This is a genomic window from Rheinheimera soli, assembly GCF_021290985.1.
GTDB classification, from domain to species: Bacteria; Pseudomonadota; Gammaproteobacteria; order Enterobacterales; family Alteromonadaceae; genus Pararheinheimera; species Pararheinheimera soli.
Genome location: NZ_JAJOYU010000035.1, coordinates 1 through 48,111, shown reverse-complemented (window position 1 = coordinate 48,111; position 48,111 = coordinate 1). Strand labels below are relative to the sequence as shown.

At 46.5% G+C, this 48,111-nt stretch carries 47 protein-coding genes and 4 tRNA genes; 38 read left to right on the top strand and 13 right to left on the bottom strand.

Annotated features, from left to right (window positions below; all coding sequences use genetic code 11):
• Window positions 1-218: hypothetical protein (locus LSG37_RS18365; RefSeq protein ID WP_233081293.1), on the bottom strand; the 218-nt coding region annotated here is incomplete at its 3' end.
• A gap of 193 nt (window positions 219-411) precedes the next feature.
• Here LSG37_RS18365 and tadA point away from each other — a divergent pair.
• On the top strand, window positions 412-933 hold the full coding sequence (gene tadA, locus LSG37_RS18360) for a tRNA adenosine(34) deaminase TadA (protein ID WP_233081292.1): 522 nt from the start codon (window positions 412-414) through the stop codon (window positions 931-933).
• Here the strand turns inward: tadA and LSG37_RS18355 are convergent.
• Both LSG37_RS18355 and mltF read right to left on the bottom strand, forming a co-directional pair.
• The gene (locus LSG37_RS18355) at window positions 923-1,090 is read right to left on the bottom strand and encodes a hypothetical protein (protein ID WP_233081291.1); all 168 of its coding nucleotides are present in this window, start codon (window positions 1,088-1,090) and stop codon (window positions 923-925) included. The genes tadA and LSG37_RS18355 overlap by 11 nt on opposite strands.
• Before the next feature lie 56 nt (window positions 1,091-1,146).
• Window positions 1,147-2,598: a membrane-bound lytic murein transglycosylase MltF gene (mltF, locus tag LSG37_RS18350; RefSeq protein ID WP_233081290.1), complete on the bottom strand. Its 1,452-nt coding sequence runs from the start codon at window positions 2,596-2,598 to the stop codon at window positions 1,147-1,149.
• Window positions 2,599-2,750: 152 nt separating this feature from the next.
• Between mltF and purL the strand changes: the two genes are divergently transcribed.
• On the top strand, window positions 2,751-6,644 hold the full coding sequence (gene purL / locus LSG37_RS18345; protein WP_233081288.1) for a phosphoribosylformylglycinamidine synthase: 3,894 nt from the start codon (window positions 2,751-2,753) through the stop codon (window positions 6,642-6,644).
• Window positions 6,645-6,862: 218 nt separating this feature from the next.
• Window positions 6,863-7,525 (top strand): PilZ domain-containing protein, encoded by a 663-nt coding sequence (locus LSG37_RS18340; RefSeq protein ID WP_233081286.1) that lies wholly within the window; start codon window positions 6,863-6,865, stop codon window positions 7,523-7,525.
• A gap of 53 nt (window positions 7,526-7,578) precedes the next feature.
• Here LSG37_RS18340 and LSG37_RS18335 read toward each other — a convergent pair whose 3' ends face one another.
• Window positions 7,579-8,280, bottom strand: coding sequence for an OmpW/AlkL family protein (locus tag LSG37_RS18335; protein ID WP_233081284.1), 702 nt, complete (start codon window positions 8,278-8,280; stop codon window positions 7,579-7,581).
• A 308-nt stretch (window positions 8,281-8,588) separates the two neighbouring features.
• On the opposite strand from LSG37_RS18335, the gene LSG37_RS18330 reads away from it, so the two are divergent.
• Window positions 8,589-9,500, top strand: coding sequence for a hypothetical protein (locus tag LSG37_RS18330; protein WP_233081282.1), 912 nt, complete (start codon window positions 8,589-8,591; stop codon window positions 9,498-9,500).
• Between the two features lie 113 nt (window positions 9,501-9,613).
• Here LSG37_RS18330 and olsF read toward each other — a convergent pair whose 3' ends face one another.
• Together olsF and LSG37_RS18320 are read right to left on the bottom strand one after the other, a co-directional pair.
• On the bottom strand, window positions 9,614-11,320 hold the full coding sequence (gene olsF, locus LSG37_RS18325; protein WP_233081280.1) for a bifunctional ornithine lipid synthase OlsF: 1,707 nt from the start codon (window positions 11,318-11,320) through the stop codon (window positions 9,614-9,616).
• A 100-nt stretch (window positions 11,321-11,420) separates the two neighbouring features.
• Window positions 11,421-12,224: a UDP-2,3-diacylglucosamine diphosphatase gene (locus tag LSG37_RS18320; RefSeq protein ID WP_233081278.1), complete on the bottom strand. Its 804-nt coding sequence runs from the start codon at window positions 12,222-12,224 to the stop codon at window positions 11,421-11,423.
• Between the two features lie 102 nt (window positions 12,225-12,326).
• Between LSG37_RS18320 and LSG37_RS18315 the strand changes: the two genes are divergently transcribed.
• The 3 genes from LSG37_RS18315 (at window position 12,327) to LSG37_RS18305 (ending at window position 14,349) form a co-directional block, all read left to right on the top strand.
• Window positions 12,327-13,247 (top strand): 2-hydroxyacid dehydrogenase, encoded by a 921-nt coding sequence (locus LSG37_RS18315; protein WP_233081276.1) that lies wholly within the window; start codon window positions 12,327-12,329, stop codon window positions 13,245-13,247.
• On the top strand, window positions 13,247-14,011 hold the full coding sequence (locus LSG37_RS18310; RefSeq protein ID WP_233081274.1) for an enoyl-CoA hydratase-related protein: 765 nt from the start codon (window positions 13,247-13,249) through the stop codon (window positions 14,009-14,011). Before LSG37_RS18315 ends, LSG37_RS18310 begins: the two co-directional genes overlap by 1 nt.
• Before the next feature lie 188 nt (window positions 14,012-14,199).
• Window positions 14,200-14,349, top strand: coding sequence for a hypothetical protein (locus LSG37_RS18305; RefSeq protein ID WP_233081272.1), 150 nt, complete (start codon window positions 14,200-14,202; stop codon window positions 14,347-14,349).
• Between the two features lie 69 nt (window positions 14,350-14,418).
• On the opposite strand, the gene smrA is transcribed toward LSG37_RS18305, so the two are convergent.
• Window positions 14,419-14,997, bottom strand: coding sequence for a DNA endonuclease SmrA (gene smrA / locus LSG37_RS18300; RefSeq protein WP_233081271.1), 579 nt, complete (start codon window positions 14,995-14,997; stop codon window positions 14,419-14,421).
• Between the two features lie 243 nt (window positions 14,998-15,240).
• Here smrA and LSG37_RS18295 point away from each other — a divergent pair, with 243 nt between their 5' ends.
• Window positions 15,241-15,600: a hypothetical protein gene (locus tag LSG37_RS18295; RefSeq protein WP_233081269.1), complete on the top strand. Its 360-nt coding sequence runs from the start codon at window positions 15,241-15,243 to the stop codon at window positions 15,598-15,600.
• A 15-nt stretch (window positions 15,601-15,615) separates the two neighbouring features.
• Here the strand turns inward: LSG37_RS18295 and LSG37_RS18290 are convergent, their stop codons facing one another.
• Together LSG37_RS18290 and LSG37_RS18285 are read right to left on the bottom strand one after the other, a co-directional pair.
• Complete coding sequence (locus LSG37_RS18290) at window positions 15,616-15,891, bottom strand: hypothetical protein (protein ID WP_233081267.1); 276 nt, start codon at window positions 15,889-15,891, stop codon at window positions 15,616-15,618.
• A 218-nt stretch (window positions 15,892-16,109) separates the two neighbouring features.
• Complete coding sequence (locus LSG37_RS18285) at window positions 16,110-17,447, bottom strand: M20/M25/M40 family metallo-hydrolase (protein ID WP_233081266.1); 1,338 nt, start codon at window positions 17,445-17,447, stop codon at window positions 16,110-16,112.
• A 266-nt stretch (window positions 17,448-17,713) separates the two neighbouring features.
• Between LSG37_RS18285 and LSG37_RS18280 the strand changes: the two genes are divergently transcribed.
• A complete protein-coding gene (locus LSG37_RS18280; RefSeq protein ID WP_053425924.1) occupies window positions 17,714-18,013 on the top strand; it encodes an ArsR/SmtB family transcription factor in 300 nt (99 codons plus the stop codon).
• A 198-nt stretch (window positions 18,014-18,211) separates the two neighbouring features.
• Here LSG37_RS18280 and rpsT read toward each other — a convergent pair whose 3' ends face one another.
• The gene (gene rpsT / locus LSG37_RS18275; RefSeq protein WP_008900529.1) at window positions 18,212-18,487 is read right to left on the bottom strand and encodes a 30S ribosomal protein S20; all 276 of its coding nucleotides are present in this window, start codon (window positions 18,485-18,487) and stop codon (window positions 18,212-18,214) included.
• Between the two features lie 172 nt (window positions 18,488-18,659).
• On the opposite strand from rpsT, the gene murJ reads away from it, so the two are divergent.
• The 17 genes from murJ to LSG37_RS18185 all read left to right on the top strand — a co-directional run bounded on the left by murJ (window position 18,660) and on the right by LSG37_RS18185 (window position 36,315).
• Window positions 18,660-20,234, top strand: a complete 1,575-nt coding sequence (murJ, locus tag LSG37_RS18270; RefSeq protein WP_233081264.1) for a murein biosynthesis integral membrane protein MurJ — start codon at window positions 18,660-18,662, stop codon at window positions 20,232-20,234.
• 51 nt (window positions 20,235-20,285) lie between these two features.
• Window positions 20,286-21,218: a bifunctional riboflavin kinase/FAD synthetase gene (ribF, locus tag LSG37_RS18265; protein ID WP_233081262.1), complete on the top strand. Its 933-nt coding sequence runs from the start codon at window positions 20,286-20,288 to the stop codon at window positions 21,216-21,218.
• Between the two features lie 53 nt (window positions 21,219-21,271).
• Entirely contained in the window at window positions 21,272-24,100 is a 2,829-nt protein-coding gene (gene ileS, locus LSG37_RS18260) for an isoleucine--tRNA ligase (protein ID WP_233081260.1), read from the top strand.
• Window positions 24,100-24,627, top strand: coding sequence for a signal peptidase II (lspA, locus tag LSG37_RS18255; RefSeq protein ID WP_233081258.1), 528 nt, complete (start codon window positions 24,100-24,102; stop codon window positions 24,625-24,627). Before ileS ends, lspA begins: the two co-directional genes overlap by 1 nt.
• Window positions 24,624-25,055, top strand: coding sequence for an FKBP-type peptidyl-prolyl cis-trans isomerase (gene fkpB / locus LSG37_RS18250; protein WP_233081257.1), 432 nt, complete (start codon window positions 24,624-24,626; stop codon window positions 25,053-25,055). The genes lspA and fkpB overlap by 4 nt, the downstream gene beginning before the upstream one ends.
• A gap of 2 nt (window positions 25,056-25,057) precedes the next feature.
• On the top strand, window positions 25,058-25,987 hold the full coding sequence (gene ispH / locus LSG37_RS18245; RefSeq protein ID WP_233081255.1) for a 4-hydroxy-3-methylbut-2-enyl diphosphate reductase: 930 nt from the start codon (window positions 25,058-25,060) through the stop codon (window positions 25,985-25,987).
• Window positions 25,988-26,156: 169 nt separating this feature from the next.
• The gene (locus tag LSG37_RS18240) at window positions 26,157-26,687 is read left to right on the top strand and encodes a GspH/FimT family pseudopilin (RefSeq protein ID WP_233081253.1); all 531 of its coding nucleotides are present in this window, start codon (window positions 26,157-26,159) and stop codon (window positions 26,685-26,687) included.
• Between the two features lie 9 nt (window positions 26,688-26,696).
• Window positions 26,697-27,116, top strand: a complete 420-nt coding sequence (gene pilV / locus LSG37_RS18235) for a type IV pilus modification protein PilV (protein ID WP_233081251.1) — start codon at window positions 26,697-26,699, stop codon at window positions 27,114-27,116.
• Window positions 27,113-28,045 (top strand): PilW family protein, encoded by a 933-nt coding sequence (locus LSG37_RS18230; RefSeq protein ID WP_233081249.1) that lies wholly within the window; start codon window positions 27,113-27,115, stop codon window positions 28,043-28,045. Before pilV ends, LSG37_RS18230 begins: the two co-directional genes overlap by 4 nt.
• Window positions 28,046-28,047: 2 nt before the next feature.
• A complete protein-coding gene (locus LSG37_RS18225; RefSeq protein ID WP_233081247.1) occupies window positions 28,048-28,578 on the top strand; it encodes a pilus assembly PilX family protein in 531 nt (176 codons plus the stop codon).
• 18 nt (window positions 28,579-28,596) lie between these two features.
• Window positions 28,597-32,052 carry a pilus assembly protein gene (locus LSG37_RS18220; protein WP_233081246.1) on the top strand — a complete coding sequence of 1,152 codons (3,456 nt, stop codon included), beginning with the start codon at window positions 28,597-28,599 and terminating at the stop codon, window positions 32,050-32,052.
• Entirely contained in the window at window positions 32,052-32,477 is a 426-nt protein-coding gene (locus tag LSG37_RS18210; protein ID WP_269836659.1) for a type IV pilin protein, read from the top strand. The genes LSG37_RS18220 and LSG37_RS18210 overlap by 1 nt, the downstream gene beginning before the upstream one ends.
• Before the next feature lie 63 nt (window positions 32,478-32,540).
• Window positions 32,541-33,032: a prepilin-type N-terminal cleavage/methylation domain-containing protein gene (locus LSG37_RS18205; RefSeq protein ID WP_233081245.1), complete on the top strand. Its 492-nt coding sequence runs from the start codon at window positions 32,541-32,543 to the stop codon at window positions 33,030-33,032.
• Window position 33,033: 1 nt separating this feature from the next.
• On the top strand, window positions 33,034-33,975 hold the full coding sequence (locus LSG37_RS18200; RefSeq protein ID WP_233081244.1) for a PilW family protein: 942 nt from the start codon (window positions 33,034-33,036) through the stop codon (window positions 33,973-33,975).
• Between the two features lie 12 nt (window positions 33,976-33,987).
• On the top strand, window positions 33,988-34,371 hold the full coding sequence (locus LSG37_RS18195; protein ID WP_233081243.1) for a hypothetical protein: 384 nt from the start codon (window positions 33,988-33,990) through the stop codon (window positions 34,369-34,371).
• Window positions 34,358-35,914 carry a hypothetical protein gene (locus LSG37_RS18190; protein WP_233081242.1) on the top strand — a complete coding sequence of 519 codons (1,557 nt, stop codon included), beginning with the start codon at window positions 34,358-34,360 and terminating at the stop codon, window positions 35,912-35,914. The genes LSG37_RS18195 and LSG37_RS18190 overlap by 14 nt, the downstream gene beginning before the upstream one ends.
• Window positions 35,911-36,315 (top strand): type IV pilin protein, encoded by a 405-nt coding sequence (locus LSG37_RS18185; protein ID WP_233081241.1) that lies wholly within the window; start codon window positions 35,911-35,913, stop codon window positions 36,313-36,315. The genes LSG37_RS18190 and LSG37_RS18185 overlap by 4 nt, the downstream gene beginning before the upstream one ends.
• A gap of 10 nt (window positions 36,316-36,325) precedes the next feature.
• On the opposite strand, the gene LSG37_RS18180 is transcribed toward LSG37_RS18185, so the two are convergent.
• Window positions 36,326-36,844 carry a GspH/FimT family pseudopilin gene (locus LSG37_RS18180; RefSeq protein ID WP_233081240.1) on the bottom strand — a complete coding sequence of 173 codons (519 nt, stop codon included), beginning with the start codon at window positions 36,842-36,844 and terminating at the stop codon, window positions 36,326-36,328.
• Between the two features lie 161 nt (window positions 36,845-37,005).
• Between LSG37_RS18180 and LSG37_RS18175 the strand changes: the two genes are divergently transcribed.
• Both LSG37_RS18175 and glnB read left to right on the top strand, forming a co-directional pair.
• Window positions 37,006-38,619 carry an NAD+ synthase gene (locus LSG37_RS18175; RefSeq protein WP_233081239.1) on the top strand — a complete coding sequence of 538 codons (1,614 nt, stop codon included), beginning with the start codon at window positions 37,006-37,008 and terminating at the stop codon, window positions 38,617-38,619.
• Between the two features lie 7 nt (window positions 38,620-38,626).
• A complete protein-coding gene (gene glnB / locus LSG37_RS18170) occupies window positions 38,627-38,965 on the top strand; it encodes a nitrogen regulatory protein P-II (RefSeq protein ID WP_008900549.1) in 339 nt (112 codons plus the stop codon).
• A gap of 68 nt (window positions 38,966-39,033) precedes the next feature.
• On the opposite strand, the gene ettA is transcribed toward glnB, so the two are convergent.
• On the bottom strand, window positions 39,034-40,695 hold the full coding sequence (gene ettA / locus LSG37_RS18165; RefSeq protein ID WP_233081238.1) for an energy-dependent translational throttle protein EttA: 1,662 nt from the start codon (window positions 40,693-40,695) through the stop codon (window positions 39,034-39,036).
• Window positions 40,696-40,857: 162 nt separating this feature from the next.
• Here ettA and LSG37_RS18160 point away from each other — a divergent pair, with 162 nt between their 5' ends.
• The 3 genes from LSG37_RS18160 (at window position 40,858) to LSG37_RS18150 (ending at window position 42,811) form a co-directional block, all read left to right on the top strand.
• Window positions 40,858-41,211, top strand: a complete 354-nt coding sequence (locus tag LSG37_RS18160) for a DUF2750 domain-containing protein (RefSeq protein WP_127025572.1) — start codon at window positions 40,858-40,860, stop codon at window positions 41,209-41,211.
• 165 nt (window positions 41,212-41,376) lie between these two features.
• Window positions 41,377-41,931: a glutathione peroxidase gene (locus LSG37_RS18155; RefSeq protein ID WP_233081236.1), complete on the top strand. Its 555-nt coding sequence runs from the start codon at window positions 41,377-41,379 to the stop codon at window positions 41,929-41,931.
• A 130-nt stretch (window positions 41,932-42,061) separates the two neighbouring features.
• Window positions 42,062-42,811 (top strand): sulfite exporter TauE/SafE family protein, encoded by a 750-nt coding sequence (locus tag LSG37_RS18150; protein WP_233081234.1) that lies wholly within the window; start codon window positions 42,062-42,064, stop codon window positions 42,809-42,811.
• Here the strand turns inward: LSG37_RS18150 and rnhA are convergent.
• Window positions 42,806-43,276, bottom strand: coding sequence for a ribonuclease HI (rnhA, locus tag LSG37_RS18145; protein ID WP_233081232.1), 471 nt, complete (start codon window positions 43,274-43,276; stop codon window positions 42,806-42,808). The two genes, LSG37_RS18150 and rnhA, sit on opposite strands and share 6 nt — an antisense overlap.
• Window positions 43,277-43,341: 65 nt before the next feature.
• On the opposite strand from rnhA, the gene dnaQ reads away from it, so the two are divergent.
• From dnaQ to LSG37_RS18110, 7 genes are all read left to right on the top strand, one after another.
• Complete coding sequence (gene dnaQ / locus LSG37_RS18140) at window positions 43,342-44,046, top strand: DNA polymerase III subunit epsilon (protein WP_233081230.1); 705 nt, start codon at window positions 43,342-43,344, stop codon at window positions 44,044-44,046.
• Entirely contained in the window at window positions 44,034-45,458 is a 1,425-nt protein-coding gene (locus tag LSG37_RS18135; RefSeq protein WP_233081228.1) for a TIGR03503 family protein, read from the top strand. Before dnaQ ends, LSG37_RS18135 begins: the two co-directional genes overlap by 13 nt.
• 108 nt (window positions 45,459-45,566) lie before the next feature.
• Window positions 45,567-45,643: transfer RNA gene (locus LSG37_RS18130), tRNA-Asp, on the top strand.
• A 19-nt stretch (window positions 45,644-45,662) separates the two neighbouring features.
• Window positions 45,663-45,739 (top strand) — tRNA-Asp (locus tag LSG37_RS18125).
• 28 nt (window positions 45,740-45,767) lie between these two features.
• Window positions 45,768-45,844 (top strand) — tRNA-Asp (locus LSG37_RS18120).
• 42 nt (window positions 45,845-45,886) lie between these two features.
• Window positions 45,887-45,963, top strand: a tRNA-Asp gene (locus tag LSG37_RS18115).
• A gap of 844 nt (window positions 45,964-46,807) precedes the next feature.
• Window positions 46,808-48,111: YobI family P-loop NTPase (locus tag LSG37_RS18110; RefSeq protein ID WP_233081226.1), on the top strand; the 1,304-nt coding region annotated here is incomplete at its 3' end.

Below are 48,111 nucleotides of genomic sequence, written 5' to 3'. Positions count from 1 at the left end.
AACAGCTTATTAATTTCGTGTTTCAGCTGATAGGACTTATCTGTCACTATCGTCTCTAAAGTTGCAACCCGTTGTTTCAGCTGTTCAATTTGCTGACGAAGCTCATCGCCACTGGCCGATGATTGTTGCAGCTTAATTTTTGTTTTATTGTGATTTTCATAAAACGCATATGCAAAAGCACCTAAAACTGCGATAAAGCCTACGTCAAATACTCCCATGATCATCCCTCTGTATAGATTAAAAACACTACTGGTTAAGCAATAGCTATACCATAGTCATTATTTGATTAATTATCAAAGTGTTAGCTGTACTGTTGTCAGTTTATTTGTAACAAAATAACTAAAATATAGTCAAAAGCTTAACCTTAGCTGGTAAAATTAGCCAGATTCAGCAGCAACACAAGAGGCAAAGATGACAGCAGACAACGATTTATACTGGATGCAGTATGCTTTGCAGCTTGCCGACAAGGCGGAACAAAGCGGCGAAATTCCGGTAGGTGCTGTGGTGGTAAAAGACGGCGTGGTATTGGGGGAGGGCTGGAATCAGTCGATTCAGCTCAATGATCCTTCTGCTCACGCAGAAATGATTGCCATCCGTCAGGCGGCAGAAAAAATTGGCAATTATCGCTTAATTGATTGCACTTTGTATGTCACGTTAGAGCCTTGCGCTATGTGCGCAGGTCTGTTGGTGCACAGCAGAATAAAACGCCTGGTGTTTGGCGCTAAAGATGCCAAAACAGGAGCCGCAGGTTCAGTGCTGGATATAGTGCGTCATCCGGTATTAAACCATCAGCTTGATGTATCGGATGGTTTTTTGATGCAGCAATGTGCAGACAAACTCTCTGAATTTTTCCGCCGTCGCAGGGCTGAACAAAAGGCTTTAAAACAGCAGGAAAAACAACAGAGTATTGAGGACGGAGAGGTTAAGCAATAGCTTCGGTGGCGCTGGCTAAATCCTGGATGGACTGAAAAGAGCGGCGACGTCTGTTTAATTTTAACATCGTCATATTGCGGCTGACGCGTCTTCTGCTGGATGCAACATCCATTAATCGCCGCTTGCGCAGCATTGTTGGTTTTTTACGTTTTAACATTCAAAGGCTCCAAATTATTTTCGCTAATATAAAAGCTTAGCGATGCAGTTACAACACTAAGACTGCTTAGGAGTGCTGATGTTCCCTGACTTTTCTTCTGAATTTACTGCTTTATCACCAAATTGCTCGTTAAGGCGCTGTTTTTGTTGATCTAACCTTTGCTCAGTTTTTTTCTTTTCATCAACCCACAATAAGGTGTCGTAGAAACGGCGCACGTTTTCGACATAATAAACGGCCTGAGCACCACGGGCGTAACCCAGTTTTGTATTCTGGTAATAACGTTTTTGCTGCAGCAAAGGCAGACGTTGTTTCACTTCATGCCATTGGTCCGGATTGGCACCATCGCGCTCTGTCAGCACACGAGCACTTTCAACATGGCCCCAGCCAATATTATAAGCTGCAATGGCAAACCAGAGCCGGTCTGGCATCTGGATCCGCTCAGGAATACGTTCAACCATACGCTGCAGATACCGGGCGCCACCTCTGATACTTTGCGCTGGATCCAACCTGCTGCTGACGCCCATAGTCTGAGCTGTACTGACCGTTAGCATCATTAAACCCACTACACCAGTCGAACTTCTGGCATCAGGTCGCCAGTTCGATTCCTGATAACCAATAGCGGCCAATAAACGCCAGTCGAAGTTACCCGCATACTTCTCGAACAAAGGCTGATAGCGGGGTAAATCTTTTTCAATAGCTTTGATGTAATCCAGCGTGGCTATGTAATCAAAACGGCGGATATGGCCAAAGTATTTGTCTTCCAGACTCAATAAATCGCCGGATTGATAATTCTGACCAAAAAACTCAATTAACACAGCCCAGAATGAATCGTCGGCTTTGTTGCTCAGAAGCCAGGCTACGGGCTGCTGTTCTTTTACTTTAAAGGCGACTGTAAGGTTGGGGAAAAAACGCTGATTGACAGCCAATAAGTTGGAATCGACCAGCGTATAAGGAATTTTACCGTCTTCGACTTGCTGCAGCAGTTCATCTGCATCCTCAGATTCACTTTCCCGCCATTGCAATTGTGGATGGTCTTTTTGCACCACACTCAGGGTTTCAGCCAGAGAGCTGTCTTTTGGCACCAGTATGGGTTCTTTGATATCTGTAAAACTATTGGGCTTTTTCTGGCCCTTACGGTACACCAGCACTTCGTTACGCCATAAATAAGCTGGCGCTATACGATACTTCTGTTTGCGACTTTCTGTCACAGCCAAACCGCCAGCTATATAGTCGACCTGACCTGAATCCAATTTTTGCAGTAACTCTTCACGCTGATAACTGGGGAATAGCTCCAGCTCAACGCCTAATTTTTCTGCTAATGCGACCGACAGTTCATAGTCATACCCTGTAGGGCCATCGGCTCCTACATAGTAGCTGGTAGGGCTGTTTAAAATGCCAACACGAATGCTATCTCTTTGATAAATTTGATGAAGCTGAACAGGTTCCTGTACCGGAGTACAAGAAACTACTGCTGTTAATACAGCTCCTAAAATACCAAATCGAATCATCCGATTATGCCTTTGCTTTCAATCTGCGCCATTTATACCAAAATTCCTGCAGGTCGTCAGATCTTATTCATACCATTGCTGGCGTTTTTTCTTTATAATGCGGCGCCTGATTTTGGGTTCCATTGTCGCTCAACCAACGGAAAAAAAAACCTATGTTGATCCTGCGTGGTGCACCTGCACTGTCCGAGTTTAGAGTTCAGAAGTTCATCGATCTTTGTGCCAAAGCCTCCTTGCCTGTCAGTGGTGTTTATGCCGAATTTATGCATTTTGCTGATGTAAGCAGCGAATTGTCGGCTGAACAACAGACGACCTTAAGCAAGTTGCTGACTTACGGACCTACTATCGTCAGCCATACACCAGAAGGTTTGTTGCTGGTGGTGACACCACGCCCTGGCACTATCTCTCCATGGTCTTCCAAAGCCACTGACATAGCACATAACTGTGGCCTGAATCAGGTGAAACGTTTAGAGCGTGGTGTGGCTTATTATGTCCAGACCACTGCTACCTTGACTGAAGCTCAGCTGCAGCAGTTAAAGGGCTTAGTGCACGACCGCATGATGGAAGTGGTGTTCAGCGAGTTTGAACAAGCTTCCGCCTTATTCCGTAAAGCTGAACCAGCGCCTTTAAGTTCAGTGGATATCATCACAGGTGGCCGTGAAGCTTTAGTCAAAGCCAATATCGACATGGGTCTGGCGTTGGCCGACGATGAAATCGACTATCTGGTGACCAATTTTAATCAGTTGGGCCGCAACCCAAATGATATCGAACTCTATATGTTTGCGCAGGCCAACTCTGAGCACTGCCGTCATAAAATCTTTAACGCCGACTGGACCATAGATGGCGAACAACAGCCAAAGTCGCTGTTTAAAATGATCAAAAATACTTTTGAAAAGACGCCAGAGCACGTGTTGTCCGCTTATAAGGACAACGCCGCTGTCATGACAGGCTCAAAAGCAGGCCGTTTTTTCCCATCTGCTGATACTCAGGAATACGGCTACAGCCATGAAGATATTCATGTGTTGATGAAAGTGGAAACTCACAACCACCCAACAGCTATTTCTCCATTCCCTGGCGCAGCTACAGGTTCTGGCGGTGAAATTCGCGACGAAGGTGCTACAGGTGTGGGCGCCAAACCAAAAGCGGGTTTATCAGGTTTTTCTGTATCCAACTTACGTATTCCTGGTTTTGAACAACCCTGGGAAACCGACTTTGGTAAGCCAGACCGCATAGTGACAGCTTTGGATATCATGACGGATGGTCCTTTAGGTGGTGCTGCGTTTAATAACGAATTTGGTCGTCCAAATATTCTGGGTTACTTCCGTACTTACGAAGAAAAAGTGCCAAGCCACAATGGCGAAGAAGTGCGTGGTTACCACAAGCCTATTATGATTGCCGGTGGTTTAGGCAACATTCGCGCTGAACACGTACAAAAAGGTTTGCTGCCTGTTGGTGCCAAACTGGTCGTGCTGGGTGGCCCGGCGATGAACATTGGTTTAGGTGGTGGTGCTGCTTCTTCTATGGCGTCAGGCCAGTCGGCTGAAGATTTAGATTTTGCCTCAGTACAACGTGAAAACCCTGAAATTGAACGCCGTTGTCAGGAAGTGATCGACCGCTGCTGGCAGCTGGGCGATAAAAACCCTATTTGTTTTATCCACGACGTAGGTGCTGGTGGTTTATCTAACGCCTTCCCTGAGCTGGTGAACGATGGTGGCGTGGGTGGTAAGTTCGAATTACGCAACGTGCCAAACGACGAACCTGGCATGTCACCACTGGAAATCTGGTGTAACGAATCACAAGAACGTTATGTGATGGCTATTCCTGCCGACCAGATGCCAGTGTTTGAAGAGATTTGTAAACGTGAGCGTGCACCTTATGCTGTAGTGGGTGAAGCGACAGCTGAACATCACCTGACCTTGTCAGATCAACATTTTGGCAATACGCCTATTGATTTACCACTGAATGTGCTGCTGGGCAAAGCGCCTAAAATGCACCGTGATGTGAAAACTCAAGTGACAGAAGGCAAGGCTTTAGACCTGAACGGCGTGACGGTAGCCGATGCGGCTGAGCGTTTGTTACGTTTACCTACTATTGCTGAAAAAACTTTCCTGATCACCATTGGCGATCGCACAGTTACTGGTTTAGTAGCGCGTGATCAAATGGTCGGTCCATGGCAGGTGCCAGTCGCCAACTGTGGTGTAACTGCTGCTTCGTACGATACTTACCACGGTGAAGCCATGTCGATGGGCGAACGTACGCCTGTTGCTTTACTGGACTTCGCTGCTTCTGCCCGTTTAGCCGTGGCTGAATCTATTACTAACATTGCAGCGACTCAGATTGGCGATATTAAGCATATCAAACTGTCGGCCAACTGGATGTCGGCTGCAGGTCACCCTGGTGAAGATGCTGGTTTGTATCAGGCCGTCAAAGCCATAGGCGAAGAGTTATGTCCTGCTATGGGTTTAACTATCCCTGTAGGTAAAGACTCCATGTCGATGAAAACCAGCTGGCAACAGGATGGTGAACAGAAGACAGTGACCTCACCTTTATCTTTGATTATCACAGCTTTTGCCCGTGTTGAAGATGTGCGTCGCACTGTGACACCACAGTTACGTACTGACAAAGGTGCAAGCAGCCTGATCCTGTTAGATTTAGGTCAGGGAGCCAACCGTTTAGGCGGGTCCTGTTTAGCTCAGGTTTATAAGCAGTTAGGCCAGACAGCACCAGATCTGGAAAGCCCGGAATTACTGATGAATTTCTATCAGGCGGTGCAGGCTTTAGTGGCTCAGCAAAAATTACTGGCCTACCATGACCGTTCTGACGGTGGTCTGTTTGTCACCCTGGCAGAAATGGCTTTTGCCGGTAAAGCTGGTGTCAAAGTGGATATCCAGACTTTAGGCACAGATAACTTAGCTGTACTTTTCAGTGAAGAGTTAGGCGCTGTGTTGCAAGTGGCGAACAGCGATTTACCGGTAGTGCAGGCGATTTTAGCTCAGCATGATTTATCTGCAGTTGCGCATTTATTAGGTGAAGTCACAACAGACGATCAAATTCAGATCAGTCACGGTGATCAACTGGTGTACAGCAACAGCCGTACGACATTACGTACCATCTGGGCCGAAACTACCTATCAAATGCAGTTGATGCGGGATAACCCTGAAGGTGCCCGTCAGGAATTTGTAGCAAAAGCTGACGTGACGGATCCAGGCTTAAATGCAAAATTAAGCTTTGACCTGAACGAAGATGTGGCAGCTCCTTATATCCTGAAAGGCGTACAGCCGAAAGTGGCTATTCTGCGTGAGCAGGGCGTGAACTCTCATGTGGAAATGGCAGCTGCCTACAACAGAGCAGGCTTTAATGCCGTAGACGTGCATATGAGCGACATCTTATCTGGTCGTCGTTCATTGGCTGAGTTTAACGGTTTAGTGGCTTGTGGTGGCTTCTCGTACGGTGACGTCTTAGGTGCTGGTGAAGGCTGGGCGAAGTCGGTATTGTTTAACGACAAAGCCCGCGCTGAATTTGCAGCGTTTTTTGAACGTGAAACTACTTTCAGCTTAGGTGTCTGTAATGGTTGTCAGATGATGTCGAATCTGAAGAGCCTGATCCCTGGTGCTGATTTATGGCCACGTTTTGTTCGCAACAAATCAGAGCGTTTTGAAGCCCGTTTCAGTCTGGTAGAAGTGCAGGAAAGTGCCTCTTTATTCTTTAAAGGTATGGCTGGTTCCCGTATGCCTATCGCCGTGTCCCACGGTGAAGGTCATGCAGAGTTTGCTTCACAAGCTGCTCTGCAGTCAGCTGATCAAAGTGGCACTGTGGCCTTACGTTTTGTCGATAACTATGGCAATGTGACGACACAGTACCCGTCGAATCCAAATGGTTCGCCGCTGGGTATTACCTCGTTAACTACGACAGACGGCCGTGTCACTATCATGATGCCTCACCCTGAGCGGGTATTCCGTACCGTGGCGAACAGCTGGCATCCTGATGAATGGCAGGAAGACAGCCCATGGATGCGGATGTTCCGTAATGCTCGCGTCTGGTTAGGCTAATACCGTAAAAGTGATATAAACAAGACCTGCTTCGGCAGGTTTTGTCATTTTTGTAGCGGTATTTTTAAATTTTCATCGTAAATTTGTTTTGTTTGCAGATATTTTCATTTTCTTCTTGATCCCTGACACATTTTTTCACAAACTAGCTGCATCTCTTTTTATTCACCTGTTTGAGTGAGATGTCCGACATGAAGTCGGTGAAGCCTGAAGGATAAGGTATGCAAGTAGCTGTTAGTTCTGAACAACCTGACAATAAAGAATGGCTGTCGCATGTTAAAATTGGCCAACGTTTTGATCTGGAATTGCTGGATCAGCGCAAAAGCCGCTGCAACTGTGAGCTGGTGGGGTATAAAGCCGGTAAATATGTGTTGTTCAGAGTAGATGACGATTCTTTGCCTGACCGGTTTTTTATTAACGGTCTGGCTGTGGTCTGTCGTTTTTTAGTCGAAGATTCAGTCGGCGAATGTTTCGCTTTTCGATCGGAATTACTTCAGCTGAGCCGCTTTCCCGATAAATTAGCAGTGATCAGCTTTCCCTCTGTGATACAACGTCGTGCTTTACGTAACGAACGACGTAACAGTATTTTTATTCCTGCTTCAGTACGGTTGAATCTGGAAGTCGTGCAGAATGCCCGTAGTTTTCAGGGCCATTTAATTGATGTATCCAGCGGTGGTTGTCGTTTTTTGTTTGACCCTTCGCATCAGGGCAGTAAGGTGAATTTGGCCCCTGTAGTCCTGCATATTCAATGTGAAAAAATAGGTATTGATCAGAAAATTCAAGGCGAAGTGCGTAATTCCAGGCTGGAAGAACGGGGGTTGTCTATTGGTATTCGGTTTAACTTACCTCAGCTGTATTTAGATAAATTGGCTGTGGCGTCCTGAACAAGCTCCGGACAGTTATAAAAGCTGTCCGGAACTTAGTTATCTATTAAGCGTTAAAAAGAGTAACGAGCACCGATCATCCAGACATAAGGATCGATAGTCACGTCCACAGACTGAATAGTGTTGCCATTGACCTGCACCCGACCTTCTGTGTCGATATTCATTTTGCTCAGCATCAGATGTGCGCTCCAGCTATCCGCCAGTTTGACATTCACACCGGCCTGTATAGCCAGACCCACTGAATCTTTTAATTTCAGCTCTACTTTGTCATCGGCATCGGTCACATTCAGTGCTTGTAAGGTGCTGACCAGTTCGCCTGAAACTTGTTCCTGAAAGAAGTTGGTGTAATTGATGCCTAAACCTACAAAGGGGTCAAATCTGCTGTCACCCAAATCAAAATGATACTGAGCCACTAAAGTGGGTGGTAAATGCTTGGTGCTGCCTACAGACAAACCATCGATGGCTGAACCTTTCACCTTCACATCATGATTAAATGGTGTGGCTGCAATCAGCTCAATGGTCCAGTTTTTAGTCAGTTGATAGTCGATAGTAATGCCCAACTGAGTATTGTTATTTACAGACACTTCAGTGGAATTTGCTGGTAAGTTTGCGACTCTTTCCACTACATTCAGGTGGCTGCTGGAATCTTGTGGTGCCACAGTAATAGCTCCTACATTGACTGACCAGTTTGCCAGAGCAGGGGCAGCAGAGACTGCCAATAACAGAGATGCGATGGTTTTATAACTTGTTTTCATCAGAATGATCCTTAGCTTAAGAAACTGGCGTCATTCTGCGCTTCTGCTGCTGTGAAACTTTGCCCCAGATCAATAATGCACAAGGCTGAGCTCTGGCTTTGCTTGTTTTATTGATTTAAAACAACAAGTAGGTAGATTGTTTAAGTCTGGTGATGCTATCCGCCATTTGTCTTCAAGTATCTAACAAGTATTTTCCTGCAGTCACTTTAAGCGAATCTTTGGGGTTTTGGTTTTTTGTAATTTATCTGTTGATTAATTGTTTTTTTTGCTTATATTTTGACCTTGTTTAATTTATAGGGATAATTGAAATGAATAAATGGTTGAATCCGGTCATCTTTTTAGCGGGACTTTTTGTTATTGGAAATGCAAACGCCACTCTCATCAAATGTGATAACTGCACCAGTGTAGAGATGAAACGTACAGCAGAAGAAATTGCCGGTCGGGGAGCAAATGGCAGACACACTATCAAAGTGATCAATATGCCTAATTCAGACTATAAGGTGTACCAAGTCGACAAAGTTAGCTCAGGTGGAGGGCGGGATCCAAATGCAGAATACAGATTAGTCACTTCAGAGCTGGCTGTTCCTAATATTTCAGAAATTAAGCAAAATATTACAAGCTTAAATTCGGCAATTAGTGATCTGAGGGAAGTGCTGAAAGGAAATGTTGTTTTACCGAATACATTTGTTTATCGAAGTGCTGTTGAAGCGATGAAAGATCCTGGAGATTTCGGTAACCATTTGAAAGATTTTTTGAATAGCCACCATACAGGATTGCAAGCTATCGTGTTTGATGTCAGTGCATTGACATCTGCGATAGCGAGCAATGTAAGTGTAAGTGTTGGCTCGATGGTTTCAGTGACAACGTCTTTAACCGAAGGAACTCAGGCTGCAGCCTTCTTCGCTGATGGCTCCAGTATTGTATTTCAGTACAACTTTGTCATAGATGCGTCCAAAGGAATAATCATTAATATCACTATGTCTGCATCTCCTGAAGCTCGCGATAGCACTAGTAGATTGATTCCAAAAAATTCATTTGGGACAAGAAATTATACTGCTAAAAAAGGAGATCTTGATCTGAAGGCATTGGCTGACTATTTAGGAAGTATCGGTATTAGAATTACAGGACATAACCAGGGAGAAGGGGCAAGTTGTTTGCCTGACAAATTTGCTTGTTCAAGTGATGGGAAAGTTTGTCAGGTTACTTATAGATGTAACTAATTGGAAATTCATTATCAGTACATTAAACGAAGCCAATCGTTGAAAAACAGTAAACCCCAGGCAGAACGCTGATAAAACTACAGAGCTCTGCCTGGCTACAAATGCTGGCTACATCATGAGATATAACGGGCCTTTTTATTGTCTTTCAGCATCGTCATATCCACCAGCACTAAACCGTCTACACAGTCAGCAAAATCAGGATCCACACCAAAAGCCAGAAAACGTACACCACCAGGTTCGGTCAGTTCACTGTACTGCTTGTATAAAGTGGGAATACTGACGCCCATATTGGCCAGTAAGTGCTTTAACTGTACAAAATCCTGACTGTAATTATCACCGCTAAAATGCTGCTGCAGCTGACTTAACGTATCCATTGGTAATTCATATGGAATATTAGGCACTGCGCTTTGTTCAGGACAGCGGAAATACAGGCTGTAGAAATATACCATCAGATCCCGTGCCGCTTTAGGATAGCTGTTGGATAAACTGACGCCGCCAAATAAATACCGGATATCCGGGTTTTGTTTTAAATAAGCACCTATGCCATACCATAAATAATCCAGACTACGTTTGCCCCAATACCGGGGTTGTACGAAGCTGCGGCCCAGTTCCAGGCCCTGATCTAAATAAGGTGTCATCTGTGGATTAAACTGGAATAAAGAGGCTGTATACAAGCCAGCCAGGCCCTTTTCTGCCATCACTTTGGCGGTATTAGCAAAACGGTAGGCCCCCACTATTTCTAAGTCTTCCTTGTCCCACAAAATTAGTTGCTCGTAATAGCTGTCGTACTGATCGATATCGCGGCGCTGACCACTGCCTTCACCTACAGCTCTGAAGGCAATTTCACGTAAGCGGCCAATTTCACGCAGCACAGGTGAGCTCTGTTGGTACTGGTATAAATAAATTTGTTTACCATCACTGGTTTCACCCAACAGAGGGCAAGCTTCGACCGCCTTTTTCAGCAAAATACGATCTTCAGGATGGGCTATAGCAGTTTGAGTTTTAAACAGCGGCCCTTTGTCTTTGGCGAGGCGATACAAGTGTTTTTTAAAGAGTTTTACCTTGGCCTGAGTTTCCAGCGCCAGATGGGCAAAGCTGTCGTAAGGAATTTGTTCACCAATCCGCATCGCAATGTTTTTATGCTTCTGGTTAAACATTTCCTGCACCAGCAGCATAGTGGCAAGCGGCTTGTAAATCATCGAAGCGCCATAAAACATGGCAGAGTTACGGCCGTCGATATAAATAGGCAGAATAGGCGCTTTGGCATTCATCGCAAAACGTAAAAAACCACCATGCCATTTGCCATCACGAATACCGTTGGGTTTTAAGCGTGACACTTCACCGGCAGGGAATAAAATCAGCGCACCTTCGCCAGCTAAGTGGTCGCTGATGCGGTCGATACGGCTGCGTTCAGTACCACCGCTCATGTTATTCACAGGTAACAATAAAGAATGCAGAGGTTCAACCGCCATTAATAACTGGTTAGCTATGACTTTCACATCAGGCCGGATATCACGCACCAGTTTAATCAGAGCTAAACCGTCTAACGAACCAATAGGGTGGTTGGCAATAATCACAACACGGCCAGTGCTTGGGATTCGTTCGACTTCGTTATCGCGCACCGCGTAGGCAAAATTAAAGTAATCCAGTACTTGTTCTACGAATTCAATCCCTTGCAAATGCGGATAACGTTTAGCGAAGGCAATAAATTCTTGTTCGTGCAAAAGTTGGCGTAAGGCGCCTTTGACCGGTTTGGCTAACCAGGGTTTTTGTTCTAGTTTTGGCAGATGCGTTTGCATCATTTGGTCAACACTGATCATAGCGATACCTCTGTAAGGACCTTTGTCCGTACAGAGAGTAGGGGGTTTACATGACAAATATGCGTCAGATTTATGGCTTTTTGTAGAAGTTTTAACCGGCTCAGGCTACTTTGCTCTGAGCAGGTTGTTCTTCCGCCAGCACGGCTATTGGCATTGCGGCTAAGGTATGGCTTTGTTCTGTCCAATGGTACAGCGTTAATGAGCCATCTTGTTGCTCTATCAGGGCTGTGCAGTTATCAATCCAGTCGCCGTCGTTGCAGTAAATAATGCCATCTTGCAGGCTTATTTCCGGATGATGGATATGACCACAAACCACACCATCAAAACCTGACCTTTTGGCTTTGGCCACAGCTGCATCACGGTAGCGGGCAATGGCCTGCTGAGCTCCTGGTACTTTGCTTTTAATAAAGGCAGCCAAACTAAAATAACGACCACCTAAAGCTCGGCGAATGCGGTTGCTCCAGCGGTTTAAAAACAGTAAAAAATCATACAGATTGTCACCCAGCCAGGCGTGAAAACGACCAAAGTTCACTTCTTTATCAAATTCATCGCCATGCAACAGCAGTAATTTTTTGCCTAAAGCCGTGGTATGACAGCCACGTAATTGCAGTTTGATAGTGCCAAACTGGCGACCTGCCCAGTGGCGGAACTCTTCATCATGGTTACCGGGTATATAGATAACTTCAGTGCCTTGATCGGCTTTCGCCAGCAGCGTTTGGATCACGGCATTTTGTTCCGGACTCCAGCACACTTGTTTTTGCATAGCCCACAGGTCAAGGATATCGCCCAGCAGGTAAATGGTGTCGGCTTTGGTTTGATTGAGGAGGTTCAGCAGATAAGTGGCCTGACAGTCTTTATTTCCTAAATGAATGTCAGACAAGAAGATCGTTCGACAATGCAGCATACAAAGCTCCTGCGAATTGTTGGCCTTGGTTCTTCAGGCTCGGGTAGAATGTAGTTTACCCATGTCAGAGATATGACGAAAACTTGAAGCTTTGGTGAACAGATGTCGATAGCCCTGGTGATCCCTGATCGTAAATTAGATGCTTTAGTTGAAAAGTTAAATGCTTTATTACCCGGCGTTTTGATCCAGCAATGGCCGGATTACAGTGCGCCTGAACAAGTGCAAATGGCTGTAGTGTGGAAACAGCCTGCGGGTTCCTTGGCTGCTTTAAGCAACTTAAAAAGCTTACAGTCTTTTGGTGCTGGGGTAGACAGTATTGTTTCGGATCCGACTTTGCCTGACTTGCCCTTAAGCCGTATTGTTGACCCTGCTTTGGCGTCTTCTATGGTCAATTACCTGGCTGGCATAGTGCTGCATTACCAATTGCGGCTGGATTTATTTCAGCGTCAGCAGCAACAGAAGCTATGGAAACCGAAAAGCCCACGCTCAATTCAACAGATTTGTGTGCTGGGTTTAGGTGAATTAGGACAAGCAGCGGCGCAGTATTTTTTACAGCAAGGTTATCAGGTCAGCGGCTGGTCGCGCAGCTTAAAACAGCGGGATGGTATCCAGTGCTACGCAGGTGATCTTGGTTTTAAAGAGGCTGTTTGTGATGCCGATCTGGTGATTTGTTTATTACCTCTGACCCCTGATACCACGAACTTCTTAAATACAGAGCGTTTAGCTGCTTTTAAACAGGGTGCAATCCTCGTCAACGTGGCTCGTGGTGCCATAGTAGATGACGACGCATTGTTAGCTGCTTTGGACTCTGGTCAATTACAGGCTGCTTGTCTGGATGTGTTTCGTCAGGAGCCTTTGCCTGCTACCGATCCTTATTGGCAACATCCGGCTGTACTGGTCACTCCCCATTGTTCTGCGGTAACTAATGTCGACACTGCAATTTATCAGATTGTTGAAAATTATCAACGCACCATAAATGGGCTACCTTTAAAGCATCTGGTCAACAGGGAAAGGGGCTACTGATGAGTAGTTTTACTATTGAAAAACAGGGTCATGTTGCGGTGTTACAGCTGACCGCAGCTGAAAAACGTAATTTATTAACACCTGAAATCGCCTTACAAATTGCAGCCGCTGTGCATCAACTGAGTCTGGATCCAGAATTGAAAGTCTTATGTGTCATTGGCACTGAACGCGCTTTTTGTGCCGGTGCTGATTTAGCCGTGTTGCAACATGCAGTAGATGGGGACGGTTCTGAACTGAAACAGCTGTATCAGGCCTTTAGTCTGGTGGCTGATTGTCCACTTTTAACTATAGCTTTAGTCAATGGCCCAGCCGTAGGGGCAGGCATGAATCTGGCGATGGTCTGTGATATTCGTTTAGCCAGCAAAGACGCCTGGTTTGACAGTCGCTTTTTCCAGTTGGCTTTGCATCCAGGTGGCGGGCATGGCTGGTTATTACCGCAGTTGATCGGCTGGCAACAAGCGATGGCCATGTTGTTTTGTGGTGAAAAACTCAATGCAGAACAAGCATGGCAATATGGTTTAGTCAAAGAAGTGTTGGCTGCTGATCAATTATTACCTCGGGCTTTAGCAATGACAGCGGATTTAGCTACAGTTCCCACAGAGTTAGTGCGACAAACCAAAAGCTCGATGCGACAATTGTTGCAATGCAAAGAGCATAGTCAGGCTGTTGAATTTGAATATCAGCAACAGTTTTACAGTCTGCAACAGGACGCTGCGCGCCAAGCGATCGCCGCTTTACAGCATAAACTCGCCACTAAAAGCTAAAACTCACCACAAAAAACTTAAAAGCAGGGACTATTTTGCGTCTCTGCTTGTCTCTTTATCAGAAAATTAGCTGTAATTGATTGTAAATCTTGTAACTAAACAACAAGTTGTCTACACTGGTTTTGGATTGCTCAAGATCCACAAAAAAGCAAGAACAATAACAATATTTTTTTAGCCTGAGGTTTTGTATGCGTAAAGCGTCCAGTCGCGGTCTTGGCTTTACTGCAATCGCCATTTTGGTGTTATTAATGGCATTGTCGGCTTTTTTAACAAAAGCTGAAGCTACACAAGTGACTTATAGCTCACAAGGACAGCAGTCGGTCGATGGATTGTATTGATCAGGTACCCCCGTAGTTTGGGGGTATTTGTTTAATCGCACTCTGGTCCAGGTTTTTGCACTTTCACTGTTATTTTTTCTGATGCCGCTCACGGTTTTCCCGCTTTTGTTCCGCATTTTTCTGCAACAACACATAAGTCGCAGCGTAACCACCATGAGGTTTTAAGGCGGTATGGCAGGCCAGAACTTCTGGTAGTTGTGGTAACCATTTAAAGCAGTAACTTTTTAATATCGCCGGATGAGGTTTGCTATCGCGTCCCATACCATGATGGATCAATACAGTCCTGATGCCACGCTGATGGCAATCAGCAATGAAGCTGTATAAAGCAGCACGGGCCTCAACCAGGGTTTTTCCCAGCAGATTCAGAGTGGCATCCATTTGGTATTTACCCAGTCGCAGGTTTTTGTATACACCATCCTGCACCCCATCTTTTTTGTAGGCAATCACATCATCAGGCGCAACCAGATCTACGTACTCCATACTCAGATAGTTAGGGTCGTATTCCATTTCCTGTTCTGCGGCTTTGCGCCGTGCCAGTTGAGCCAGACTCGGATTGTGTTCACCATTAGGATCGGCAATAGCATCGACATTTAAGCGTTTTACCCCTGCCATTTCCTGTAAAAAGATGTCCAGATCGTCATCATGCATTTGTACTACTCCGCCTTAAGCTGACCGGGAATTGCCGCATTATATACCCGTCTTATTTGAAGCCGCAGGGTTTTGCATCAGGTTTTTTACATCCATGCCAATGAATCACTCTCAGCTTTTCTACCTTATCTGAATTAGCATCCCACGACTTAGTATTTTGGTTAATTAAAATGCAATTTATGCAACAAATATTTTACTTTGCTCTATGCTTAAACTGACTTTCATTCCAGCAAGGAGAGCATCATGATCCCCGAACGGCTTTATGAAGCTTTGCCTTATCTTTATGTACTCTGTGGTTCGCAGACCGTCTTGTGGTTGCCGCATTGGACTGCGGCTTTATCTGGCGTAGTGCTAATATTTGCAGGTGCAGTGGTCTGGGTGATCCGCACAGAAAAACGCCGCAGTCCTTATGGGATTAAGTTTAAAGAGCAGGGGGCTTTACCATTCTGGTGTTATGAATTGCAGCCTTTTATTTACCTGACCAGTGGAGCTTTGTTGTTTAACTACGCTGAGAGCTATTTGCTGTATCCCTCAGCTATGATCTTGCTGGTGCTGGGGATACAACTTTGGTTATGCCGGATTTGCTGGCGTAGCCATTCCTGAATGCAGAGCTCTGTATTAAGGGCGTGATGAGTACCAGAAGATCGCTGCGGCAATAAAGCCTTGTTGTTTACGTAGGCGGTATTTTGCACACTGCTCATTGCTTTGGCCTTCAAAACACAAATATAAGCTTTGCTCTTCTTCCGCCAATACTGCGCGTTGGTTGGTATCGAGAATGACACCAGGCTTACCAAACCAGCCTGGCATATAGACACTTTGAGTGGTCAATCCTGCACTTTGGTATTCAATTAATTGGGGTTTAGGGGCCAGAATAAAAGCAACTAAAAGGACCATACTGATACCTGCCCACACTTTGAAATTTTTGGCAGTTGAAGTGCTTGACTGTTCCTCAGTATTTGACCGTGTTGCTGAGCGCACCACGGTACGCGCAGCCGGATTTGCAGTGGTTGTAGTCTGAGCTTGAGTGAGTGGCTTTTTGTTGCCGGCTTTTTTTAATAGTTTTTGCTTGTCGGCCTCGCTTAAAAGCGAGGCCTTTTTGAGTTGTTTGGCCATTAGTGACGTAAGTTAACTGAACTGTTAGCAACAGTTTCGGTCATGATGAGCCAGGCTTGCAAGTTTTGTTTTAATGAATCGGGATCTATTTTGTCCAGCGTATCATTGGGTGTGTGGTGATAATCAAAATAGTCTGTACCATCTTGCGATAAAGCCAGTACTGGCACTCCGGCAGAAGCCAATACCGAAACATCAGGGCCGCCGTAGGTGGTATTGCCACCTAAGCCAATATTCAGATGCGCCAGTTTTTGCTGTAACTCTTTAGCAAAAGGCAGTGATTTGTCACCAAAACGACTTTCGATTTGCCAGATGCGGCCTGCACCAAAGTCAGACTCTGCAGCTAAAATGTGCTTCCCTAATTCCTTATGGTGCTTAGCAGCATAAGCCCGTGCTCCAATCAGTCCACCTTCTTCGTTACCAAAAAGCACAACCCGGATAGTGCGTTTAGGTTTGGCTTTTTGTTGGATTAAAGCACCTGTTGCCATTACTAAAGCGACCCCAGCACCATCATCCAAAGCGCCAGTGCCCTGATCCCATGAATCAAGGTGAGCGCTGATCAGCACTATTTCGTCCGGTTTTTCTGTCCCGGTGATTTCTGCAATGACATTGTGGCTGGTGGCAGTTTGCAGCTGGTTGTCCATTTGTAGTTTTAATTCTACTTTTGGCGAGCGTTCCAGCATTTTCGCCAGATTTTGTGCATCAGGCACTGAAATGGCTACGGCAGGAATTTTAGGGATGGCTTCGTCGTACTTCATTGTGCCGGTATGAGCAAATCTGTTGTTACTGGTGCCGACAGAACGAATGACTATAGCCACAGCACCCAACTTCGCCGCTTCTACGGCACCACGCGAGCGGGCTGCAACCACCTGACCATAAAAAGATCCTGATTTGTCTTTAGACATTGGCTTATTAACAAAGACAATCTTGCCTTTAACTAAAGCCGGATCTGCCTTTTCCAAGGCTTCAATGCTATCAAACATCACGACAGGGCTGGTGATACCTGCTGCAGGTGTTCCGACCGATCCACCTAATGAGGTTAATACAAAAGGCTGAGCGAAAGGGGAAACGACTTCAAGGCTTGCCTGCCCCCGGGTCCAGCCTGGCATTTCAAACTCTTCAGTCCAGACTTTGTCATAACCCAGTTGCTTTAAATTGGTTACAGCCCATTGCACGGCGCGGCGATCCGCTTCACTGCCTGCAATGCGCGGACCCACTTCAACTGTTAAAGACTCCACCAGCTTATAAGCTAAATCCTGATCCAGAGTGCTGGGCATTGTGGCCGCCCATACCGAAGGAGCTAATAAAGCACCGGAAATTATACCCAACCAAAACTTCATATATAACATGCTCCTTTTTTTGATTATTTGGCCAATGTAGCATGACAGCGTAAGACTAATTCGGCAGATTGCGACCAAAAGCCAAAGCAAGCAGTCTGTTGTGTAGTTGAATCATAGAGATTTTGTTTTTATGTAATCACTCCACCTCTTGTTGCCGCTCTATGAGTCAGGTACAGCTTGAAACACGACAGATGAGAATAGATCGTATTGTGTAAGCGAATGACCCGACGGCATAATGCTGTTTTTTAGATCAAAGAAGCAACAAAATGAAATTGGAAGAAATGCTGAAAAACTCGGCGCAGGCAGCCAAGCTGCTGAAGGCGGTTTCCAATGAACGCCGTTTGCTGATTTTGTGTTATTTATTAGAGTCTGAATTATCAGTGACAGAGATGAACGACAAACTGGGTTTAAGCCAGTCGGCTTTGTCTCAGCACTTAGCTGTACTCAGACGACAAAAACTGGTGAAAACCCGCAAAGAAGCTCAAACCGTGTTTTATCGTATCCACAGTGAAGAAGCTGTCGCTTTAATTGGACTGCTGCATAAACTCTATTGTGAGAAGAAATAGTACAGTACTCTGAGGCTGTCAGTGCCATGGATAGCTGCGAATATAAAAAATCGTCAGGAGCGATTTTTAACATCGGAGCAAAGCGACGATGGCCCGGAGGGTGAGCGTCATGGATGACGGCGAATAAAAAAACCACCTTGCGGTGGTTTTTTTATTGCACTGTCACAATAAGCTGTTGCGAACAACAGCGAATTGAAATTAAGCGGCTTTAGTAGCTAAAGCTTTAACGTGTGCATTTAAGCGTGACTTATGACGGGCAGCTTTGTTCTTATGGATCAGACCTTTGTCTGCCATACGATCCAAAATTGGAACCATCTTTTTGAACGCTTCTTGTGAAGCAGCCAGATCAGCAGTTAACACTGCAGCGTATGTTTTCTTCATGAAAGTACGCATCATTGAGCGCTGACTTGCGTTTTGCTGACGACGCTTTTCTGATTGAATAGCGCGCTTCTTAGCAGACTTGATGTTAGCCAAGGTAACACTCCTAAAAACTAAACCGGGACCTTTAAAGGCCGCATAATATGCCTATTTTGTAGGCCCTTGTCAAATGGTTTCCTTGACAGATTACAGAATAAAATTAGCCCTTCGCTGGTAATCCACTCTGACTCGGGTGAAAATAGCAGAAATGTCGTTGCAGGAGCAGTCTGTGTCAGGAAAATTATTAAAATCAGGCATGATCGTCAGCTTTATGACCCTTATTTCACGGGTATTGGGCTTGGTCCGTGACGTGATTGTCGCCAATGTGTTAGGCGCAGGCGCTATGGCCGACGTTTTTTTTATGGCCAATCGAATTCCTAATTTTTTACGACGTTTATTTGCTGAAGGGGCTTTTTCGCAAGCTTTTGTGCCTGTACTGGCTGAAGTTAAAGAAAAACATGGTGATGATGCAGTACGTGAACTTATTGCCAAAGCGGCAGGCACCTTAGGTTTTATAGTGACTGGTGTGACTTTACTAGCTGTGATTGGCTCACCTGTGCTGATGATGTTATTTGGTGCCGGCTGGTTTAGTGCCTATTTAGATGGTGCGCCTGAAGGGGATAAGTACTTACAGGCTAGTTTTCTATTAAAAATTACCTTTCCTTATTTATGGTTTATCACTTTTGTCGCTTTATCTGGCGCTGTGCTGAACACCTATAACAAATTTGCCGTCGCGGCTTTTACGCCGGTATTTTTAAATATTGCCATGATAGGCGCTGCTATTTATCTGGCACCGCAAATGCAAAACCCGGCTGAAGCTATTGCCTGGGGCGTTTTTTTAGGTGGCCTGATCCAGTTTTTATTTCAATTGCCGTTTTTAGCCAAAGCCGGATTACTGGTAATGCCACGCTGGGGCTGGAAAGACCCAAACGTCACGAAAATCCGCACTTTAATGATCCCGGCTTTATTTGGTGTTTCGGTCAGTCAGATTAACTTATTACTGGATGCCATTATCGCGTCCTTTTTAGTCACAGGTGCTGTCAGCTGGTTGTATTACTCTGACCGCCTGCTGGAATTTCCTTTAGGTTTATTTGGTATTGCTATTGCCACCGTGATTTTGCCTGGCTTGTCACGTCATTACGCATCAGCGAGCGAAGAAGCCTTTAAATATACGCTGGATTGGGCCGTGCGTTTTATTTGCTTGTTTGGCATTCCATCCATGATGGGTTTAATAGTGCTGGCTGAACCTATTATTGCTTCAGTCTTTATGCGTGGTGAATTCAGCGCCGATGACGTAGTGAAAACTTCACACAGTTTGATTGCTTACAACACAGGCTTAGTCGCGCTGATGCTGATTAAAGTGCTGGCACCGGCTTTTTATGCGCGGCAGGATATTAAAACGCCGGTACGAATTGCCATTATCGCTATGGTGGCGAATATGGTGTTTAACCTGATGCTGGCACCTTTTTTAAGTTATGTCGGTCTGGCGTTAGCTACAGCTATGTCCGGTACTTTAAATGCGTATTTGCTTTATCGCGGTTTAAAGCAGCGCGATATTTATAGTTTCAGCAGCAAAACCAGCTGGTTTATCGCCAAAGCTTTTATCGCTGCCGCTGTGATGGCTGGCTGTATTTTTTATGTGATGCCTGACCTTGCTGGCTGGATTGCCTTAGGTTTATCAGGCCAGGTGCTGCATCTGTTGGCCTATTTTGCTTTTGCTATTGTGGCCTACTTTGTTTTACTTTTGGTGTTTGGTGTTCGTTTGAACGATTTTAAACGCCAGACAAATGCTGAAAGCAAATGATTATGCGGTTATAATCGGGCACTTTTCGCAGCAGCAGAGTAAGAATACCGAATGGAGTTAATTCGCGGCTTACATACAATACAACCCAGACATCAGGGCTGCGTCTTAACTATAGGCAATTTTGATGGCGTGCATCTGGGGCACCAGGCAGTACTGACGCAATTAAAAGCTATTGCGGCAGAGTTGAATTTACCTGCAGTGGTGATGGTGTTTGAACCCCAGCCACTGGAGTTGTTTAACCCTGAAGGTGCACCTGCGCGTTTATGCCGTTTTCGGGAAAAATACCACTGGCTGGCACAACAAGGTGTAGATCGCATGCTTTGTGTGCCTTTTACCAAAGACTTTGCCAGTCAGCAGCCAGAGCAATTTATTCAGGACTTGTTGCTGAATAAACTGGGTGTAAAGCATTTGATTGTTGGTGATGATTTTTGTTTTGGTAAAAACCGTGCCGGTAATTTTGCTTTGCTACAACAAGCTGCAGTGCAGCATGGTTTTGGTTTGGGTAGCACCGCTAGCCTGAAACAAAATGATCAACGGGTTAGCAGCACTTTGATTCGCCAGGCACTGGAGCACGATCAGCTAGATGCGGCTGCACAAATGTTAGGCCGGCCTTTTTCATTAATGGGGCGGGTGCGGCATGGTCAGAAAGTAGGGCGTCAGTTGGGGTTTCCGACAGCCAATGTCTGGCTTTACCGTAAGAATTTACCTGTGCATGGTGTTTATGCCATTGAAGCAGTGACCCAAATGGGCCGTTATCATGGCGTTGCTAATATAGGTTCCAGACCGACGCTGCAGGGTAAAAAAGAGCAGCTTGAAGCTCACTTTTTTGATTTTAACGGCGATTTATACGGCCAGCAGATTGAAGTGATTTTAAAAAAGAAAATCAGGCCAGAGCGACGTTTTGATGGCCTTGCGCAATTACAGCAACAAATTGCATTAGATGCGCAGCAGGCGCGCGATTATTTTGCTTTGCCAACCGCTTAGGCTAGTTGCAAAGCGACACGAATTTAAACTTAAAGAAGACGGAACAACAACGGATGACTGACTACAAGCAGACTTTGAATTTACCGGACACGGCTTTTGCCATGCGCGCCAACCTTGCGCAGCGTGAGCCACAGATGTTAGCCAGCTGGACAGAAAAGAATCTGTACCAGAAAATTCGTCAGGCCAAACAAGGTAAAAAAACCTTTATCCTGCACGATGGCCCTCCATACGCCAACGGTAACATTCACATTGGTCACGCGGTCAATAAAATCCTCAAGGATATGATTGTCAAAGCCAAGACCTTGTCTGACTTCGATGCCCCTTATGTGCCGGGTTGGGACTGTCATGGCCTGCCTATTGAGCTGGTCGTCGAAAAAAAATACGGCAAGCCAGGCGTGAAGCTAAGCGCTGCTGAATTCCGTCAAAAATGCCGTGATTATGCGTTGACGCAAATCGAAGCACAGAAAGTCGACTTTATCCGTTTAGGCGTGTTAGGCGATTGGGACAATCCATACCGTACTATGGATTTCACCACCGAAGCCAATATCATCCGCTCTTTAGGTCGTATCATCGACAATGGTCATTTGCAGCAAGGCTTTAAGCCAGTGCACTGGTGTACTGACTGTGGTTCGGCCTTGGCTGAAGCTGAAGTGGAATACCAGGATAAAGTATCGCCGGCCATTGATGTGCGTTTTACGCTGGTGAACGAAGCCGATGTAAATAAATTTGATCACCCTGAAGGTCACACTGGTTCTGGCCCTGTATCTGTTGTGATCTGGACCACCACGCCATGGACTATTCCTGCCAACCGCGCTGTAGCGCTGAATGCCAAAATCGATTACAGCCTGGTGCAGGTCGAACAAGGTCCAAATGGCCCTGAGCGTTTGATTCTTGCTACAGACTTAGTCACTGCTGTGATGGCTCGTGCTGGTGTGGAGCATTACCATAATTTAGGCTTCTGCAAAGGTCAGGCTCTGGAGCTGGTGAAGTTAAAACACCCGCTGTATGACTTTGAAGTACCGGTGATTTTAGGTGATCACGTCACAACTGATTCTGGTACCGGTGCTGTGCACACAGCCCCTGGTCACGGTCCGGAAGACTTTACAGTTGGCAAACTGTACAACTTAGAAGTGGCTAACCCTGTAGGCGCCAACGGCGTCTATCTGCCGGATACGCCACTTTTTGCTGGTCAGCATGTATTTAAAGCTAACGACTCTGTGGTTGAAGCATTAAAAGAAGCGGGCAAGCTGCTGGTGCATAAAGCCTTAACGCACAGCTATCCACATTGCTGGCGCCATAAAACCCCTATTATTTTCCGTGCTACGCCGCAGTGGTTTATCAGTATGGAACAGAAAGGGCTGCGCAGTACGTCACTGCAAGAAATTGGCAAAACCCGCTGGATCCCGGACTGGGGTCAGCAACGTATTGAAAACATGGTGGCAGGTCGTCCGGACTGGTGTATTTCCCGTCAACGTACCTGGGGTGTGCCTATTGCACTGTTTGTTGATAAAGACACCAGCGCCTTACACCCAAATACGCAGGCTTTGATGGAGCAGGTTGCGAAATTAGTGGAGCAGTCTGGTATTCAGGCCTGGTTTGATTTAGACGCTGAAACTTTGCTGGGCGCTGATGCGGCTCAATACGTCAAAGTGACAGACACGCTGGACGTCTGGTTTGACTCAGGTGTCACTCACGCTTGTGTGATTGAACCTCGTGCTGAATTCCATGGTGCCACTCAGGCCGACCTCTATTTAGAAGGTTCTGATCAGCACCGTGGCTGGTTTATGTCGTCCCTGATGACTGGTGTGGCGATTAAACACCACGCGCCTTACAAACAAGTACTGACGCATGGTTTTACTGTAGATGGTGAAGGCCGCAAAATGTCCAAATCTTTGGGCAATGTGGTGTCGCCACAGGACGTGATGAATAAGTTAGGCGCCGATATCCTGCGCTTATGGGTCGCCACTACGGATTACACCTCTGAGATGACTGTCTCTGATGAAATCTTAAACCGTGCTGCCGACAAATACCGTCGTATTCGTAACACTGCCCGTTTCCTTTTAGCGAACTTAAAAGGTTTTGAGCCAGAAACACAACTGGTGCCATTTGAAGAGATGGTGCAGCTGGATTTATGGCTGGTGCAACGTGCTGCTAAATTGCAGCAGGAAATTGTCGATGCCTATGAAAACTATCAGTTCCATCAGGTCAGCCAGAAGTTAATGAATTTCTGTACTGTGGAGTTAGGCAGTTTCTACTTAGACGTGATTAAAGACCGTCAATACACAGCAAAAACCGATGGTTTAGCCCGTCGCTCCTGCCAGACTGCTTTATTCCAGGTGGTGCAGGCCATGGTGCGCTGGATGGCGCCTATCATGAGCTTCACAGCACAGGAAATCTGGGAAGTGATGCCTGGTCAGCACAGTGAATTTGTCTTCACTGAAGTTTGGTATCAGGGTTTAGATACAGTGCCTGCTGGTCAGTTTGATGATGCCTTCTGGCAACAACTGCTGGAAGTGCGTGATGCAGTCAACAAGGTGCTGGAAGTCGGGCGTCGTGATGGCAAAATTGGTGCTTCATTACAAGCTGAAGTAACTTTATACGCCAAAGGCCAACTGGCAACAGATTTAACCTCTATTGGCGATGAGTTACGTTTTGCCTTATTGACCTCCACTGCAGTGGTGTCCAGCGACGCTGCTCCTGCTGATGCAGTAGCGACTGAAATGGACAACCTCTTTGTGGTATTGAACGCATCCACTGCGCCTAAGTGTGAGCGTTGCTGGCATCACAGACACGATGTGGGTTTAAACCCGGCGCACCCGCTGATTTGTATCCGCTGTGTGGATAACGTCGAAGGTGCTGGTGAAGTAAGGAAGTTTGCTTAATGTCGTTATTTAAAGGCCGTTTATTTACTGAGACCGGCTGGCGCTGGTGGTGGCTAGTGTTGTTGGTGCTGGTTGCTGACCAGCTTAGCAAAGTATGGGTCATTCAGAACTTCAGTTTAGGTGAGTCGGTATCTTTGTTACCGGTGTTTAATTTCACGTATGCCCGTAACTATGGTGCTGCGTTTTCATTTTTAGGTGACGCAGGTGGCTGGCAACGCTGGTTGTTTACTGTGATCGCTGTAGTCGTCAGCGTCGTACTGGCTGTCTGGTTAAGCCGTTTAGCGAAAACCCAGTTGAAATTATCTTTAGCCTTGAGCCTGATTATCAGCGGCGCTATTGGTAATTTAATTGACCGCAGCCTGTATGGTTATGTGGTTGATTTTCTGCATGTGTTTTATCAGAGCTGGCATTACCCTATTTTTAATATCGCCGATTGTGCTATCAGTATTGGCGCAGTTTTACTGATTTGGGATAGCTTTACTAATGAGAGCGAAAGCCAAAAAGTGACTTTAGGAGACAAGCAGTGATCATAGGTCCAGGCAGTACTGTGATATTTCACTTTGATATCAAATTATCCGATGGCAGCGCCGCCGAAAGCACCCGTGTGCATAACAAACCGGCCAAACTGCAAATGGGAGACGGCAGCTTGTCGCCCGCCTTTGAAGCTCAGTTAGGCGGTATGGCGGCTGGTGATAAACGTACTTTTACCCTGGCACCGGAAGATGCTTACGGTATGCCGAACCCTGACAATATTTATTATGTCGACCGCAGTAAGTTCTCTACAGACGCGCCTGCAACAGTCGGCATGATCGTAGGTTTTGCTATGCCGGATGGTTCTGAATTGCCTGGTCTTATTCGTGAAGTGGTGGGGGAGTCTGTCACAGTGGATTTTAACCATCCGCTGGCAGGCCAGACTCTGACCTTTAATGTTGAAATCGTACAGGTTATCAATTAATTATGGATATCTTACTCGCCAATCCACGGGGTTTTTGTGCCGGAGTAGACCGCGCTATCAGCATCGTCTCCCGCGCGCTTGAAATTTATGAGCCGCCTATTTATGTGCGCCATGAAGTGGTGCATAACAAATTTGTGGTGGACGGCTTACGTCGTGCCGGTGCAGTTTTTGTTGATGAGCTGGACGAAGTGCCGGATGACGCCATCGTCATTTTCAGTGCTCATGGTGTGTCGCAGGCGGTGCGTGAAAATGCCAAGCAACGTGGGTTGAAAGTGTTTGATGCCACTTGTCCTTTGGTGACTAAAGTGCATATGGAAGTCACCCGCGCCAGTCGTAAAGGTATTGAATGTATTTTGATTGGTCATGCCGGACACCCTGAGGTGGAGGGCACTATGGGCCAATACGACAACGCTGAAGGTGGTATTTACCTGGTCGAGTCGGTCGAAGACGTTGAAAAGCTGCAGGTGAAAAACCCTGCAGTGTTGTGCTTCAGCAGCCAGACGACTTTATCTGTTGATGATACAGCTGATGTGATAGACGCATTGCGCCAGCGTTTCCCTGATATTGAAGGGCCGCGTAAAGATGATATCTGTTACGCCACACAAAACCGTCAGGATGCGGTGCGTGAGCTGTCGGCCAAAACTGAACTGTTATTGGTGGTTGGTGCAAAAAACAGCAGTAACTCAAACCGCTTGCGTGAGCTTGCTGAAAAAATGGGTTGCCGTTCTTACCTGATAGATACAGCGGATGATATTCAGCAGGACTGGCTAAAAGACGTCAAATCTGTGGGGGTAACAGCTGGTGCTTCAGCGCCTGAAGTGCTGGTGCAGCAAGTGGTGCAGCGTTTGACTGAATGGGGTGGCAAGCAAGTGATTGAGCACCCAGGCCGTGAAGAAAACGTTATTTTTGCGGTGCCGGCAGAGCTTCGATAATACTCTGTTTTCAAATAATTTTCCCTCTGTTAACCAGCTATGCCTGAAGCCTGCGCTTCAGGCATAGCTGTGCTGTTGAGCTCCTAGCGTCCTGCCGATCTTTTGCTATGCTTAAACCCTTGGTTCATATCTGCAGATATAACAGGTGGCCTATGGGAGTAGTAAACAAATGGATGTTCGTCCTTTGTTACAGCGGCAAAAAGCTTTTACCCTGATTGAACTGATGATTTCCCTTCTGGTGTTGTTGGTGCTTGTGGCTGTTGCTGTGCCGTCTTTTACAGATTTATTAGCCCGAAACCGTTTATCCGGGCAAGCCAATGAACTGCTTTCTGTGATCCAACTGGCGCGCTCTGAAGCCATTAAACAAAATCAAACTATACGTTTATGTAAAGCCAATGCCGAACTGAGTGACTGTTCTGCTGCCAGTGGTTCCTGGCAAGGCTGGGTGCTGGTCGATACCGCGTCACCCCCTACAGTGATCCGGGCTGGACGTTTTGACGGGCGGCTGATCATCAGCGCCGCTTTTACTGAACTGCGTTTTAGTGGTCAGGGCTTGATCCGCAGTCAAACCAATCAACCACTGAATTCAAGTTTTAGCTTATGTGCTGATGGCCAGGAGTTTGTCGATAATGGCAGAACTTTGGCGTTTTTATCCGGTGGGCGCAGCCGTATTCAGCTGTCCCAATGCAGCGGTGGATAAGGAATGCAGATGCACAGCCCCCATAGCAACAATCACCACAGCTTCAGGCAACAAGGCATAGCTTTGATTGAGATCCTGATTTCGGTATTAGTGCTGGCTATTGGTTTATTGGGTATAGCCGCTTTGCAAAGCAGCTCGGTGCGCTATAGCCAAAGTGCGCAGGAACGTACCACTGCACTGATTATGGCAGGTACTTTAACTGAAATAATCCGATCCAACCCTGTTGTCGCCAGGGCCGGTTCTTACGCAGGGAATTGCGAGTCTCAACTGCTGGCCGACTGGGCACTGCAGTTACAACTCGCCACTGGAACCAGCAGTTGCCCCGAAGTCGAGTGGGATGCTGGCGCTGGCGTTTATACCATCAGTATCAGTTGGCAGGACGAAAAGGTGGCAAGCTCCACCAGCTTTGAAATTCAGGTGCGGCCATGAAACTGCAGCAGGGTTTTACTTTATCTGAACTGATGATCGCTATGCTGCTGGGCTTATTACTGACAGGCTCTGTCATAGGCGTGTATTTATCCAACAGTAAGACTGCCGAACTGAACGTGGTGTTGGGTGAGTTACAAAATGCCAGTCGTACTACGTTTGAACTCATGGCTAATGATATCCGCCGCTCCGGTTACATAGGCTGTGGCAATGCGTCTCGAGTGGTGAATGTGCTTAATGCTGCCAATGTGGCAGGCTCTGCCTGGGCGGTCTGGAACGGCGGCATTGAAGGTTTTCAGCAGCCTGCTCCAGCGATCAATGGAGTAACTCCGCTGGCCGGTACCGATGCTATCCGGCTGATGTTTGGCTCTGGTCGTAGCTACAGCGTGGAATCACATGATGCAGCATTGAATCAGTTAGTACTCAGCACGGAACACCAGATCCAAAATGGCGATTTATTAATCCTCTGTGATGAAACCTTAAGCAGTATTTTTAGTGTCAGTGGTACCAATCTGACCGGAGTCTCGCATCAGGCGAATGCCAGTAACTGTACTTCAGGTTTGGGTTTTCCGCTGTTGTGTGATGGTGCAACTGGCACAGCAAAACAATATGCAGTCAATGCCATGCTGATGAACTTTGATTCGATCAGCTGGTACATTGCCGCCAGTACCGATCAACAAAGTACCTCTTTGTTTCGGGTCAGAAACAACAGCGCAGCGGAAGAAATTCTGTATGGTGTCAGCGATTTACAGCTGGAGTTTATGGACGAGCGCAACAGAAGCTGGCGTGACGCCAATCTGGTGCCGGATTGGATGGATATTATTTCGGTGCGTATCTCATTGCAGTTTGCAACTACTGGTGCTTCGGATTTGCAGTTACCTGAACAAATGAGCCGGATGAATTATCAGGTCAGCATCAGGAACAGGATTTAGCGATGAAACCTGCCACAGCACAGTCAGCTTATCCCATATCTAAACAGCAAGGCATAGTGCTGGTGATTAGTTTATTGCTGCTGTTAGCTATTACGCTGGTGGCTGTCAGCAGTATGCAATCGAGTTTGTTACAGGAACGTATGAGTGCCAATTTGTACGATCGACAATCGTCCTACCAGCAAGTGGAAGCGGCGTTGCTGGAGGCTGAGGTTATACTGAATGTGAATGATCCTGTGGCGCTGATTGATGGCGCAGGGGTTTATGATTTGCCCGTGGTTGGCGCAGAAGATCGCTGGAATGACAATGGCCTGTTGTGGCTGACCGCGACAGCTCTCAATGGCAATAGCGATACTGGTGCTCAATATCTGATTGAATATATGGGCGACTGGCCTTATCCGCCTGAATGCGCTGACGTGGCCAGCAAAGATAAAATTTCTGTGGGTTGTTTATCACCTACTTTTCGTATTACGGCACGTACAGTGTCGGACAACGGCAGGGCTTCAGTCATGCTGCAAAGTTTGTTCAGGCGCTAATCTGCTGAGGCTGATGTGATGAAACTACAAACATCCTGCACAAAATCAATGGCATTGAGTTTGATGCTGACCAGCTTTTACAGTGCCGCCGCACTGGATCTAACCTCACCGCCCCTGCAAACCGGCAGCTCGGTAGAGCCCAATATCATGTTTATGATCGATGACTCAGGTTCTATGCACTGGGAGATCACGCCGGATCTTTATGCAGATAATCCGCACTATGTTTATCCTATAGTGGCTGGTATTTATGGTGATGCGGATGCCACACATCAGGTGGTCTCTTTTCGGGATGAAAGCAATGCGACGAATCTGAACGCTACCAATAATAACGAAGCCTTGTATGCCAGAGCCATGCGCTCCTATGCGCTGAATAAATCCTACTACAATCCGTCAATTACTTATAAACCCTGGATTAAAGCCGACGGTACGTCCTATCCAAACTCTAACCCTGTTGCTGCTTATCACCATCCATTCCGGACTTTTAAAGGCAGCCGTAATCTGACCGTGAATGAAACGTCCAGTGCGGGCTGGCGCTATTGCACTATTACGGCAACAACAAAAAGCAATTGTCAGAACGTGACTGCCAGCCGGACTTTTTACCCTGCGGTCTACTACAACCATACGGGCGGCAGTTTATTTACCTACACCAATTACCAACGTATAGAAATTAATGCTGCTACTTTAAGCTACAGCGGCGAAGGGCGAATTAATCGCACTGATTGCACGGCAGGAACCTGCAGTTATGCGCAAGAAATGCAGAACTTTGCCAACTGGTACACTTATTACCGCTCTCGCTTATTGGCTTCTCAAGCCGGTATAGGCCGGGCTTTCTCTACTCAGACCGAAGCCCTAAGAGTTGGTTTTGGCGCCATTAACAAAGGCAGCAGTACTGTGGATGGCGTCAGTGTCAGCACCATTATCAATGGCGTGCGGCCTTTTACTGGTAATGCCAAACAGAATTTTTACGATCAGCTGTACGAGCGGGTATACGATTACAACGGCACCCCACTGCGCAAAGCTTTAAATGACGCAGGTTTGTATTACTCCAGAACCGACAATAAAGGGCCTTGGGGCGAAAATCCGGGTTCTGATGATGGTAGTCAGCATATTATGTGTCGCCAGAGCTACAGCATTTTGATGACAGATGGCTACTGGAGCGAAGATAGTGCGTCGCAGGCACAAACTGCAGCTGCACGTAGTAACAACGACGGCAGTACCACCAACAACCAAAACATCAGCAAACCCGGTGGCACTTCTTATGTCTATGCGCCCGCTGGGCCATTTTCAGATAATCGCAGTAATACGCTGGCCGATGTGGCTATGTACTACTGGAAACGGGATTTACGCACTGATCTGGATAACCTGGTTCCTACCAGCCCAATCAACCCTGCGTTCTGGCAACATATGGTGACTTTTGGTGTGGGGCTTGGGGTTGAAGGCACTATCAGTTCCACTACAGCTTTTAATGCTATTGGTTCAGCCAGTGCTATTTCATGGCCTGATCCTTTAGCCACACAACCGGCAAAAATTGATGATTTATTGCATGCGGCAGTGAACAGCAGAGGCGGCTTTTTCAGTGCGGCCGACCCTGATGCTTTTGCCACAGGTTTATCCAATACCTTATCCGCTATTATTGCCCGGGTCGCGTCGGGGTCAAATTTAGCGGGCACCACCACGTCATTGCAGGCCGAACAAAGTGTCTATCAGGGCCGCTTTAACAGCGGTGACTGGAGTGGTGATCTGGTGAATTACAACATTGAAGATACCACCAGTTATGTCTGGAGCGCAGCTGAAGAAATGCCAGACTGGGACGACAGAGTGATTTATTTTGGCAAAACAGAAACTACAGCAGACCTGTTTGTCTGGGCCAACTTAACCAGTGGTGTTGGCAGTCAGCAGGCCGCTTTAGGCAGTAGTAATGTGGTGGATTATTTACGGGGTAACCCTGCGCTGGAGCAGCAAAATGGTGGCGGTTATCGCAACAGATCCACAGCTTTAGGGGATATAGCCAACTCCTCTCCTGTGTATGTTGGTGCCCCTGTCAATTTTAACTACCATGCCTATAGCTGGCCCGAAGCCAGCAGTTACAAAGCGCATATCGCGGCTTATAAAAACCGGCAGCCGCTGATTTATGTCGGTGCCAATGACGGTATGCTGCACGCCTTTAATGCCACAACCGGTGCTGAAGCTTTTGCCTATGTGCCAAAGCAGATGCTGACGGCAGCAACAAACCTGAAAGCTTTGAGTGAACCCAATGTCAGCGGTGTTATCCAAAAAGATTATTTTGTTGATGGCACAGCAGTGTCGGCCGATGTGTATTTTGATGGCAGCTGGCGTACTGTGCTGGTTGGCAGCACTGGCCGGGGGGGTAATAGTTTGTTTGCCCTCGATATCACCAACCCGGGGCAAATCAGCGAAGCCAGCTTGTTATGGGATAAAAGCTTTCCACAGTTAGGGATCACCACAGCCAAACCTGTGATCACTCGCTTAAATAACGGCAAATGGGCTGTGGTAATTGGCTATGGTTATAACAACAGCACAGGACGGCCAGGCTTGTTAGTGCTGGATATTGAAACCGGCGTTGTTATGGCAGGCGGCAATGATCTGGAAGTAACAACGGGGTCAGGCGATACAGGTTTAGGCCAGATTGAAGGTTGGGATTACAGTAAAAATGGCAATACCGACTGGTTTTTTGCCGGAGATTTACAAGGCAATGTCTGGAAGTTTGATTTATCCTCAAATAACCCGGGCAACTGGGCCATCGCTTATGGCGGAGAGCCTTTGTATCAGGCTGAAGATGCAGCCGGAGATCCACAATCTATTACCGGAGGCATAGCCCTTGGCTCTGAACCTAAAACCGGCAAGTTGTGGCTGTTTTTTGGCACAGGCCGTTATCTGGAAACACCAGACCCTCAACTGGATGACGAACAAAGCTGGTACGGCATTATGGATGGCACCGCTTTATCTGGCCGCACTTTACTTAAAGAGCGCATTTTAACCAATGTCAGCCACAGCAATGGCACTGAAGGCCGCACTATATCGCCTTCTGCACCCAACGATATGGCTGGGTTTCAAGGCTGGTTTATCGACTTACCCGATGTTCGCGAACGCATTGTGTCGTCACCACGTTTAGTCGGCACTACCTTAGTGGTCAACAGTATTATCCCTGACAGCAATGTCTGTAATCCGGAAGGGGATGGTTATGTGATGGCCATCGATCCTTTTCATGGTGGCCGCCTGAAATACCATTTTTTCGATATTTCAGGCGATGAAGGTTTTAATCAGGACGACGGCGTGGCTGAGGGAGACGACATAGCGGAATTGTCCGGCGTTCGTTTTAACAGCATGCCAACTGAGCCGCTGTTTTTTGAAGACAAAATGGCCGTAGGTTTAGCTGACACTAATGTGGTGAATTTAGATGTAAACACCCAAATCAGACGTGGCCGGGTGTCATGGCGCGAGGTAGACAACTAATGCAAAGTACCAAAGCCCTTGGGTTTTCCCTGATTGAGCTGTTGATCGCTATTACGATCATCGGCACCTTAACAGCTATAGCTGTACCTTCGTACCAGGGTTATATGTTAGGCAGTGCCCGCGCCAGCGCTACTGCCTGTTTATTGGAATACGCCCAGTTTATGGAAAGGGTGTACACCACCAATATGACGTACGCTACCAATAATGGCGCAGCAACAGAGCTGCCAACGCTGCAATGCAGCAACGACCTATCCGAGCGTTTTAACTTTAACCTTAGCAATTTAGCCAGCCGTACCTTTACCCTGACCGCTACAACCAAAGGGGCGCAGGCCGATGATGATTGTGCGTCGTTAAGTTACAACCAGGCTGGTATTAAAGGCGCCAACGGTGGCACTGGTGCGACCATTGTAAAAAAGTGCTGGTAAGATTTGACCTTTTAAGGAACGCAGGTAAATTTAAAGTAAACGGACCTTCACAGGCGCAAGGATATGCCGAATGCCTCTGGTTTTACCTTAACCGAAGTTCTGATCAGTTTATTATTGCTGTGCCTGACAGGGCTTGGCGCTTTAAGTGCGTCTTTGTATGCCCGCCAGCAAGTCATTATGGCGACCCAACAAACCATAGCCTTGTCCTTAACCACTGAGCTTGCCAGCCGTATGGCAAGTCATGATAGTTCAGCTGGGTATTACGACGGAATTCATCCGCTCTGGGCTACAGCCGAATCAGCAGAGTGCACAGAAAATCACTCCTGTGATGCAGAACAGCTGAGTCAGTTTCATTTATACAGCACCTTAAGTGCTTCTGGTCACCCCCAAAGTTTGCAACTATTGCAACAACCTGCGCTTTGCATTCGTCAGCAAGCGGATCAGAAATTGGTGCAGCTCAGTTGGCGCTCTCAGGCCAAAGTGCAAATTCAGCGTCCGACATCCGTTTGTGACTTATCGCCTAACCGGCTGCAAGTTTCTGTGGTGGTGCCTTGAGATGCGCGGTTTCACTTTGTTGGAAGTGCTGGTCAGTCTGACTTTAGGCTTAGTGCTGATGACCTTTTTGATTGGGACTTTGTTTGCCACTCAGCAATCCAACCGACAAACCCAACAGCTGGTGCAGTTGCAGCAAAATAGCCAGATGTTGTTGAGTTTGTTCCAGTCTGAATTGCCAAATATGATGTTTTTCGCTGGCCGCAGTCTGGCTGATGTGGCCTCAGCTTCACATCAGTTGCCTCCGGTATTAGGTGACTGTGTCGCTGAGTTTGATGTCGGTAGTTTCCCTATGAAAGACCAGCCTTACCTGACGCTTTATGCAGAACAAGTGAAGCAACAAAAGCATCTGAGCTGCTTAAGTCAGCCTAAAGCCGGATCCGAGCTGTTGCAGTTCAAACGTATAGTTGGCAGCAATGTATTAGCCACCCAAATGCGCACAAACCGATTTTATTTTGAAACTTCAGCGGCCAGTAACCGTTTTGTCAGCAGCTCCAGTGCAGAGCTGATCCCGGATTCACTGTACTGGCCATACAGCCATCAGGTGTTTTATATCAGCGAACAAAAACATGCTGGCGATGTAGTGCCGGTGTTAATGCGTAAGCGATTGATCCGTAATGCGGCAGGGCAAGCAGTGATGGATACCGATTCAATTATGGATGGGGTCGAGAGGATGCATTTTGAATTCGGTCTGGACGCTAATTTAGATGGTCAGGTGGATTATTACTTAAGCACAGTTCAAATGCAGCAACAGCATTGGCAGCAACAAAAACACCGTATTATTAATATTAAGTTTTACCTGTTGTTACGCAGTTTAGACGAAGACTTTAGTTACCAAAACAACCAGCTTTACCAGATGGGCCAGCAATGGTTTAAGGCTCCTTCTGATCCGTTTCGACGCCTGTTAGTCAGCAGTTCTGTGGCATTTAGCAACACACGCTTATAAAAGGAGGTCGTTATGATGTTAAGTTCTAAAGGTTTTATTCTGGTTACTACCCTGGTGTTAATGCTGATTTTAAGCTGCATTACTATACCCATGCTGGTGCAAACCAGTTTAAGTAAAAAGTTGGCGGGTAGTGCCACTTTGTCTGTGCAGTTAAAGCAGCAAACCCAAAGCAAGCATGCGCAGCAATTACAGCAGCTGAAACAAGGTGATATCGAGTCCGGTGTTTTTGTGGTGGCTCCCTGTCCTGCGCAGTATGCCGCCTGGAGTGAACTGTCAACGCAATGTGAGTGGCATCAGCTTCGCACTACTGGGGGTATGTCTCATGAGCAACATAGTGTCACCAGTTTTTTAGTCAGGCAATCTTTGCCTGAAGGGGGCAGGGATGGGCTTTTGTAGGTTTGGACTCTGCCTGCTGTTGTGTAGTTACCCATTGTCAGCAGACAGCTACTGGAGCCATGTTCCAGGTGTGGGCTCAGTGCAACTGACAGCATTGAACCAGGAGCAGCACAATGCACTGTCGACCCATTTAAAACTGAGTCATCAGGAGACAGCAAAATGGCTGGAGTATTTGCCTGCGAAGTTAGAGGAGTTGTCCTGCACTAGACTGGATGTACAAAGCCAGTCGTTGCCTGCTTATGTTGATGCAGGATATCAGGTGGTCAGCTATGCGGGCGTGTTGAAATTCAAAGCCAATGATCAGAGCAAAAAAACGCTCTGGTGGTTACCCTGGCCTTTACTTCCCTTCTTGTCACAGATCAGAGCTGAACTTGAGGATTTAGCTGCGCAGGTGCATCAGCCTCTACTGATCACAGAGCAAGAGCTGAAACAAAACGACCAGTTTATTCTTATCAGTGGCAGCAGTAATCAAAGCCCGTCGTATTTTGCCTTAAAGCTCAATCCTCTGCATTTACCTGAGCTGTTGTGGTCTGTCAGCGCTGCAGAGTCTGATTTTGAAGACTTATCAGGAGCTATGGCTCAGCCCATATCAATGGAAGAGCAGGGGCCAGGCATGTCAGTGTTGTCGATTTTATTACCGAATATCGGATCGGCAGAGCCGAAAACTTTGTTTTATAAAGTAGATGCCCTGACAGGTAAGGTGAGAGCCAGGTTGGCAGCACAACAAAATATTTCTGAGTTATCCGGTGCTGTGGCTGTTTATGATCAAAACAGAGATTCAGTTTCAGACAGTCTGATTTTCAGCACCAAAACAGGTTTGGTCTGGCAGGCTCAAATGGAATACAACCAGTTTTATACTATTCAGCCGGTCGCCGATTTGTCTGCTCTTGGGTTCAGTGATATACAGTTTATTCGTACCTTATATGCAGCAGTTCCTGTGGGTGGATCAGGCCGTGATTTCCATTCCAGGCGCAGCCAATGGCTGATTCTGTTGAGTGCTTTGCGACAGCAACAAAGTGTCGTTGTGCTGCTGAAACAACAAGACGGGCCAGTTCCCGGGTCCGCAGATTTAGTAGACCGAACTTTGCCAGCCACGCCTGACCTTGCAGTGTTAACCGATCAGGAGTGGCTGCAAATCCAACAGAAAAATGGCTGGTACAGCCATATTGCGGGTCGCCTGACTCAGCCTCCTGTTGTGGCGGCTGGTGTGGTGTACCTGACAGTGTTGCAGCAGGACCCAACGCAGATCTGCAGCATCGAGCAGAGCTCTTCAGCTTTAATGGCTTTGCATTTACATCATGCGTCTTCAGTTTATCGGCAGCAGCTTTTACCTTTAGAAAAAGCAGCAGGAGCTTTGATGGTTAAAGCGAATACACAGGGCGGCTTTGCCCTTATCGAGCAGAAGCATCAGCAGGTGCTGATTAACAATCTGCTGGAGATCAGTCCCGACTGCACCTATTGCAGTAACCCTATGCAACATGGCAGTTTTCCGCGTTGGCAACTGATGGGGACTTACCATAGCGAAGAAGGAGCCTTTGAATGAAGCCCGGAGTGCGGGGTATAGGCTTAATTGAACTGCTGGTGGTTCTGGCCATTATGGGCATTCTGGCATCTGTGTTATTACCAGGTTATCAGGACCATGTATTAAAAAGCTACAGAACAGAAGCCATGCAGGAATTGTTAAAAGTGGCTGGTTTGCAGGAGATGTTATTGGTGGATCAGCGACGATACAGCGCAGATCTTACGGAGTTAGGTTTTGCGGCGAAGCAGTTTGTTACCGAATCAGGCCGTTATAAAATCAGTGCAGTGGTGACAGAGCAAGGTTATCAGTTAAAAGCTCAGGCACAGCAGGCGCAGAGCGAGGATAAAAGCTGTCAGATATTTTCGCTAAATAATTATGGCCAAAAAAGCAGTGAACCTGGCTCGTCATGCTGGAGTTATTAAAGGGTTTAGTTTAATAAGGGCAGGGGCTATTCTCCTGCCATAAACGGCTGCGCCCGGCCTGACTGACGCTCAATCTGAAATGCCAGTGATAAGGCTCTTTGCTGCAATACACAAAAGTACCTGACTCTAATAAATCCAGACTACCGTCACTGCGAAACTGCAGTGACGCTCTGCTGTAAAACAACTGATGGCTATTCACCGGATGTTTAAGTTCGCGTAGCAATAGATCCTGCCAGTTTTTTAAACCTTTTTGGTGTAGTTGAATAGGCGCAGAATTCCAGTCTGAACTGCATGTCAGGCCATGACGTGGGCAAATTTGAACGGGCTTTTGCAGAGCTATAGCATGCACTCTGGCATAGGCCAAATGCTGACTGAGTTGGCGCATAAAGTGGTCCGCCTGCAAGCGTTGCCAGACTTCCCGTAAATTAGGCATGCCTATAGCTGAAAGTATCGCAACAATAGCCAATACAATTAAAAGCTCTATCAGGCTAAAAGCCCATGCTTTTTTGATCATATGCTGATGTTGCATAAGTTTGGCCATCCTTGCGGTGTGTCTGCGTAAGTTTAGTTGCATTTATGTTAAATATCTAAATGAGGAATGAAATACAGCTTCTGCAGCAGCTTGATTGAGTCCGGCGGCAAAAATCGCTACCATAGCGGCAGTTTTTTCATCCTTTAGTGCAGGTTCAGATGTCCTCTGCTGTCTCTATTACCCTGGTGCAACAGCCTTTTGTTGTGGCTGCTGTGGCGCAAAACACCGCAAAAGTGCTGGAGATTGCCACAAGCAGTCAAAGCGATTTGTTGTTATTTCCTGAGCTGACCTTAACAGGCTACCCGCCAGAAGACTTATTGCTGCGTGGCGACTTTCAATTGCTGGTCGAACAAAGCCTGCAGCAGATTTGTGCGGCTAAGCTGCCGAATACATTGGTGATTGGTCACCCATGGCGTGACGGTGAAGATTTGTATAACGCCGCTTCCGTGATCCAAAACGGTGAGGTGATAGCGCGTTATTACAAACAAGCTTTGCCTAATTACGGTGTGTTTGACGAAAAACGCTATTTTACCGAAGGTACTGAAGCTTGTAGTTTTGAGCTGAAAGGCCAACGTTTTTCAGTGTTGATTTGCGAAGATGTCTGGCAAGGTGCTCCGGCTGCTTTAGCCAAAGAGCAGGGCGCAGATTGGGCTTTGGTATTAAACGCATCACCTTATGAAATTGGCAAAGCACAGCAGCGCGAAGCCTTATTGCAAACCCTGGCCAAACACCTGCATTTAGGTTTTGTTTATGTCAATAATGTGATTGGTCAGGACGAGCTGGTATTCGATGGTCAGTCTCTGGTTGTCAGCCCCGATGCACAATTACTGTTCCGTGGTAAGGCTTGTGAGCCAGAACTTGCGACAGTCAATTTAGCGGCCCGTGGTCAGCATTATGGCCATGTAGAGCTTGCACCACCCTTATCTGTCGAAGCTGAAGTTTATGCCGCTTTAGTGATGGCGACCCGCGATTATATTCAGCACAACGGTTTCCCTGGCGCAGTGCTGGGGTTATCTGGTGGTATCGATTCAGCTTTAACGCTGGCGATAGCTGCTGATGCGATAGGTGCGGATAAGGTTCAAGCCCTGATGCTGCCTTTTGCTTATACCTCGTCGATGAGTGTGGAAGATGCTAAAGCTCAGGCGGAAGTGATGGGCGTTGAGTTTGATTCAGTCTCTATTGAACCTATGTACAACAGCTTTATGCAACAATTAACGCCGCAGTTTAAAGGCCGTGGTAAAGATACGACAGAAGAAAACCTGCAGGCCCGTATTCGTGGTGTGTTATTAATGGCGATGTCGAATAAAACCGGTCGTATGCTGTTAACTACAGGCAATAAAAGCGAAAACGCTGTAGGCTACTGTACTCTGTACGGCGATATGTGTGGTGGTTTTGCTGTTATTAAAGATGTGCCAAAAACCCTGGTGTATCGTTTAGCAGAGTATCGCAACAGCATTTCGCCTGTGATCCCACAGCGGGTTATAGACAGGCCGCCATCTGCTGAGCTGGCGCCTGATCAAACTGATCAGGACAATTTGCCGCCTTATGATGATTTAGATGCGATGATTGAAGCTTATGTTGAGCACGACAAGTCACAGCCTGCCATAGTGGCGATGGGCTATGATGAAGCCACAGTGCGCCGGGTTTTGAATTTAATCGACATCAACGAATACAAAAGACGCCAGTCGGCCGTGGGTCCAAAAGTGACCAGCCGCAACTTTGGTAAAGACAGAAGATACCCCATCACATCGTGGATGCGGAAACAGCGCTGAGGAAGTCATGAAAAAAGTTGAAGCTATTATTAAGCCTTTTAAATTAGACGACGTACGGGAAGCTCTGGCCGAAATTAATATCACCGGTATGACAGTGACTGAGGTCAAAGGTTTTGGTCGTCAGAAAGGCCATACCGAACTGTACCGTGGTGCTGAATATATGGTCGACTTTTTACCTAAGGTAAAAATTGAGCTGGTACTGCCGGACGATCAGGTTGAACGTTGTATTGATGTGATTATCAAAACTGCCCAGACCGGCCGTATTGGTGATGGCAAAATTTTTGTGTTTGATGTGGAACGTGTCATTCGTATCCGCACGGGCGAAGAAAACGAAGACGCAGTGTAAAACGCAGCGTCAATAAAAAAGGGGTAAAGTCATCGGCTTTACCCCTTTTTATTTAGAGCTTTGTGCTCTTAGATCTTCTTATATTTAATACGGTGCGGTTGCATTGCATCACTACCGTAAGTGGCTTTCATCCAGCTTTCGTAGTCTGAGTAGTTACCTTCGAAGAAGTTAACTTTGCCTTCATCACGGTAATCCAGAATATGAGTGGCAATACGGTCAAGGAACCAACGGTCGTGCGAGATCACCATGGCGCAGCCAGGGAAATCGAGGATGGCGTTTTCCAGAGCACGCAAAGTCTCAACGTCTAAATCGTTGGTTGGTTCATCCAGTAACAGCATGTTGCCGCCAGCTTTTAACAGCGCAGCCAAATGCACACGGTTACGTTCACCACCGGATAAGTCACCAATAAACTTTTGCTGATCGTTGCCTTTAAAGTTAAAGCGACCGACATAAGCACGGCTTGGAATTTGGAAGTTACCAATCTGCAGAATATCCTGACCGTTGGAAATTTCCTGCCATACGGTGTTTTTCGGATTCATGCTGTCACGGAACTGATCAACGCTGGCAATTTGAACTGTATCGCCCACTTCGATAGTGCCGCCGTCCGCTTGTTCCATGCCGGTGATCATCTTAAACAGCGTCGACTTACCTGCACCGTTCGGGCCGATAATACCAACGATGGCGCCTTTTGGAATACTGAAGCTTAAATCGTCAATCAGGACACGGTCGCCAAAGGTTTTACGCAGGTTTTTCACTTCCAGCACTTTGTCGCCTAAACGTGGTCCTGGCGGAATAAACAGCTCGTTGGTTTCGTTACGTTTCTGGAAGTCCTGGCTTTGCAGTTCTTCAAAACGGGCCATACGGGCTTTGCTCTTGGCATGACGGCCTTTTGGATTGGTACGAACCCATTCCAATTCCTGCTTGATAGAGCGCTGACGGGCGTTTTCGCTGCGTTCTTCCTGCTCTAAACGGGCATCTTTTTGCTCTAACCAGGAGGAGTAGTTACCTTCCCACGGAATACCTTCACCGCGGTCCAGCTCTAAAATCCAGCCTGCTACGTTGTCGAGGAAATAACGGTCGTGGGTAATAGCCACAACTGTGCCTGTGTAATCGTGCAGGAAACGTTCTAACCAGGCCACAGATTCAGCATCCAAGTGGTTAGTAGGTTCGTCCAGCAGCAACATGTCTGGTTTTTCTAACAGTAAACGACAGATAGCGACACGGCGGCGTTCACCACCTGATAAGTGTTTAATTAGTGCATCCCAGGCTGGCAGACGCAGCGCATCGGCAGCACGGTCAAGAATATTGTCGAGGTTATGACCCTCTTTTGCCTGAATAATAGCTTCCAGCTCGCCTTGTTCACGGGCTAAAGCGTCAAAGTCAGCATTTTCTTCTGCGTAAGCTGCGTACACCTGATCCAAACGGGTTAACGCGTTTTTCACATCAGCAACGGCTTCTTCGACCACTTCACGTACAGTTTTTTCCGGGTCAAGCTGAGGTTCCTGTGGCAGATAACCAATATTGATGCCAGCTAAAGGACGGGCTTCACCGTCAAACTCTGTGTCCACGCCAGCCATAATGCGCAGCAAGCTGGATTTACCTGAACCGTTTAAACCCAAAACACCAATTTTTGCACCAGGGAAAAACGACAGCGAAATGTCTTTTAAAATAGTGCGTTTTGGCGGCACTACTTTCGACATGCGGTACATGCTGTAAATATACTGAGCCATAAGAGTCACTCATCTTGTTGTTTAGAATGCGGCAATTGTACGTTATTTTTAAAAAACAGGGGAACTGCAGCAGGTACGAAAGGGCATTTTAATTCGTCTTTAATCTGGTTTTCTGCTCTAATAGTCGCAATTAAACTAACAGTTCAGATAAAGGTGGTTGCCATGGGCGAATATTCACATGATCCGGTGTTTCAAAATTTTATTGCGGAAGCCAAAACCCATGGTGTGGTTTGGACTTTAGCAAACGGCGAAGATTTGCTGGTAGTGGAGTCTGTTGATTTTGAAGACACAGACGTGATGCCATTCTGGTCTAGCCAGGAAGCGGCTTTAGTGCACTGCTCAGAAGAATGGTCAGACTACAAACCAGAAGCTATTCCACTGGATGTATTCTGTGAAGGCTGGTTGCAAGAAATGTACGACGACGGCGTACTGATTGGCACCAACTGGGATGAGTCCTTAAATGGCCCTGAAGTTGAGCCGCGTGAAATTTTAGAAGCTTTGGCTTTAGTGCAATAAAGTCAGATGCATAAAAGGGCGACTCAGGTCGCCTTTTTTGTATCTGTATGAATTTTATATCGGTATGAAACAATAGCCTCTGATGCGCGGTCTGTTGTTACAGCTCAGATCCAGCATCTGACTTGGCCCGTATCAGTTCACATCGTTTAATCACAGGAGCTAATAATGAAAACAATGAAGAAAATGCTGACTGCGGCACTGCTGCTCAGCGCGAGCGGCGTGGCTTTTGCCAATAGCTGTGGCGAAATTCTTGGTCATTCACTGCCGCAGTTACGTAAAAAAGAAACTCTGGATTTATGTGAAACCTACAAAGGTAAAACTTTATTGATCGTAAACACCGCCAGCAAATGTGGTTTTACTCCTCAATTTACTGCGTTGCAGGGGTTGTATGAAAAATACAAAGATCAGGGTTTAGTGGTACTGGGTTTCCCTTCTGACGACTTTATGCAAGAACATGACGATGAGGAAAAAACCGCAGAAGTTTGTTACATCAACTACGGCGTGACCTTCCCCATGTTTGCCACCAGTGCTGTGCGCGGCAGTGATGTGAACCCGGTATTTAAAGCTTTAATTGCCAAAACAGGCGAAAAGCCGTCCTGGAACTTTAACAAGTATCTGGTCAGCAAAGATGAGCAACAGGTCAAACACTTTGGCAGTAAAGTCTCGCCAGACGATGCTGATTTTGTCAAAGAAGTGGAAGCTTTATTAAAAGCTGAATAAGCCGTTTGTTGTGTGAATAAAAAGCCAGCTGATGCTGGTTTTTTTGTCTTCATTTGAATGTACGCTGCGCTTGCTTATTCCTTTAGTGAAGCTTAATATTTCTTTTAGTTATTAAGCTTCGTGGTTTTTTATGTCTGCTCTGGTACTAATTTCAGCCTTAATTATTGGCTTAAGTGTTGGCCTGTTGGGATCGGGGGGGTCTATTCTGACCGTTCCAGTGCTGGTGCATTTAGTGCAGTTGCCGGAAAAAATCGCGATAGTCTCGTCTTTAGGTGTAGTGGCTCAAATCAGCTTTATCGCTTTATTGCCTTATCTGTGGCGACGTCATCTCGACTTTGCATTATTTAAGCGTTTTGCTGTGCCGGCTTTTTTTGGAACTTTGCTTGGGGTTGCTTTAGCTCAATGGATGCACTCTTCTGTGCAGTTGTTGATCCTGGCCGTCTTAATGCTGGGCAGTGCTGCCAATATGTGGCGTCAACGCATCTGGCAATGGCAAATCCATTCTGCTTTACTGCTGGCTTTGCTGGCGATGGCTTTAGGTATGCTGACTGGTTTGGTTGGTGTGGGCGGCGGTTTTTTAATAGTCCCCTTGCTGCTTGCGGTAACAACAATCCCTATGTCGGGCGCTATTGCCTGTAGCTTGGCGCTCATTTTCCTGCAAAGCAGCACAGGTTTTATCAGCCATTACTGGCTGATGTCTGTTCAGGGAGAAACCTTACCATTGGAACTGATTGGCTGGTTGGGCTTAATTGGTGCTTGCGGCAGTTTGGGCGGCATTATTTTATCGGCTTATATCCCACAGTTATGGGTGCGTAAAACTTTTTCGGTACTGTTAATAGTGACTGCTGTTTCGTTACTTTGGCCTGTCTTCTCTTTATGACGAGGCCTGGAAACCCGTGTCCACTTCTGTGGCATTGTGGGTAGCCGCGACTCTTGCTAACTCATCACAGCGTTCGTTTTCCGGATGTCCGGCATGGCCTTTGACCCAATGCCAGTTCACTTTATGCCCCTGACAAGCTGCATCTAAACGGCGCCATAAGTCCTGATTTTTTACCGGTTCCCGCTGACTGGTTTTCCAGTTGTTTTTTTTCCAGTTGGCCAGCCACTGCGTAATACCTAAGCGCACATACTGACTGTCTGTGGTTAAGTCTACATCACAGGGCTGTTTTAAACTCTCCAGACCAACAATAGCGGCCAGTAATTCCATTCTGTTATTGGTGGTTTGCTGGTAGCCGCCAGACATTTCTTTTTGGTGCTCCTGATAGCGTAAAACCACACCATAACCGCCTGGTCCGGGGTTTCCAAGGCAAGACCCGTCTGTATAGATTGCTACTGTTTTACGCATCGATGCTTCCCACAACTGAAATCGGCGTATAATCTAACGTAAAAGCGCTAAGAACACGAATCAGAATGCTGAAAAGACAGATAGTACTAGACACCGAAACCACAGGTTTAAGCCCGCAGGAAGGCCATCGCATCATCGAAATTGGTTGTGTGGAGCTGATTAATCGTCGGCTGACCGGCAATAATTTCCATGTCTATTTACAACCAGACCGGCTTATTGATCAGGAAGCCATAGCGGTCCACGGTATTACCAATGAGTTTTTAATAGGTAAACCTCGTTTTGCCGAAGTGGCCCAGCAATTTTGTCAGTATATAGCTGGTGCTGAACTGGTGATCCATAATGCCGCGTTCGACGTCGGCTTTATCAACCACGAGTTTAATCTGCTGCGTCCTGCACTTGCCCCTGTGACGGATATCTGTGGCGTGCTGGATACGTTAAAAATGGCGCGTGAAGCGCATCCAGGGCAGAAAAACAACCTTGATGCCCTGTGCCGTCGTTACGACATCAATAACAGCCACCGTACCTTACACGGCGCCTTATTGGATGCTGAAATTCTGGCTGATGTCTATCTGGCGATGACAGGTGGGCAGGTTAGCCTGAATTTAGCCAATGACGAGCAAGCCGCCGCCCAGCAAAATGTGGTGGTAGGGCAACTTAAACGCACCAGTCGTTTACCTGTGGTGTTTGCCTCTGAAACCGAATTACAGTCGCACGAGCAACGTTTGGATCTGGTGCAGAAAAAAGGAGGAAGTTGCTTGTGGCGAAATTAATTTATCTGCTGTTGTTATGCTTTAGTCTGCAACTAGTGGCGCAGGAAACTGCCACCAGTGTTGACGCGAAAGAAAATGTTGAGGATCCAACAGGCTTAAGTTTGTTACCTGATTTACCCGCTAAAAACCAAATCCCTTTGTTGGATAACAGATTCCGCATTGATTACGAAGTGGAAGAAATCACTATGGTTTTTTTCCGCAAACGAGGTTCGGCTTCGGTCATTTTAGTCAAACCTGATGGCAGCAAAGTGAATGTCATTAACGCCGATGATCAGGATATTCAATGGTACGACGATAAAACCTACGACTTGATCAAAATTAAGAAACCAACACCAGGACCCTGGCAGGCTATTGGCCAAATTTTGCCAGAAAGCAAAATTATGGTGCTGACAGATATTGAATTAAACGTGCCTCCATTGCCTGATCATCTGATGGCAGGGGAAACTATTAAAGTGACTGCAACACTGAGCAACGGCGGTCAGCCTATAGTTGCAAAAGACTTCCGTGATTTGCTTCGGCTCGATGTGCTTTTTATCAGCAGTAATAATGCGGAATTCGAGAATTTTGGTGCGGGCGTGATTGAACTCACGACTCTGGCTGATGATGGCCGCAATTTTGATGAAAAACCAAGGGACGGTATTTTTACCGGTGAGTTTAAACTGGATATGAAACCAGGCCAGTGGCAACCCAAATTTGTCGTAAAAACCCCTTTGTATACCCGCGAGGTGGTGCAGGAACCGGTGATCTTACATAAAAGCCCGATCAGCTATGAAGTGGCGCAGGCAACAAAAGCGGAAGATTTGCATTGGCTAACCTTTAAAGTTACAGATCCGATGATTAACCCCCAGTCTGTGGCTTTACAGGGCAAAGTCCGTTTCCCGAACAATGAAATACAAAGTTTTACTTTAGGCGAAAGTGCTGAAGTGGATAAAAAGCTGAAAATTGTCAATTACGCCAGCGGTACATACAAAGTCGACAGCATCTTGTTTGCCCAGACTGTTACAGGGCGTGATGTAGTGATCACCTTACCCCAAGCGTCTTTTGTCGCTGAAGTCGTAGAGCCAGAACCTGTAGCTCCTGCTGCGGCCGACTCAGAGAATGCAGGCCTGACGACAGCAGCCGCTGAAATGCCAGCCAGTCCTGTGGTGACTGAACCTGTTGTTGAAGAAGAAAAACCTTTTCCATGGCTATTAGTGATCCTGAGCAACATAGTTATTTTAGGTGGTGGTGGTTTTGCGATTTGGATGGTCGCCACAGATCGCTCCTTTAAGACCTTGTTTGCGAAAAAGAACAACTCAATGGATTTGGATACCTTGGCGATGCCAGGAGCTGCTGAAGCAAAAACGAGCAGTGCGGCACAAAAAAACAGCAAGAAAAACGACATTATGGAACTTTCTTTACCGGATGATTAAGGAATAAACAAAAGCGGCAAAAAAGTCGTTGACGGCCCACCGGTGAATCCGTATTATTCCCGCCGCACAGCAGCATACCCAATTGAAAATGCTGCAGTGTATTGGCGCGGAGCGGTAGTTCAGTCGGTTAGAATACCGGCCTGTCACGCCGGGGGTCGCGGGTTCGAGTCCCGTCCGCTCCGCCAATTTAATAAATGCTTCTTCGGAGCGGTAGTTCAGTCGGTTAGAATACCGGCCTGTCACGCCGGGGGTCGCGGGTTCGAGTCCCGTCCGCTCCGCCACTTAAGCATTTATCGTTTGTCTGATTCCGGAGCGGTAGTTCAGTCGGTTAGAATACCGGCCTGTCACGCCGGGGGTCGCGGGTTCGAGTCCCGTCCGCTCCGCCAATTCAGCAAACAAGCCATTAGAGCGCAAGCTCACTCCAGCGCGGAGCGGTAGTTCAGTCGGTTAGAATACCGGCCTGTCACGCCGGGGGTCGCGGGTTCGAGTCCCGTCCGCTCCGCCATTTTATTATTGATGTATCTGTCTGTTTTAATTCAAGTTTATGCTAAAAATGCTGTGTTTCAAAACACGGTATTTCTGCATTTTTGGACACCAAAAGTCACCAAAGTGTCCAAAACGCGCCCAAAGCCTAAATCGGCCGAGGGTCAATTCTAAGTGGAAAAGACACCATTTAACGCCTGCTAATCCCTTCACATTTTGTTTACTAAAAGTCTCCGGCCTGCCGTATATAAATCAATAAGTTACCAAATCAACTTTGTAAAAAATACGGTGTCCAACGGTGACCAGAAAAAGTCGCATAATGCTGAGTTCAATTATCATAAAAAGGAATATAAACAAGAAGATAGGTGGCTGATTTGGTGACCAATCACGGTGACCAACTATGATGCTACGATTTTTAGATGGCTTTTTTATTCGTTATAAAAATCAGAGACATACTGAGAATTTAATTCCCAATATCCTGTTAGCCTGGCAAATTAAGAAAACTGCTTATTTCTCACAGGTAACATTTTTGCATCAAATGCAGGCCGAGGGTCAAAGGTTCCGTAATATTGTTTTTGCGGCAGTTCCACTGCAGTGAACCACAATATGAAATTTTATGTTTCCAAGTAAGGTTTTTCATCCTAGATTGGTATTTATAAAAAAGTTAATCAATACCTAACGGCTAAGACTATAGCTCCAAGCTGAAGGCTGGTTGCATGAGAGATTATGTTGATTTACTTTAGGAGCGATAACATAGTTAAATCGGTTATCTGAATCAAAAGGTGTATTTTTTTAAAAAAGCGCGAGAGTCTAAATTTCGGCAATTATTTATTCATTCTTATTTTCCACGGCTAATTCAGGATCCTATGAAAGAGACAATCACCTCATTAATGCGCTGGCTTACGCATCACCTCAATAGAATCTTGACTGCCCTAGAAAACCAAAATATCCCCACCGAAATGCCATCAAAGTTTGTGGACCTCGCGCCAACTGATAGAGCAGATAAGGCTGGTGTATATTCGGAAGCGCTTTTATTTGCAACGAAAAATGCGAAGGTATTCAATATTGCCTTAACAGGCCCTTATGGCTCGGGCAAGAGCAGTATCATCCAGTCTTTTTTAACGAAATATCAAATGCCAACACTTCACATATCTCTTGCTGCTTTCTCTCCCGAAGGAGACTCGGGGGTAGGTAAGGTGAACAGACAAGATATTGAACGGAGTATCCTACAGCAGATGCTGTATGGGGCAGATGCAAACAATCTTCCCTTGTCGAGATTCAAAAGAATTCAGTCGCCTGGCATTGGCGCACATTTTAAATCACTTTACATCTTGTTTGGAGTTATCGCGCTTTCCTATGTATTTCTTAAGTTAGAAGATATCTTCAGTGGTTATTTTTCCCTGTCATTTACGGCTAGCAACTGGTTCAATTTGCTCACAGTTTTCTTTGCCGCAACATTCCTATGGACGACTCTGCATCACTTTTATGTGGCGAGTTTCGGTTTTTCACTGAAGAGTATCTCGCTTAAAGACGTCGAAATCAAACCTGCAGATGAGGATCAAACGTCCATACTTAACCGCCACCTTGATGAAATCATCTACTTTTTCCAGTCAACCAAGTATGAACTTGTAATCATTGAAGACCTTGATAGATTCGAGGATGCAGATATTTTCGTCACACTGCGAGAAATTAATAGGTTGGTAAATGAGAACGCAGGTGTGAAACGCCCTATCAAATTTCTGTATGCTCTGCGTGACGATATGTTTGTAAATATCGACAGAACCAAATTCTTCGAATTCATCATTCCTGTTATTCCAATTATCAACACGTCGAATTCGATCGATATGGTTTTGGAACAGGGGAGACGGCTTGAGCTCGATGCTCGCCTTGAGCGCCAGTTTCTGAGAGAAGCCTCAAGATACTTGGACGATCTAAGGTTGATTCAAAATATCTTCAATGAGTATGCTGTTTATGTATCCAACCTGGAAACTGATGGTGAGGCTATACTCGACGCTAATAAGCTCCTTGCAATCCTTATTTATAAAAACGTCTATCCAAGGGATTTTGAGAAATTGCATCGCGGTGAGGGGGCTCTCGCCGAAATCTTGAACCTCAAAGAAGAGCTCATTAGGACTAGTGAGGTGACTTATAGAACTGAGATAACTGAAAT

What these genes read in the sequence shown, in the direction of transcription:
- tadA (WP_233081292.1), top strand. Translation starts at nt 412, where the DNA reads ATGACAGCAGACAACGATTTATACTGGATGCAGTATGCTTTGCAGCTT.
- LSG37_RS18355 (WP_233081291.1), bottom strand. Translation starts at nt 1,090, where the DNA reads ATGTTAAAACGTAAAAAACCAACAATGCTGCGCAAGCGGCGATTAATG.
- mltF (WP_233081290.1), bottom strand. Translation starts at nt 2,598, where the DNA reads ATGATTCGATTTGGTATTTTAGGAGCTGTATTAACAGCAGTAGTTTCT.
- purL (WP_233081288.1), top strand. Translation starts at nt 2,751, where the DNA reads ATGTTGATCCTGCGTGGTGCACCTGCACTGTCCGAGTTTAGAGTTCAG.
- LSG37_RS18340 (WP_233081286.1), top strand. Translation starts at nt 6,863, where the DNA reads ATGCAAGTAGCTGTTAGTTCTGAACAACCTGACAATAAAGAATGGCTG.
- LSG37_RS18335 (WP_233081284.1), bottom strand. Translation starts at nt 8,280, where the DNA reads ATGAAAACAAGTTATAAAACCATCGCATCTCTGTTATTGGCAGTCTCT.
- LSG37_RS18330 (WP_233081282.1), top strand. Translation starts at nt 8,589, where the DNA reads ATGAATAAATGGTTGAATCCGGTCATCTTTTTAGCGGGACTTTTTGTT.
- olsF (WP_233081280.1), bottom strand. Translation starts at nt 11,320, where the DNA reads ATGATCAGTGTTGACCAAATGATGCAAACGCATCTGCCAAAACTAGAA.
- LSG37_RS18320 (WP_233081278.1), bottom strand. Translation starts at nt 12,224, where the DNA reads ATGCTGCATTGTCGAACGATCTTCTTGTCTGACATTCATTTAGGAAAT.
- LSG37_RS18315 (WP_233081276.1), top strand. Translation starts at nt 12,327, where the DNA reads ATGTCGATAGCCCTGGTGATCCCTGATCGTAAATTAGATGCTTTAGTT.
- LSG37_RS18310 (WP_233081274.1), top strand. Translation starts at nt 13,247, where the DNA reads ATGAGTAGTTTTACTATTGAAAAACAGGGTCATGTTGCGGTGTTACAG.
- LSG37_RS18305 (WP_233081272.1), top strand. Translation starts at nt 14,200, where the DNA reads ATGCGTAAAGCGTCCAGTCGCGGTCTTGGCTTTACTGCAATCGCCATT.
- smrA (WP_233081271.1), bottom strand. Translation starts at nt 14,997, where the DNA reads ATGCATGATGACGATCTGGACATCTTTTTACAGGAAATGGCAGGGGTA.
- LSG37_RS18295 (WP_233081269.1), top strand. Translation starts at nt 15,241, where the DNA reads ATGATCCCCGAACGGCTTTATGAAGCTTTGCCTTATCTTTATGTACTC.
- LSG37_RS18290 (WP_233081267.1), bottom strand. Translation starts at nt 15,891, where the DNA reads ATGGTCCTTTTAGTTGCTTTTATTCTGGCCCCTAAACCCCAATTAATT.
- LSG37_RS18285 (WP_233081266.1), bottom strand. Translation starts at nt 17,447, where the DNA reads ATGAAGTTTTGGTTGGGTATAATTTCCGGTGCTTTATTAGCTCCTTCG.
- LSG37_RS18280 (WP_053425924.1), top strand. Translation starts at nt 17,714, where the DNA reads ATGAAATTGGAAGAAATGCTGAAAAACTCGGCGCAGGCAGCCAAGCTG.
- ribF (WP_233081262.1), top strand. Translation starts at nt 20,286, where the DNA reads ATGGAGTTAATTCGCGGCTTACATACAATACAACCCAGACATCAGGGC.
- ileS (WP_233081260.1), top strand. Translation starts at nt 21,272, where the DNA reads ATGACTGACTACAAGCAGACTTTGAATTTACCGGACACGGCTTTTGCC.
- lspA (WP_233081258.1), top strand. Translation starts at nt 24,100, where the DNA reads ATGTCGTTATTTAAAGGCCGTTTATTTACTGAGACCGGCTGGCGCTGG.
- ispH (WP_233081255.1), top strand. Translation starts at nt 25,058, where the DNA reads ATGGATATCTTACTCGCCAATCCACGGGGTTTTTGTGCCGGAGTAGAC.
- LSG37_RS18240 (WP_233081253.1), top strand. Translation starts at nt 26,157, where the DNA reads ATGGATGTTCGTCCTTTGTTACAGCGGCAAAAAGCTTTTACCCTGATT.
- pilV (WP_233081251.1), top strand. Translation starts at nt 26,697, where the DNA reads ATGCACAGCCCCCATAGCAACAATCACCACAGCTTCAGGCAACAAGGC.
- LSG37_RS18230 (WP_233081249.1), top strand. Translation starts at nt 27,113, where the DNA reads ATGAAACTGCAGCAGGGTTTTACTTTATCTGAACTGATGATCGCTATG.
- LSG37_RS18225 (WP_233081247.1), top strand. Translation starts at nt 28,048, where the DNA reads ATGAAACCTGCCACAGCACAGTCAGCTTATCCCATATCTAAACAGCAA.
- LSG37_RS18220 (WP_233081246.1), top strand. Translation starts at nt 28,597, where the DNA reads ATGAAACTACAAACATCCTGCACAAAATCAATGGCATTGAGTTTGATG.
- LSG37_RS18210 (WP_269836659.1), top strand. Translation starts at nt 32,052, where the DNA reads ATGCAAAGTACCAAAGCCCTTGGGTTTTCCCTGATTGAGCTGTTGATC.
- LSG37_RS18205 (WP_233081245.1), top strand. Translation starts at nt 32,541, where the DNA reads ATGCCGAATGCCTCTGGTTTTACCTTAACCGAAGTTCTGATCAGTTTA.
- LSG37_RS18200 (WP_233081244.1), top strand. Translation starts at nt 33,034, where the DNA reads ATGCGCGGTTTCACTTTGTTGGAAGTGCTGGTCAGTCTGACTTTAGGC.
- LSG37_RS18195 (WP_233081243.1), top strand. Translation starts at nt 33,988, where the DNA reads ATGATGTTAAGTTCTAAAGGTTTTATTCTGGTTACTACCCTGGTGTTA.
- LSG37_RS18190 (WP_233081242.1), top strand. Translation starts at nt 34,358, where the DNA reads ATGGGCTTTTGTAGGTTTGGACTCTGCCTGCTGTTGTGTAGTTACCCA.
- LSG37_RS18185 (WP_233081241.1), top strand. Translation starts at nt 35,911, where the DNA reads ATGAAGCCCGGAGTGCGGGGTATAGGCTTAATTGAACTGCTGGTGGTT.
- LSG37_RS18180 (WP_233081240.1), bottom strand. Translation starts at nt 36,844, where the DNA reads ATGCAACATCAGCATATGATCAAAAAAGCATGGGCTTTTAGCCTGATA.
- LSG37_RS18175 (WP_233081239.1), top strand. Translation starts at nt 37,006, where the DNA reads ATGTCCTCTGCTGTCTCTATTACCCTGGTGCAACAGCCTTTTGTTGTG.
- glnB (WP_008900549.1), top strand. Translation starts at nt 38,627, where the DNA reads ATGAAAAAAGTTGAAGCTATTATTAAGCCTTTTAAATTAGACGACGTA.
- ettA (WP_233081238.1), bottom strand. Translation starts at nt 40,695, where the DNA reads ATGGCTCAGTATATTTACAGCATGTACCGCATGTCGAAAGTAGTGCCG.
- LSG37_RS18160 (WP_127025572.1), top strand. Translation starts at nt 40,858, where the DNA reads ATGGGCGAATATTCACATGATCCGGTGTTTCAAAATTTTATTGCGGAA.
- LSG37_RS18155 (WP_233081236.1), top strand. Translation starts at nt 41,377, where the DNA reads ATGAAAACAATGAAGAAAATGCTGACTGCGGCACTGCTGCTCAGCGCG.
- LSG37_RS18150 (WP_233081234.1), top strand. Translation starts at nt 42,062, where the DNA reads ATGTCTGCTCTGGTACTAATTTCAGCCTTAATTATTGGCTTAAGTGTT.
- rnhA (WP_233081232.1), bottom strand. Translation starts at nt 43,276, where the DNA reads ATGCGTAAAACAGTAGCAATCTATACAGACGGGTCTTGCCTTGGAAAC.
- dnaQ (WP_233081230.1), top strand. Translation starts at nt 43,342, where the DNA reads ATGCTGAAAAGACAGATAGTACTAGACACCGAAACCACAGGTTTAAGC.